31 protein-coding genes and 1 pseudogene are annotated in these 46,341 nt (G+C 38.1%); 18 read left to right on the forward strand and 14 right to left on the reverse strand.

Features of this window, described 5'->3' with window-relative positions:
• Positions 1-274 precede the first annotated feature (274 nt).
• From JMM81_RS19745 to JMM81_RS19760, 4 genes are all read left to right on the forward strand, one after another.
• Entirely contained in the window at positions 275-1,507 is a 1,233-nt protein-coding gene (locus tag JMM81_RS19745; RefSeq protein ID WP_256243257.1) for an ATP-binding protein, read from the forward strand.
• A gap of 659 nt (positions 1,508-2,166) precedes the next feature.
• On the forward strand, positions 2,167-2,397 hold the full coding sequence (locus tag JMM81_RS19750; RefSeq protein WP_256243258.1) for a hypothetical protein: 231 nt from the start codon (positions 2,167-2,169) through the stop codon (positions 2,395-2,397).
• Between the two features lie 117 nt (positions 2,398-2,514).
• Positions 2,515-3,369, forward strand: coding sequence for a PLL family lectin (locus JMM81_RS19755; protein WP_256243259.1), 855 nt, complete (start codon positions 2,515-2,517; stop codon positions 3,367-3,369).
• 352 nt (positions 3,370-3,721) lie between these two features.
• Complete coding sequence (locus JMM81_RS19760; RefSeq protein ID WP_256243260.1) at positions 3,722-5,278, forward strand: sensor domain-containing diguanylate cyclase; 1,557 nt, start codon at positions 3,722-3,724, stop codon at positions 5,276-5,278.
• A 247-nt stretch (positions 5,279-5,525) separates the two neighbouring features.
• Here the strand turns inward: JMM81_RS19760 and JMM81_RS19765 are convergent, their stop codons facing one another.
• From JMM81_RS19765 to JMM81_RS19795, 7 genes are all read right to left on the reverse strand, one after another.
• Complete coding sequence (locus JMM81_RS19765; protein WP_256243261.1) at positions 5,526-5,837, reverse strand: phage holin family protein; 312 nt, start codon at positions 5,835-5,837, stop codon at positions 5,526-5,528.
• A gap of 107 nt (positions 5,838-5,944) precedes the next feature.
• On the reverse strand, positions 5,945-6,670 hold the full coding sequence (locus tag JMM81_RS19770; RefSeq protein ID WP_256243262.1) for an ABC transporter ATP-binding protein: 726 nt from the start codon (positions 6,668-6,670) through the stop codon (positions 5,945-5,947).
• Positions 6,667-7,815, reverse strand: a complete 1,149-nt coding sequence (locus tag JMM81_RS19775; protein WP_256243263.1) for an ABC transporter permease — start codon at positions 7,813-7,815, stop codon at positions 6,667-6,669. The genes JMM81_RS19770 and JMM81_RS19775 overlap by 4 nt, the downstream gene beginning before the upstream one ends.
• 3 nt (positions 7,816-7,818) lie before the next feature.
• On the reverse strand, positions 7,819-9,039 hold the full coding sequence (locus JMM81_RS19780) for an ABC transporter permease (protein WP_256243264.1): 1,221 nt from the start codon (positions 9,037-9,039) through the stop codon (positions 7,819-7,821).
• A 75-nt stretch (positions 9,040-9,114) separates the two neighbouring features.
• Positions 9,115-11,034 (reverse strand): zinc ribbon domain-containing protein, encoded by a 1,920-nt coding sequence (locus JMM81_RS19785; RefSeq protein WP_256243265.1) that lies wholly within the window; start codon positions 11,032-11,034, stop codon positions 9,115-9,117.
• Positions 11,035-11,260: 226 nt separating this feature from the next.
• A complete protein-coding gene (locus JMM81_RS19790; RefSeq protein WP_256243266.1) occupies positions 11,261-12,571 on the reverse strand; it encodes a glycoside hydrolase family 3 protein in 1,311 nt (436 codons plus the stop codon).
• Positions 12,571-14,019 (reverse strand): zinc ribbon domain-containing protein, encoded by a 1,449-nt coding sequence (locus JMM81_RS19795; protein ID WP_256243267.1) that lies wholly within the window; start codon positions 14,017-14,019, stop codon positions 12,571-12,573. The genes JMM81_RS19790 and JMM81_RS19795 overlap by 1 nt, the downstream gene beginning before the upstream one ends.
• 479 nt (positions 14,020-14,498) lie before the next feature.
• Here JMM81_RS19795 and JMM81_RS19800 point away from each other — a divergent pair, with 479 nt between their 5' ends.
• Positions 14,499-15,314: a zinc ribbon domain-containing protein gene (locus tag JMM81_RS19800; protein WP_256243268.1), complete on the forward strand. Its 816-nt coding sequence runs from the start codon at positions 14,499-14,501 to the stop codon at positions 15,312-15,314.
• Between the two features lie 227 nt (positions 15,315-15,541).
• Here the strand turns inward: JMM81_RS19800 and JMM81_RS19805 are convergent, their stop codons facing one another.
• Together JMM81_RS19805 and JMM81_RS19810 are read right to left on the reverse strand one after the other, a co-directional pair.
• On the reverse strand, positions 15,542-15,868 hold the full coding sequence (locus tag JMM81_RS19805) for a TcaA NTF2-like domain-containing protein (RefSeq protein WP_375162423.1): 327 nt from the start codon (positions 15,866-15,868) through the stop codon (positions 15,542-15,544).
• 360 nt (positions 15,869-16,228) lie between these two features.
• A complete protein-coding gene (locus JMM81_RS19810) occupies positions 16,229-17,335 on the reverse strand; it encodes a zinc ribbon domain-containing protein (RefSeq protein WP_256243270.1) in 1,107 nt (368 codons plus the stop codon).
• 490 nt (positions 17,336-17,825) lie between these two features.
• Here JMM81_RS19810 and JMM81_RS19815 point away from each other — a divergent pair, with 490 nt between their 5' ends.
• Positions 17,826-18,239 (forward strand): hypothetical protein, encoded by a 414-nt coding sequence (locus JMM81_RS19815; protein WP_256243271.1) that lies wholly within the window; start codon positions 17,826-17,828, stop codon positions 18,237-18,239.
• Between the two features lie 162 nt (positions 18,240-18,401).
• On the opposite strand, the gene JMM81_RS19820 is transcribed toward JMM81_RS19815, so the two are convergent.
• Complete coding sequence (locus tag JMM81_RS19820) at positions 18,402-20,567, reverse strand: SH3 domain-containing protein (protein ID WP_256243272.1); 2,166 nt, start codon at positions 20,565-20,567, stop codon at positions 18,402-18,404.
• Positions 20,568-20,875: 308 nt separating this feature from the next.
• On the opposite strand from JMM81_RS19820, the gene JMM81_RS19825 reads away from it, so the two are divergent.
• Entirely contained in the window at positions 20,876-22,462 is a 1,587-nt protein-coding gene (locus JMM81_RS19825; RefSeq protein ID WP_256243273.1) for an amidohydrolase, read from the forward strand.
• A gap of 90 nt (positions 22,463-22,552) precedes the next feature.
• Positions 22,553-23,005 carry a YndM family protein gene (locus JMM81_RS19830; protein WP_256243274.1) on the forward strand — a complete coding sequence of 151 codons (453 nt, stop codon included), beginning with the start codon at positions 22,553-22,555 and terminating at the stop codon, positions 23,003-23,005.
• A 115-nt stretch (positions 23,006-23,120) separates the two neighbouring features.
• Here the strand turns inward: JMM81_RS19830 and JMM81_RS19835 are convergent, their stop codons facing one another.
• On the reverse strand, positions 23,121-24,536 hold the full coding sequence (locus JMM81_RS19835; protein WP_256243275.1) for a hypothetical protein: 1,416 nt from the start codon (positions 24,534-24,536) through the stop codon (positions 23,121-23,123).
• 732 nt (positions 24,537-25,268) lie between these two features.
• Between JMM81_RS19835 and JMM81_RS19840 the strand changes: the two genes are divergently transcribed.
• On the forward strand, positions 25,269-26,861 hold the full coding sequence (locus JMM81_RS19840) for an alkaline phosphatase D family protein (RefSeq protein WP_256243276.1): 1,593 nt from the start codon (positions 25,269-25,271) through the stop codon (positions 26,859-26,861).
• A 580-nt stretch (positions 26,862-27,441) separates the two neighbouring features.
• Here JMM81_RS19840 and JMM81_RS19845 read toward each other — a convergent pair.
• The gene (locus JMM81_RS19845) at positions 27,442-28,296 is read right to left on the reverse strand and encodes a glycerophosphodiester phosphodiesterase (RefSeq protein ID WP_375162422.1); all 855 of its coding nucleotides are present in this window, start codon (positions 28,294-28,296) and stop codon (positions 27,442-27,444) included.
• A 427-nt stretch (positions 28,297-28,723) separates the two neighbouring features.
• On the opposite strand from JMM81_RS19845, the gene tnpB reads away from it, so the two are divergent.
• Positions 28,724-29,902, forward strand: a complete 1,179-nt coding sequence (gene tnpB / locus JMM81_RS19850; protein ID WP_256243277.1) for an IS200/IS605 family element RNA-guided endonuclease TnpB — start codon at positions 28,724-28,726, stop codon at positions 29,900-29,902.
• A 351-nt stretch (positions 29,903-30,253) separates the two neighbouring features.
• On the opposite strand, the gene JMM81_RS19855 is transcribed toward tnpB, so the two are convergent.
• The gene (locus JMM81_RS19855) at positions 30,254-33,316 is read right to left on the reverse strand and encodes an efflux RND transporter permease subunit (protein WP_256243278.1); all 3,063 of its coding nucleotides are present in this window, start codon (positions 33,314-33,316) and stop codon (positions 30,254-30,256) included.
• Between the two features lie 3 nt (positions 33,317-33,319).
• Positions 33,320-34,723 (reverse strand): efflux RND transporter periplasmic adaptor subunit, encoded by a 1,404-nt coding sequence (locus JMM81_RS19860; protein ID WP_256243279.1) that lies wholly within the window; start codon positions 34,721-34,723, stop codon positions 33,320-33,322.
• A 384-nt stretch (positions 34,724-35,107) separates the two neighbouring features.
• Here JMM81_RS19860 and JMM81_RS19865 point away from each other — a divergent pair, with 384 nt between their 5' ends.
• The 8 genes and pseudogenes from JMM81_RS19865 to JMM81_RS19905 form a co-directional block, all read left to right on the forward strand.
• The gene (locus JMM81_RS19865; RefSeq protein ID WP_256243280.1) at positions 35,108-36,028 is read left to right on the forward strand and encodes a DMT family transporter; all 921 of its coding nucleotides are present in this window, start codon (positions 35,108-35,110) and stop codon (positions 36,026-36,028) included.
• Positions 36,029-36,570: 542 nt separating this feature from the next.
• Positions 36,571-37,581 carry a TRAP transporter substrate-binding protein gene (locus tag JMM81_RS19870; protein ID WP_256243281.1) on the forward strand — a complete coding sequence of 337 codons (1,011 nt, stop codon included), beginning with the start codon at positions 36,571-36,573 and terminating at the stop codon, positions 37,579-37,581.
• 214 nt (positions 37,582-37,795) lie between these two features.
• On the forward strand, positions 37,796-38,584 hold the full coding sequence (locus JMM81_RS19875) for an SDR family NAD(P)-dependent oxidoreductase (RefSeq protein WP_256243282.1): 789 nt from the start codon (positions 37,796-37,798) through the stop codon (positions 38,582-38,584).
• 30 nt (positions 38,585-38,614) lie between these two features.
• The gene (locus JMM81_RS19880; protein ID WP_256243283.1) at positions 38,615-39,112 is read left to right on the forward strand and encodes a TRAP transporter small permease; all 498 of its coding nucleotides are present in this window, start codon (positions 38,615-38,617) and stop codon (positions 39,110-39,112) included.
• Positions 39,109-40,392 carry a TRAP transporter large permease gene (locus JMM81_RS19885; RefSeq protein ID WP_256243284.1) on the forward strand — a complete coding sequence of 428 codons (1,284 nt, stop codon included), beginning with the start codon at positions 39,109-39,111 and terminating at the stop codon, positions 40,390-40,392. The genes JMM81_RS19880 and JMM81_RS19885 overlap by 4 nt, the downstream gene beginning before the upstream one ends.
• Positions 40,393-40,594: 202 nt before the next feature.
• Positions 40,595-40,858 (forward strand): hypothetical protein, encoded by a 264-nt coding sequence (locus JMM81_RS19890; RefSeq protein WP_256243285.1) that lies wholly within the window; start codon positions 40,595-40,597, stop codon positions 40,856-40,858.
• 1,196 nt (positions 40,859-42,054) lie between these two features.
• Positions 42,055-44,799 carry a hybrid sensor histidine kinase/response regulator gene (locus tag JMM81_RS19895; RefSeq protein ID WP_256243286.1) on the forward strand — a complete coding sequence of 915 codons (2,745 nt, stop codon included), beginning with the start codon at positions 42,055-42,057 and terminating at the stop codon, positions 44,797-44,799.
• An 89-nt stretch (positions 44,800-44,888) separates the two neighbouring features.
• A pseudogene (locus JMM81_RS19905) lies at positions 44,889-46,341 on the forward strand (response regulator); the annotation flags it as partial.

Below are 46,341 nucleotides of genomic sequence, written 5' to 3' on the forward strand. Positions count from 1 at the left end.
GGAATCTCAAAAATAGTATTAATATTGTAAACGTATGCAATTCAATGCACTCTATTCAAGTGTTCATTTTTTCAGTAAATATTTAGTTTACCATATATTAATTATTTAATAAGTAACAAATATCATAATTATAGGTGTACTGAACAAAATTTTTTTCAAATATCTGGATGGTGCTTGGCACCCATATCATGGTACTATATTGAATAGAAAAGTTTAGAAAACTCACTTTTCCAAATATCTGGATGGTGCCTGGCACTCGAAAGGAAGTTCAGTCTTGATTGAAACTTTATTATTAAATTTCCTGATTTTACTTATTCCTGTTTTAACATTTCTTATCTTTTTTGAAAATAAATTAAATTATGTTAACAAACCTATACTAGCCATCCTTACCGCTATTTCAATGGTTCTATGTATAACGTTCCCTATTTATTTGGAAAGTGGCTTTATTTTTGATTTACGCTATATTCCTTTTGTCATCGCTGCCCTTTTTGGTGGATACAAATACGCTTTTCCACTTTATATCGTTCTCAATGTATACCGGTTCATCATTGGAGTTGAAGGTGTTATTCAATCATTTTTGTTTTCAAGCTTTATTTTTGCACTCGTACCATTGTATAGCAAAAAATTCATCCAGTTAGACTCTCGATATAGAATTTCTTTCGCCGCATTCGTCTCTTTTTTTACTATGGCTGTTTACCTTTTTACTTTAGGTTTTCAAACACCATTAAATCAGAATTTCTGGACCTTATCATTCTATGCTTTAACGACACATCTAGTCATGACGGCGATCCTTATGTTTTTAATTGAACAAATTATTGCGAATAGAAAAGCTCGTGAAACCCTTTTGCAATCAGATCGATTACAACTAGTCAGTGAATTATCGGCCAGTGTCGCTCATGAAATAAGAAACCCACTTACTGCCACGAACGGTTTTTTACAGTTGTTAAGTCAGTCAGAATCGATACCGATGAAAGAAAAAAACTATATCAAGTTTTCATTACAAGAATTAAATCGAGCTGAGCAAATTGTAAGTGATTTTCTTGCTTTCTCCAAGCCACAATCTGAAAACATGATAAATTCAGACCTGAAAGAAGAAACAGAGTATGCCAGAAACGTTCTATTACCTTATGCACATATGCACCATGTCGATATACAGCTTACCTTCCATAATTCACTACATACAAACTATGATAAGAATCAAATTCAACAGTGTTTAATCAATTTATATAAAAATGGTATTGAGGCAATGAAAGAAGATGGCGGTATTCTTTATATTGATGTTTCCGAATATAAACATAACATCATGATTCAAATTAAAGACACAGGAATTGGAATGACAAAAGAAGAAGTTTCACGTCTGGGTAAGCCTTACTATTCCACAAAAGAATATGGGACAGGCCTTGGCATGCTCATGGTGTATAGTGCCATCCATAAAGTTAGAGGACAGATTAGAGTAGAAAGTGAAAAAGAAAAAGGCAGCACGTTTACGATAACCATTCCGGTATAAATCTGTTATCTATGTATTGTCTGCCCTATTATAGACATCATCACCCTAGATTATTTTGATATAGCTAGGGTTTTATTCTTTTTAAGCGATATAACTTCCTTTACAGATCTTCTGAATGAGAAAGCCTATGCAGGTCGCAGACTGTCTTTAGACATGGGATGATAGTAAGGTCAGATGCGATGTATAGATAAATACCGAAAGTATGTTCTGTACATCGCATCTGAAGTGGTAAAATAGGCTTATAGACAAAAACCAAGTCTATAAAACATTTTTGTTCTTTGATCATTAGATATTGTATAAGGTTCGATAGCCTCATTCAGGCTATTGGTAAAACAATAGGTGTCGTTATGCGAAAGACGATAAAATACTTATACTAATTCGGTCGAAGGACTGAACGTTTTCGCTGGCGGGCAGCCAGTTTGAGCTTGATGGGGATACAGGAAGTATCGTATCCATCCTTCTTTTCTCAAAGGAGAAAGGCGGCCCAAGAAAACCACACAACCACAATTCGTCTAATCGATTCGTAACAGCTTTGGGGTAAGAATCCCACTGCTTTAGCTGTGTGGAGTGTCAAGATTCCTGAAACTCATTCAATAACAGGGATTCACCGTACGCCAGTTGTTGCATATGCTGATTTATAATATAGAGGAGGTTTATATATGTATCCTAGACACCCTTATCAAACACCATCATTTATCCCGGTGAATGATTATGTTCAGCCTACTATGTTTCGTCAACAGCTGAGTGTACAAGACATGATGCAGTTACTTCGTTCACAGCACAATAACTTATATACTCAAATGGAGCAAGCTGGAATGAGCCGAAATATGATTGATTACATCTTTTCACTTGCCGTGGGCTTTACCCTCAACCAAGCAAATACTAACTAAACAGCCAGTCAAATATACACTAGATTTCAACGCCAATTCCCATGGCTCACGATTATTTTCAGACGATTTAATATTTCACAAAACGTTGCAAACCGAATTTTGACAAGAGTGATTCAATTGACATTAAACGCTATTGGAAATGGTGGAAATCAACCGAGCGATGCTTGGACAGATTGGGAGAACTTAGGCGGTACCTTAACCTCTGCTCCCGCAGTCTCTTCTTGGCAACCGAATCGGCTTGATGTTTTTGTTCGAGGAACCGATAATAGCCTCTATCATAAATATTGGAACGGGCGGCAATGGATTGATTGGGAAAGCCTTGGTGGCACGTTAACTTCTGCCCCAGCGGCTGTTTCTTGGGGACCCAACCGGATCGATGTTTTTGTTCGAGGGACCGATAATAGTCTTTATCATAAATATTGGAATGGCAGTCAGTGGATTGATTGGGAGAACCTTGGTGGCACGTTGTCTTCCGCTCCTGCAGTTGCTTCTTGGCAGCCGAATCGGCTTGATGTTTTTGTTCGGGGAACCGATAATAGCCTCTATCATAAATATTGGAATGGCAGCCAATGGATCGATTGGGAGAACCTTGGTGGCACGTTGACTTCTGCTCCTGCAGCTGTTTCTTGGGGACCCAACCGGATCGATGTTTTTGCTAGAGGGCGAAATGAGGATTTAATTCACAAGTGGTGGGATGGATCCAATTGGAGTAATTGGGAAAGCCTTGGAGGAACCCTCACATCAGAACCTGCCGTTGCGTCTAGACGTCCAAACCGCCTGGAGGTATTTGCAAGAGGATCTAATCGAAACCTATATCTCATAACTTGGAATGGCTCACGTTGGTCGAATTGGCAAAACCTTGGTGGTACTCTAACTTCTGCACCAGCTGCCGTTTCTTGGGGACCGAATCGTACCGATGTATTCGCAAGAGGACAAAATCAGAATCTCATCCATTCCTATCGTGGGCAATGATTACTCCACAAATTTGAAGTACCCTTTCTAACACATAGCTAAAAGTTTGATCCTACTATGAAATAAACATCCAATCATTTGGAATGGAGTATCGATTAATCAGCTGGATGCTTAGAGATTTACCTTATGTTCATTAGCACACTAAAAGAGAGCCAATCATGATCTTTCAATGAATGACTCTCTTTTTGTCTAACAGTATAAAACGATAGAATTTATCCATTTATCTGGATGGTTCCTGGCACCTAAATATATATAGGCATATATTACTATCATCTATTTAATCTTTATGGTAAAATTATACTATAAGAGGTGATTTATTGTTTCTGCCGTAAAGAGGGGGTGAATGATATATATGTCTATTAAAAAGGGAATAAAACTTAAGTTTGCAATCAGTTTATTGGTAGCGTTTACAGTTTGTAGCACGACCACTATTAATTGGTATTTATCTGTTCAGGCGCTTAAAAATACCTTAACTGAAAATTATCTAGAAAATAACTATCAATACGCAAAAAAAATCACCTTAAATACGAATGAATTACTTCACAATATGCAACAACAACTCGGTACGTTAGCCAACATACTAGGCCATCAAGCATTCAATCAATCTGATTTAGATGATTGGAGAGCTGCCAACAGTGGTTATTTAAATTCATTATTTACAACAGATGCAAACGGTGTCGTTCAATTAATGAGTCCTCAAGCGGTGCCAAATAATAAGAATAGCGTTCAGCCTGGAACTCAAATTAAGTCAGATTTGATGACGCAAGCTTTAAAAAATAAGAAACCCTTTATTTCTGACCCTTATTTAGCACAAACAGGGAACTTAATGATTCTCATCTCCTTTCCTATTTTTGATGAGACTGGAAATTATAAAGGTGTTGTCGATGGCACGATCTATCTAGACAGCGATAGTTCGCTCAAAAGGGTCCTTAATCACCATGAATTTTTAGATGAATCATCCGTTTTTGTTGTTGATCGATCAGGTCAAATTATTTATCATCCAGATTCAGATCGAATCAATGAATCTATAGCCGATCACCCTCTTGTACAAAACGTGATTCAAGGAAATAGCGGATCAGCCCAAATCATTAACAGCAGGGGGACCGAATATTTTTCTGGATATGCCTATGTGGAGCAAACAGGTTGGGGCATTATTACCCAAACACCTACTTCTGTAATAGAAGAGCCCCTTCACAACCTAACAAAAAAGGTCATTATTCAGCCCCTTCCACTACTATTATTAATCTTGTTACTTGCTTGGCTATTTACAAATCACCTCTCTAAACCTCTTAGTAAGTTAGCCAGATTTTCAGAAGAAGCGATTCAATCCAATAAAGTCACTCATTCGATTCATCATTTAGAAATAAAGTCACCTATTTATGAAGTACGTCAACTGTACAAACATATTCAAAAACATTTTCAATTATTAAATACCCAAATACAACAAGACGGTCTTACAGGGTTAGCGAATCGAAGATCCTTTGATTTACAAATAAAAGAATGGATTGAGCAGAAAACACCATTTTCATTAATTATGATTGATATCGATAACTTTAAGAACTTCAATGATGTATATGGCCATTTAGTTGGAGATGATGTGTTAAGATTTCTTGCTTCAATTATGCATAACGTGTCTCGCGAAGATGACTTATGTTATCGTTATGGCGGAGAGGAATTCGTGATCCTATTGAAAGATAAGGATGTGGAGGACGCCTTTGCATTAGCAGAACGCCTGCGCTCAACACTAGCTCAGACACCAAGTCCTGCAGGTCAACCGATCACTATTTCCTTAGGCGTTTCTTCTTATCAAGAGAAGGATCAGCTCCCAGAAGACGTCATAAAAAGAGCCGATTCTGCCCTCTATCAATCAAAGCGTGAAGGAAAAAACAGAACAACGATAAGACATTAGGTGCCTGGCACCTTCCTCTCGAAATAGTAGTAGGGGTTATTCGCGTTGGGACATGCCCTGGAAGAAGCGAGTATAGCCGAGGAACACGATTCCTCAAAAGAATAAATAGTTATTATCTATTTAATAGCAGCGGGGCTGTTCCATAAGGTGTCTAACACCTTATGGAACAGCCCCGCTTTAATTTATCATGCTTTTATTATTCTATAAACCTACATATATCTCAGGGTGATAAGGAGAAAACCTAAACTTAGTCTTTCTCCTTATCGCCCTTCTCCTTATCATCCTTCGACTGGGTTCCTTTTTCTGGGTTAAATCTGTTCATCGTACTCACGATTAAATCCCTCGACATCACTGCTGCACCAGTAACAAGTATGCCTTGGACAACCGACTGTATTTCAAATCCATAATACAGCAGACAAGAAATGACCGCAAAAAGCAACTTTATCCATGCATGACACCAGAGAGGAATACATGGCGTTTGTCTCAAAAAAACCCCGATAATATACAAAACAGGAATCAAAATAAACGCATCCGGTCTAATATAATCGTTAATATTCATTCGATTGATCACCTATATCTCATTGTAAATTAGGGCACGAACTCTTAAATTAACTTATTCAACCGTCACATATTTGTTCATTCTATTTCCGATTATCTGGAGGGTGCCTAGCACCTCAATAGGTGGCATACTACGTCTTCTATAGAGGCTTCTTGGTTTGCTGCCATGTCTAGACTTTCACGCGCTTCCTCTAACGTGCCAACAAACCGGATCCCCCCTTTACTTAGTACACCAACCCGATCGCACAGATGGATCATTTCATGGATATCATGGGTAATATACACAATCGTTTTTCCTTGTTGTGCCATCTTCTTCATATATTGATTAATCTCTAGCTTCGACTGAAGATCAATTCCAACCGTTGGCTCGTCCATCAATAAAATTGCCGGATCATGAATGAGCGCAACCGCAATATTCAACTTGCGTTTCATGCCACCTGATAAATTGGATACTTTCTCATTCCACTTATCTCGTAAGGAAACAGCCTCACATAACTCTAATAACTTCTCTTCAGATGGCTTAACACTCACAAACCTACTCCAAAAATGAAAGTTTTCCTTTACCGTAAACTCTTCCCATAAAGCAATTTCTTGTGGAACAAAACCAATCATTTGACGAATTTGCTTCTTATGCTTGCTTAAGTCCAACCCCTTCATCACAACACTACCTGCAGATGGCTTTAACACAGTGGCGAGGATCGAAACCAAGGTTGATTTCCCTGCCCCATTCTCTCCCAATAAGCCAAATATTTCGCCTTCATGGATATCCAACGAAACACCCTTTAGCAGCTGATATTTTCCATACTTTTTATCAATATTTTTCATGTGAATCATCGTAAACGTAGCCTCCAAACCGTCCATTTCCAGAAAAGGAAAGAGCCCCCCATCATCGTTAAACCTATTCTCCACATTTCACTCATATTCATTACCCGTAACAGTTGCTGTGGCAACCACTCTGACAAAGTTGCTAATGCTGGTGAAAGTTCAGTAATCGGGAAAAAGCTTCCTCCCGAAATGGCAAGAATAAACGCAACCAGTATGCTTGCCACATAATAGCTTCCAAGATGACGAATAAAACTAGCCAACCAAACACTAAGCGAAATGGAAAAAACAAGAAATAAAATCATCCCTACAAAAAGAGACAGTTCTCTCTCCATCCACCCAAAATGAGATAATATCCAAAAACTAAGCAAAGCCTGACCACTATGAACAAGCAAAAAAGCACAGGCTGTTTGAAATAAATAGGAAGACAACCCTTTGTACGTTGTCATAATACGTGAAAACACAACCGAACGTTCTTTCACGACCCAATCAGACATCATAAAACAAGAGATCATCGTAAAAAAGCTCCAAATTCCTAAATAAGGAACAAATAAAGCACCTTTTTCTGTTTCCATATCATTTCCCACTTCTTGTGATCCATTCTCTTGTACATAATGAATCGTCATAAGCGGTTCTGGTTCCCATTGACCGAGAGTATAATCGTAAGCCTCTTGCCAAATGAGGTGCCCATCCATTTGCTTTCGTTCATATAATTGCATCACTCGATTGGACGCTTTAATCGCGCTTGTCATTTTTGTGACCTCACTTGCCACTACTTCCTGAACAATTCCAGATGCAACCGATGTAGGAGATGTCCATAGCTCAACCATTGCCTCTCTCTCTTCCTTCAACAAATGCTCCTGAAACCGAGGTTTAATAACAAAAACACTATCCACCTCATTACGCTCTAGGAGAGTACTTGCATCTTCAGAAGAAACTTCATTTATCACCAGCATTTCTTGCTTTTTCATTTGCTCGATCACTTTTTTCGAAAAAACACTTTGATCTTCATCCACAAACCCGATTGGAATAACCCATTCTGTTTGCTGCTTTTCCAAAAAAGACCCCAGCAATATAGAAGCTGCAAGCGGGATCATGAATAAAAGAAAGAACCCAGGCGCTATCATTCGTTTCAGCTTTCCAATCATGATTCTCATTTCTTAAACCCTCTCCTTTCGTCGCTGTAAACTCCAACCTGCAACAAATAAACAGCCGAATGAAAAGAGAAGAAGAAAGAGTCCTAACCTACCAGAAGCATAAACGGTCCATTCCTGATGGAGTGAAAACATCCATTTTAGAATCCATCCATTAAGCGAAAAAGCATTAAGCTCCTTGAGCCACTCAGGAAAATAAACAGAAGGAATAAAATGCTCTCCGATCGTAGCACCTAGCACCATCACAAGAAGACTGACAATAAGAACTACTTTTTCATTGTCAATCAAGGCTTCCAGCATGACAAACAAACTCAGGAAAACAAGTATAATAAGCATCGTCGCTCCAATAAGGACGGCTACTTGAGAACCAGACGTCCACCCTTGCCAAATCGAAAACGGAATAGACACCAGAAGAGAACTACCAAGAACAAACAAATAAGCAGCCAGCATCCGAGCAAATACCGATTGAATCTTTAAAAATCCCATTCCAGCTAGTCTAAGATCGATCGATCGATTCATATTTGCCTTTAAAAGAAAAAGACCCATATAACTCCAAACCATCATGAGAAGAACATAAAACGAAATCGCATAATAGTGTAGAATGCTTTGTTGAAAAAGATTAGGCTGCTCTACTCTTTCAAATAATTCTCCTCTCCCTAAAACATGTAATGAAAAAGAAAGAACAGCTCTTTTAAATTGATCTTTTTGTTCGCTCTTAGAAAAACCAGCTTCCTCCATAAAATGATCAATCGTATTGATGCCACTTTGAGCAGCAGATGTAAAATCAGCAGCACTTTCCATCACATAACGAATAAGCTGTGATTGCAGGGGGCGCTGCTTATTACCAATCACTGTCACAGGCGTGTTCTTCCCTCTCGCCACATCTCGGCTAAAGCCCTTTGGAATATGGATAATTGCCGCAATTTCATTAGCATGAAGATAGGCCTCTGCTGTCTGCTTATCTACCTTCACTGTTTTCATCAGTTGATTTAAATGAGGACTTTCAGTCAGTTGGCGGATAACAAGTTCTGTTTCTACTGTCACATCTTCGTTTACGATCGCCACTTTAAACTGTTGAACACGAGCTTCTTCCTTTAATAGTTGACTACCCATAAGAGCAGCCCCTAACAAAAAGAAAATAGGTGTCAGCCACAAGATGATGGCTGACCTCCTATTTTTCAACAGAGTTTTTATATAAATAGACGTAAAGATTAGTGTATTTTTCATATGAAACACCTATTATGAATAAATAGTATTCTCTTATTTAAACTCAGCATCGTCTGTTCTGAAAAAATGATTCTATTAATAGCCGTCGAAATAGTAATCTTCCCCATAATCATAATAAGAATCCTCATAATAATAATCGTCATAACCATAGTCATAGTAAGAATCCTCATACCTGTAATAAGAATCCTCTGGGATTAGTCCATACTTTTCTCCAAGTTCATAAATGTTTGTACCTACTTTTTCACTAATAGCAAACATTTCATCTTCAGAAATTTTGACTACATTGAGTCCGTCGTCAGAATTCGTATCCAAAGTTGGCAATTGTACTTTATCCTTAAGAGTTGTTTTTGTATCAAGATTTAGGGTAATGGATCCAGAATCATAATCATCTTCCATCTCTAATTCAATCGTAAACTTTTCATCACTATATTCTTTCTTTAGGTTCACATCACTTACTTGCTTAATCTCACCTTTAATTTCATTCGGAGCATCATAGAAGCTACGTCCATTAAACCCTAGTTCAAACTCACGATTAATCGTTTGCTTGCTTCCGTCTGCCCCTTTAAAGTGGCTCGCCATCGTGAACGTGACATCTTCCTTGTTACCATATTCTTCAACAGAAAAAGTAGCTTTCAAGTCTTCCGTGCGCGTTTCTTTCTTCGTCTGAATATGATTCGTGAATTGGAAGATAGCATTGAAATCTTCATCCTCTTCAGGAGATAATTCGACCTTCCATTCATTCAACTTCTGGTTATCTCCATAAGGAACATTTTTACTTGTTACGACCGTATTTATTTGTTCACCATCGACACTTAAAGCTAATGTCATATGACGGTCAATAATTTGTTCATTTTTATCGATCAATAGAGTGGAAGTGAAACCATTAGGATAATCAATCGCTTGCATTTCATTTTTCATTTCTTTAAGTCCATCTACCATTTCCTCTTTCAATTCACTTGCATCTGATAATTCTGCAGCCAGCTCACCTTCCAAAGCAGCAGCTTCAGCTAGTTTCTCTACTCGGTTAACAATCATATTATGAAGCTCTTGATCTTGGATAATATGATCCATAAATCGATTAACCAATTCTTTCGTTTCTATCGCTGAGAGGGTAAGCCTTACTGCCCTTAATTTCATTTGCTCCCCTTCATGCTCATATTTAACACCTTTCTGAACTTGGAAGCTTTCATCCTTTAGTTCAGTGAGTAAAAATTCGGAGTACTGTTCTTGTAAGTATTCCTTCTCTTTGTCTGTTACTATAAAATTCTTAAGTTCAAGATCTGATAACTCCAATGTTTCTGGTCCTACATAATACGGATCAATCATTCGCATAAACTCTCCGTATTCATTAAAGTTCAAATAAAAGAATTTTTCATAGAGCAAAGGAACCTTTATCCCCATTTGATCCTTCGACTGAAACAATTCAACATCGATTGCTTTCTTATTCTCTACATTTAAAGCAAGTGAATAATGACCTTGCTTATTAACAGGATCTTGTACGGTTTTAGCTGAAATCGAAGCGGCACTTAATAACTCACGCATCATTTCAAATTCTGGATCACCTGCAGCCGAATCCAACTCTAAATCACCACTTAATACCACTTCTGATTGGGATGGCTGTTCTAGCGCTTTTTCTTGAAATTCAATGGTGTCGCCATATTTTGTTTCCAACTCGGTCACGCTTTGCTGAAATGTTTTATATTCGGACAGTAAATACAGCTCTTTCGGACTTAGTTTTAATAAAAACGCTGCTGTAGCAGACCCTCCTACGATTAAAAGAATAAGTACGATAAAAATAGGTTTTTTCCAAAAAGGAAATTTTCCAGGTGTCCTTATTTCAGGTTGTTTTGGGCGTATTTCTGCCTCTGCTCCTGCACTAATTTGTTGTTCCCCTATTGGTTCTTCTCGATTGACTGGAGCACCACAAGATGTACAGAATCTAGCATCCTGACTTAATGCTGCACCACATGATTGACAATTTTTCACTTTTCTCATTCTCTCCCCTTTAAATTAACTAATTCCTTTAAAGATGGAACCTTTTTCATCATATATAAATCTCTATATTAATTCTATAACTTTGACATTTTTAGACATTTTAAGACGCAACTTTTTGCCCTTGTAGGTAAATGAAGAAAGACTAATGATACAACTTGCATCATCAATCTTTCTTTATTTATTAAATCTAAGGGCCTATTCTGCTAACTCACATACAATCTCATCATCATTGACCAACAACCTGTTCAGCATGGTTTGGGTCAACATAAGTAGATTGAATGGATATTAATTTATATCGTAAAATTCTTTCAACCGCTTCATCAATTCTAGTTTCTGCTAATTTTCCTGCTTGGACGGCGTTTAAAACCCCTTTGTATACTTGATCTTGATTTTGGAACGTGTGACAGACTAATAAGACGTCAGCACCTGCTTGGACGGCCTCAAAGCCCAAATCTTGGTAAGTAAAGTACTTGCTGACCGCTCCCATTTCAAGATCGTCTGTTACGACAAGACCTGTGTAACCGAGTTGTTCTCTTAATAAATCTTGAATGATCACCGGTGAAATACTTGCTGGTTTTTCTTGATCGTAAGCCGGATATTTAATATGTGTAACCATTACAAAAAATTGATTATGATCCACATTTTCGATCATTTTCTTAAATGGATAAATATCATTGTTCTCTAAATCCCATTTATTCGCTTCTACTGATGATGTCTCTATATGTGGATCAATAGTGCTTCGACCATTACCAGGAAAATGCTTTAAGGTAGCCGCAATACCTGAATCAGCTAATCCATTCACCACCTGCTTACCGAACTGATAGGCATGATCTGGATCACTACCAAAAGAACGCGTATCTATGGAGGATAAATCCACATCTGGTGCATAGTTGACATTAATCCCCATCGCCGCTAATTCTCGTCCTGTACGCTTAGCCGTCGTATAAATTTCTTGCTCATCCCCTCTTTTTCCAAGTTCTTGCTGAGAAGGGATTGGAGAAACTCTATCTCTCATCCGAACGATAGATCCGCCCTCTTGATCAATACTAATCGTGAGAGGAATCTGGTCATTAGACGCATTTTGGGCCAAGCCTTGCAGATCATTCGTTAACTGTGCAACTTGCTTTGGTGTTTCCATGTTACGGTCATACAAAATAACTCCACCAACGTGATAGTCTTCAATCATCTTTTTGATATGCTCATCAACTTGATGACTCTGGAACCCTACTACCATTAATTGACCAATCTTTTCCTCCAGAGTCATACTGTCCATAATCGATGTCACTTTTTCATCTAACGACATTTCTTCCTGCTGTTCTTCTGCATCAGTAGTTGTCTCTTCTTCTACTTGTTTTTCCTCTGTTTTGGATTCATCTGAGTTAGATTCCTCACGATCCTGTTGAGAAATTGTGTTTTCTTCTTGACCTTTTGGAGAATCAAAGGCTCCAATTGGACCAACGAGCCAAATGGTAAGAAGAAAGGCTAAAATGGCCAATAAAAAAAATCTTATTCGATATGTTTTTTTCGTTCGCCTCATTATTCTACTCTAGAATCTAACTTTTTCAATTCAGGGTCATCTAAAGTCCACTGACCATTTTCCTTCACTAGATTCCAGTATCCACCCCATTCCTGTACTAAAATGGTGCCATCTTCTTGATTATCGTAAGAAGTCATTTCGATATAGGCTTTTGCTGAATTGCCATCCACACTCTCTACTTCAAGCGTTGTAACATCGTCCCTTATATTTGCTTCCAATCCTTCTCTCCATCCATCTAATGTATTTTTCTTTTTCATGGATGACGAAAAAAGATCGTGGGCAGATGAAAAGTCATCAGCTGAAATATTGCTATAATGGGAAATAATGGAATTCTCAATCGCCTGTTTCTCAGTTTCTCCCTCAGAAGCTACTTCTTCCTCTTCTTCAGCCGCTAACTCTTCACTTTCATTATACTTGATGTCTAATTGCAGATTATACATGCCTTTCTTAATTGTAACCTCTTGACTCTTTTTTACCCCTGACGGAAACTCTTTTTCTGCATATACTTTTATTGATCCATCGATCGGAATAGGCCCAAGGGAACCAATATCGTAAATGGTTTCTTCCGTACTTTTTCCGTTTACATATAGAATGGCATCATCATAGCTATAGAGATCAACATAATAATCTGACCATCTAAATTTTAGAGGCGATTTAGACAGGTCTATTTCTGACGTATCGATTTCATCCTCTTGTTCTACTTCTCCATACTCACCATTTACAATGGCTTTTACATCATAAACACCTGGTAAAAAAGGACCGAATGTTTTTTCTTTTCCACTTTTAAGGGTACCCTCTTTTTTATCATTGAAATAAATATCTGTCTTATCTTCACTTGATGAAACTTTAGCGTAAATAGGTTTGATTTGAACAACATAGTAATCAAATATCAACCATTTTTTCCCGTTATCCTTTAACTGAGCGATCGAAGAGTCCTCTTTATTAAAGCTAACTGCTGGGATTGAATCAGTAGACTCATATAATGCAAGATTCTGATTAAAGCTCTCTGACATAGCTGTAATCATCCGTGGATCTTCATGTAAATAAGTTATAAATGCCTTTGTTTGCTCATCATCTACTGAAAGTTCTAACTGACCTTCGTTAATGAACTGTTTTACCTTTTGCGTATCTTTTGATTCAATTGCTTCCATAAACTGATTGGCAGTAGCTTCCGGCCCAAACATATTACTAATGACATAGTAACTACCTACTAGCAGAATAGCGAACGTCACAGCAATAGTCGTAAGAACTTTCGCCTTTTTACTAAGTGGTTTTCTTGGTGGAGGAGGCGTCATTTGCTGATTTTCCATTGAAGGAGTTCCATTCGTTGATTGTGTGGAAGCAGTTGGCTTCGAGACAGGATTTGGACTTTTCACAGGTTGTCCGCATTCTTTACAAAAAACAGCCCCTTCCTTTAGTTGATTTCCACAGTGTTTACAATACTCCACTAAAAATTCACTCCTATTTTCAAAAGTATTCTTTATCATAAAATTCTATGAATATCGTACCATCACAATGATATTCCGAAAAGTCTTTTTAACTATTTGTGTGTTTAATTCTAGAGATAATTTATGCGATTAAATATTTTTACAATAATATCCAATAATATAGATACATAGATAAGTATTTGATATTATTATAAACTAAATTAGGTAATTTATCCAAGATAGACTTCCATCAATAGGGGTCTTATCGCCTGTTAAAATGGGGTAAAATTCATATATATTCAAATAAAAGTTTCAAATAACATCAGGAGGTTATCCATGAAAAAAAGCATTGTTGGACTACTCTTTAGTGCAATCATTATTCTAGGAGTCTGTTTTAATTATAGATATAAAGGGTTAACAAGGTTACTAATTGTGGTGTATACTCATTTAGTAATCATAAAAATATGATAATAGTACTAATTTAGAAAGGAAGGATATTGATGATTTGTCCTAATTGTTCACATCAAAATGAAGGAGGGAAATTTTGCGAAAAGTGCGGAACTCCATTAACTGTAGAAGTTAATAGGGAAGCTGCCGTTACTTTTGAAGCAACAAATACCTCACAGCCTCAACAACCACAACAACCTGTCCAGCCAAATAGATACATAGAATCAACAAAAAGAGTTTCAAAAATGTATTTTGGTTATTTTATGCAAGTATTGAAGCAACCATATGCTAGTTCACAAAATGTTGGAACGGAACATTTTATTAATGGTATTATTACCATGGTACTATATGCCTTCTTCATTCCATTAACCCTATATTTCGGATTAAAAGGGGCTCTAAGTAGTGTTAATTCTTTTAGTGCAGATCTATTTGGAAGCTCCACTTCTATGGAAGTTCCTTTTACAGATGTTGTATTAAAACCAACATTCACATTCATTATCTTTATCTTTTTAATCGTTCTTTTTACATTCGTGTCAATTAAGTTGGGGCGTGTTAATGTCTCATTAAAAGAAGTCATTGCTCGTTTCGGATCCTTTTTAATTCCAATTGTAGCTATTTTAATCATTGGCGTCATTATGTCTATTCTTGAAATCAAGTTATTTGCAGCTGTTTTAGCATTAGGAATTGTTGGGTCTATTTTCTTAGTTCCACCACTTGTCATTGCTTCTTATAAAAAGGAAACAAGTGATGGGGTTGATGTCATTTATGGATCTTTTATCACTTATTTGTTAACGGTTATCGCTATTTCTATTATGGGAGACATGTTACTTGAAGCATTTCAATCTAGCTTTTTTGACTTCTTTTTTTAAAAGAATTTAAAGTAACAACACCCTAAGGGTTTCATATTGAACGCATTCCTAAATACAAAAAGCCACACAAACGTTATAACGTTTGTGTGGCTTTTCTATATGATTAACAGTATGGCAGGTGCCTAAACAAATTCTACTCAGGTCCAACAAGCCCATCATTTAACATCGGACTCCATTTATATTGGACAACGATTAAAAATTCCTACTTCATAAAGAAGACTTCCATATTATATTTCACTAGTACTCTCAAGTGCCCAGACTTGGTATTCTTCTTCACTTGAACTGCTTATTCTATAAGTAGATTCGAACTTCTTCCTACTCGTTGTACCATTAGAATAATGAATATCATATTCTTCTATTGTATGAACTAAATAGCCTTCATCCATTTCCTCGTAATCAACGACTTCTACGGAAAGAATGTCTTCTTTAATCCCCTTCGATACAATATAATCAATATAATCTTTCGATTCCTGATAAGACTTTCCATCTGGATCATGGAAGGATTCGACTATTGAGAAATCACCTTCATTCATGGCTGTCACACTTGTTTCAATGTATTGCTTCTTGAACTACTCACCACTTAATTTCTAACGAAATTTGAAGTGGGAGATTCCTGCGAACACCAGTGTATCCACCAGTTTTTTAGCAGGCTAACCCCGTCGTCCCGACGGTTCGTGCTTAATATCTTGTACGTTGGACTCGCCACACGCCCTACTTTAGCCAAGCATGAGCAACTTCGGTACGTGTGGAGGCGATTAGAACGTTGAAGATTTTACCTAGCAGACGTTATTCCTGCTAGAACCTCATATCTTCAGTTTTCAAAGAACAACTTACAGGAATATTATACCATGCAAACAAGTGTTTGTATACACAAAAAGGCGATTCATCTCCCACTTATTTTTGGGCTTCACCCTTCACAAAATTGAAGTGGGCGTCTTCTCACCTAAAATGATAAATTGTTCGAGTGAAGCCTTTCCAACTGTTGAATCCTCTTCTGGAGAAACTAATTCCTCTTCCTTAAATTCTAAATACACATCATCTGTATTCATTACTTTGACTTCATTGGTCTTAATCACGCCATTTTCCGCTTGATATTCGGCATGTAACACAATAGAGCCATCCATTGGTAATGGACCCAATTCAATAAAGTCCCCCACCTTCATTCCAGTACTTTCTCCATTTACAAACAGAGTACTATTTTCTTCATTTGAATAAATATCTACATACTGACCTTCAAATTCAAGAAAAACATCTAGTGTATTTCCATCAGCGTTAAGAAAATCCAATTCTGTAGTTTCCGTTAACTTCGCATACTCTCCATTAAAGCTTCCCTTTAACTCATATGTTCCTGGTAGAACAGGTGTAAGAGTGAGACGATCTTTAAGTTTTTCTTTTTTACCCATGAAGTCGATTTCTACTCGCTCTAAATTAGAATCTACTTTTACTTCAAAAGGTACTGCTTCTATTTTATATTCTTGATAAAGTCCTAACTTTTTATCAGCCTGTACTAGTTTAACCATTTCATTATCGTTACGATCCACAACTAAACTAACTGAGAGTGTATCCTTTTCATAAGCACTAGCAGAATCCTTTAACCCTGCTACAACTTCAGCTTGATTTCCTTTTAAAAAGGCTAAATAATTTTTTATTTCTTTATCTTCGACTTCTTCTGGGAAATCTGAAAAAGCAATAACCTCTTTCGCTTTTTCAACATCCTGTTCCTCAACTACTGCTTCAAATTTCTCTACAGTCTTTTGAGGAGAGTACATACTTTCAAGAAACTTATGACCTCCAAATCCTAAGGCAGCTACTATTGCAATAGATATCAGGATCACTTGGTTCTTTTTAGACATAGGCTTTCTTGGTTCTTGATATCTCTGCTCAGTATTTGGCTGAACGGAAGACCTATGGTGAACACTAGCTGTCTCTTGAAACATAGACTCGTCGAATTTATTCCCACAAGAGTTACAAAAGATTTGACCTTCTCTCCGCTCTACACCACAATTTTTACAAAACTTCATCAATCTTATCCCCTTTTTCACATAGATACATAAAAGATCTGTTAAAAGTCCAGACCTCTGACCTGCATGGATGTCTGCTTTACTCTGCAAAGAAAAAAGTAAACATTATTATTCTATCCTTCTATAGAAAGATAGGATAATTATAACAAAAACATAGGGATTTATACATAAATAATGATTATTATGCTTAAATACATCTCACTTTCCTTAGGGGATTCAAATGTGAATCACGATATTTCCATTCTAAGCACGGAGACTTTCCTCACCCTCCAACCGAGGTATATCTATAACCTAGACTCCATTAAATACCATAAAATGTAAAAAATATTGTTATTTTTAACAGAAAACCTATACAAATTACTCTAATTACCGTTATAATGATAAATATTTTAACCTATAGTTCTATTAACCTATTGGTTTTATAGGTATTATAGGTTTAGTTGTCACACTCGGATTCGGTCTCTTTTCTTATTTGAAGGGAAAGAGACAAGTGAAACAACCAGCTCTGACCGCTATGAGTCTTTCACAACAACTAACCAAGGGGCAAGAAACGAAAACCTTTGCTCCAAGTGAAGGCGAACAAAGTAGCGAAAAAACTAGCTTTTATGAGGATCGTGATCCTGAAAGGCCTGAACCAAAGATGGATGACCTTTCCCTGCAGCCCTTGCCTTCATTTGATTTTTCGGATATACCTGTTAGGAACCACCAAAACGTTAGTGAGACAGAAGTACTTTCAGAAGATCATGATGTTACAAAGACACTCGTTCTAGGAAAAAAGAGTGTTCATGTCCATCATGTCCAGGTTCCTGAAGAAGACAGGATTGCAGAAACGACTGTAATCGGCGAAGAAGAAGTTGAAGTGACAAAGGTGCTAAGTCAGGAATCCGTGGGAATGAAAAAGTAAGACGGATAAGATCCTGATTACACTCAGTAAAATCGCCTTATTTTTATTCGTTGTCTAGAAGATGAAAAAGAAGATCCTCTTGATCGGGATCTTCTTTTTTGGGTGGTACCAGTAGCATGCTCCAAGATCAATTTCTAATTATCTGGATGGTCCCTGGCACCTTTATTCTTTATAGAAAGGTATTTGTAACTTAATTTTATAGGAGTCTAGTAAACTATATAAATTGTATACTTGTTTTACTTGCTTTGTTGCCCATCCAATATCTGTCGCATATTGATGGGTGGCCACTCCATTAGCTACACTATCTTGCGGATTCCATCTCATCTTATATAAGGTGTCTTGTCCGGAATTGATATAACCTTGTGAAATAAATTTTGCTCCCCCTACGATGGCATCTACAGGAGAAAACCATCCCGCATCATAAGCAAATTTAGCCCCACTGGTTACGGCGGATCCGTCATAGGCTCCGATCCCAAACATATTGTAAACGGTTTTGCCATATATCTCTACACCTTTAGCTAGCTGCGAGGTACCATTTCCTGTTTCTAATAAGGCATGGGAAATAAGATATATATCGTTTACTCCATGCTTCTCACCGGCCGCAATGAAGGTAGCCGCATGTCCTGCTAGCACTCCTTTTCCGGCTAGAATTCTTTCGTTTACCTCAAATTGATCTAAATTAGTCGCCTCAGATAGCTTTAAGAATTGTAAGGATGTTACAGAATCATCGATAAAATTGTTCGGATCGAGATGGTATGCAACATCGTCTGGGCTGGCATTCACCCATGCCTTGTTGTAGTCGATTTCATACCAATCGTATCCATCTGTTCCTTTAGTCGTTGATTTAATTTGAACCTTTTCACCACTGTTTACTTTTCCGACAACCCAATAATCCGTTCCTGCGCCACCTCTTATATTCCAAGTAGATCCTTGCACGATTCCGCTTGTAGGATTGGTTTTGTCATTGATGAGTAGAGCGTCTTCACGTATGTAGGTTGTATATTTAGTATCTGTTTGCGGATTTGCTTTCATTTGAATGTTTGTTAGATCCGCTAAAGATATGTCATATTCCTCATATTGAATATTGATTTTCTGGTTAGGTGAACTTGGTTTATCCTCTATTTTATCTATTAAATATTGCGTGCTAACATAACCGGTTTGTCCGTTGGCAGTGACTCTCGCCCAGCCATTTTCTTCAGAATATATTGTAACAACCGTACCTGGCGCGAGCTTCGTTATAATAGTCGCTTTTGTCGATGGTTCAGACCGCATATTAAGATTTGATCCTAGATTTATATCTACATATTTTGAAAGGGTTTCTGTTTCAGGTGTCTTATCTGTTTCCTGCTCATTACTTGATTGATCGTTCTCAAAGTCATCTCCTGCATCTGTTTCTGGTATAACGGGTTCCAGTTTTGCAGGTTCTGGTGTTGCAGGTTCTGGTGTTGCAGGTTCTGGTATTGTAGGATTGGGAACAACTGGATTACTCTCTGAAGTAGAATCTGAATCCTGGTTTGCTCCCGGTTTTACAGTTGACAGATATTCAGAGCTAACGTATCCTTCTTTCCCATAAGCTTTTATTTGTGACCATCCATTTTCTTCGGAAATGACTGTTACTTCATGACCTCTGGCTAACTTGATGATGATGGACGCATTTGTAGATGGTTTGTTGCGCATATTTAAGTTAGATCCCTTGTCTACATCTACATATTGAATGGTTGGTGCTGGCGCTGTAGGTGCTGGTGTACTCGGAGTACTTGGCTTTGTTTTTGACAGATAGGCTGTACTTACATAGCCTTCTTTTCCGGCTGCTTTCACTTTTGCCCAGCCATCTTTCTCAGAATAGATCGTGACTTTAGTGCCATCCTTTAGTTTCGCTAAAACAGTGGATTTCGTTGTGGCGCTTGTTCTTAGATTTAAATAAGTACTTGAGCCGACTTTCACGTATTCCGTTGTTATAGTTGGTGCTGGTGTTAGCTTTGGTGCCGGTGTTGCTGTTGTACTTGCGGTACTTGGCTTTGTTTTTGACAGATAACCCGTACTTACATAGCCTTCTTTTCCGGCTGCTTTCACTTTTGCCCAGCCATCTTTCTCAGAATAGATCGTGACTTCAGTACCATCCTTTAATTTCGCTAAAACAGTGGACTTTGTTGTGGCACTTGTTCTCAGATTCAAATGAGATCCTGAGCCTACTTTCACGTATTGTGTTGTTGTAATCTCATTGATTTCAGCAACTGGTGTATCGTTTTCTGCAGCATGAATCACTTTTGCAAAAGCCGGGGTAGATAATACAGCAAAACAGATACTAGGCAAAATTATCTTTTTCATTCTTACCTCCTATAATATGTGTTAGGAAAATTATACTAATAAAGAGTATTTTAGATAAATTCTATCATATTTTTTTATTTTAGTAGATTACAATACGGTAAAATAGATCGAAATTTGTAAGATATTTCTTTTAATCGCTGTTTAATAGTCACAATTTCCTTTTATTCCACATAATTCTTAGGACATCACAGTGGACAGCTATCCTATCTTGTTACATTTGGTCAAATATTCAGCAAGTGCTATAATTTTAAAAAAACTTAAGCGTTATCGAGGATTGCTCTCTACCTTTTTAAATGGAGGAATTAGTCATGAAAAAAATCTATATAAATGGAGAAATTTATACATTTGACCCATTACAACCTTATGTCACTGCAGTTGTTGTGGATCATGGCCGCTTTATTGATATGGGAACAACAGAGGAAATGTTGTTGCAATGGGGACGAGCCGACAGTGAAAAAATTGATTTAGAGGGAAGAGCAGTTACACCTGGACTTACCGATAGCCATCTACATCTGTCGGGTGTAGCCTTCAATTTCCTAGATTTAAACTTAACAGGGGTAACATCGAAACAAGAGATGTTAGAAAAAATCCGGGCAAAAGCGAGTACACTCCAACCAGGAGAATGGTTAATTGGAAGCGGCTGGGATGAAAATCTTTTTACAGAGGGGTCCATCCCTACCATTGAAGAATTAGATCATATCGCTCCCCATTGCCCAGTATTCCTATCAAGAATTTGTTGGCATGCTTTCCTTGTGAATACGAAGGCATTGGACGTTTGTCACTATCATCCATCAATGACCGTTCCTGAAGGAGGAACCGTTGTCCTTGATGAACGGACGAAAAAACCGACAGGACGACTACTTGAATCGGCGGCAAACTTCATTAAAGAACAGATACCAGAAAAATCATATGATCAGTTGAAAAAGGCTGTTCGAAAAGCGATCTGTTATGCCATGGAAAAAGGGTTAACAAGTGTACATACAAATGATCCACTCTATTTAGGTGGTTTTCAGCAAACGTATCAACTATATGATGAGTTATTAAATCAGGAACAGCTTGGTCTCCGGTGTAATCTATTAATCGACCACCCCTTTATGAATGACTTAAAGGAAGCTGGGATGTATGCTGGCTATGGAAATGAAACATTGCAAATTGGGGCTGTTAAAATCTTTGCAGATGGTGCTTTGGGAAGCAGAACTGCTCTTTTGTCTGAAGCGTACAGCGATGTGGTTGGACATTTCGGAGAAGCTATCCATACTCAAGAGGTTCTTTACGATATTGTTCGAGAGGCCCGTTCTCTTTCTATGCCGATTGCTGTTCATACCATTGGGGATCAGGCGTTAGAAAATGTATTGGATGTGTTGGATCAGTTTCCGACTGTTTCCTATCGAGATAGACTGATTCATGTGCAAATTTTACGGCAAGAATTAATGAAACGTCTTGCACATCCAAGTCGTGTTGCTGATATTCAGCCAAGATTTATCGCCAGTGATTTTCCATGGGTGCAGGAACGACTTGGAATGGAACGGATTCAACTGTCGTATGCTTGGAAAAGTTTACTGTCTTCAGGTGTTCTTTGTGCAGGTGGTTCAGATGCTCCTGTCGAACCGCTCGATCCATTACTCGGTATCCATGCCGCTGTTACCCGAAAGGCACCAGGCCAAAACCATATTGGCTGGAACGAAAATGAAAAGTTGACTATGACTGAGGCATTCAAATTGTTTACTGTCATGGGGGCATATCCTACGAATGAAGAAAATAGAAAAGGCACGATTACAAGAGGAAAACTTGCCGATATGACCGTGTATTCATCTAACCCATTTAGAATGAGGGATGCCGATGAATTATTACATACGGATATCGATATGACGATTATTGGTGGAAATAGAATGTAGGTGCCAGGCACTATTCAAAAAAAGGATGTATGTTTTGATGGTAATTTGCACAAATTACTTGTAAGTTTTCACTTTATGGGAGGAAATAGAATGAAACACGTATGGGCCTTATCGATAAAGTTTGCTGCTATAGGAACTGTATTGTTTTCTATATTCGGCATATTCAATATTGCACTACCTACTCTCGTTATTATGTCTGTGGTCACCACAGTGATTGCTTACTTTGTCGGCGACTTAGTCATCCTTCCCAAACTAGGAAACCTCGTTGCGATCCTTGGAGATCTAATTCTTACCTTTGGGTTACTGTTAATGATGAGCTATCTATTTATTGATACTACCTTAAATAGGGTATCTGCTTCCTCATTTTCTGCTCTTTCTATTACAGCGATCGAAGTCCTTTTTCACCTTTATGTGAAAAAACATATCTTTACAAATTCAGATGAAAGCTATATCCCTACAGTGACCAAAAGTGATCAGTTTGCAACAGAGTTCTCCAAAGAACTAAAAGATACGAATACAAGTCCTAAAACAGATGATGAATGATCCCCCACTTCAAATTTTCTAACGAGAATTTGAAGTGAGGCTTTCTAATATGCCCTTGTTTTTCCATGGATACAATACATATAGGGAGATCTTGTAGCGTCCCTATGATTGCTTTTTATTTTAAAAAGCTCATAAAGTTAGAGAATGAAGTTACTAAGTCTTGATAGTATCCAATCAATTTATCCTTTAAAGGGTTTTGGTTGGATTGATCACTTTCTACTTCTTCTTTTTGGTCACTTTCTTGTTCATTTTGACTTACTTCTACCGTTTCAACATTTGAAACTTCTTCTTCAGCTACTGCTTGAACTGGTTCTACAAGATCTGTTTCAGCATTTTCTGCTGTTTCTTGTTCACCTGGTGCTTCATCATTCTCTACATTCACTTGGCTTTCTACATTAACCTCGGAGGTATTCGTTACATCTAAACTTGATTCATCCACAGTCGTTTCTAATGCTGAATCTGTATCTACAGTTGTTGCTTCTACTGCTTCACTATCAACTGATACTGCTGATAAATCATCTGCAACGATTTCTGATTCGTCACCTGTTAATTCTGTATTTGTTTGACTAAAGTACTGATCAATGAGAGATTGATAGTTTTCAATGAGACTTTGATAATTACCACCGATTAATTGATAGGTTTCATTTACCCATTGATCAAGAGAGTCATCATCTTGATTTTGTTCTTCTGTTCCAGAGTTGATATTTCCTGCTTCATCGAAACTTTCTTCAGTCGCTTCATCAACTAGAGCAGATTCATCTTCGATTACTTCTTCCGTTTCTGTTTCTGAATCAACTGGAGTTTCTCCTTCTTCCTCTGTTCCTTCTTCAGCTACTACTTCTCCATCAGCTTCTGCTTCATCTTCGATTACTTCTTCTGTTTCTGTTTCTGAATCAACTGGAGTTTCTCCTTCTTCCTCTGTTCCTTCTTCTACTTCTACTGCTTCATCAGACTCTGCCTCTTCTTCGGCTACTTCTTCCGCTTCTGTTTCTGAATCAACCGGAGTTTCTCCTTCTTCCTCTGTTCCTTCTTCTACTTCTGCTTCTTCATCAGACTCTGCTCCATCTTCGGCTACTTCTTCCGCTTCTATTTCTGAATCAACCGGAGTTTCTCCTTCTTCCTCTGTTCCTTCTTCAGCTTCTGCTTCATCATCAACTTCTGCTGGAACTTCAGTTTCTTCTCCCTCTTGTAACTCCTCATCACTAGTTTCATCTAGATTATCTTCCGGATCATCATTAGTTGTGTCGAGTTCATCTGTTTTGAACGAATTATTTTTAGCTAATTCGCTAACTAGTTTTCCTTTTTCAGGAGATCCTGGCAGGCTGTTTGCTAGTGTAGATACTTCCTGACCATGATTCTTTACTTGTTCAATAATTTCTGGATTAACTCCCTTTTCATCAAGCTCCGCTGCAGAAATGGGTGCACCGGCAACTAAAAAGGTTGCGGCCATCATAGATGTCGACATCACTAATGGAGCTATTTTCTTCGATAATGTTTTGTTCTTCTTGGAATCCATTTGTTTTTTATTCATTTTCTTCATCTCCTAATTCGTATTTGTCGTTTTGCTGGCAGGATGAATTTTCTCCTGAAGTCCATTTTTGTACGTAGAAAACTCTCGCTAGCACCCTGAGAAAGAATGAAAGATCTCAAGCCTTCTAACTAGTAACTCTATCAACTGCCTATCTCTAACTATAGGAAAGTGATATTACTATTCCATGTTACTAGGGTTAAAAAAAATAACAGTTTTCTTACGTATTTGTAGAATTTTGCAACAAAGGAAACTTTTCAGAACGGTAAATGACCCTTATTTTATACATAATGATTACGCCTTCATTATTGCTTCAATGCTATTTCCATTGTTTTCCCCATACGGTAAAATATTCATACACATGTATTATTTTCCTTTACAAAAAACATCAGTAAATGACATTCACTTTTCTTTTATTAAGGGAATATAATAATTCACTTAACGGAAAAGGAATATTTTACTACTCAATCATTTCTAAAAAAGACTGTATGTAATAGCTTTATCGTTGAAATCACGATCACTCCTTCCTTACATCATCGATCAAACTAAATGTTACAAATCGACATCACGAATCATTCCTTTTTCCTGCAGACAGTGGCGAAATTCCCTATTTTCCTATTTTGAAAGACATGACTAAATGACCGCTTTTATCCATTTACTAATACTTTACGATGAATTCAAATTTTCTAAATATTCATTATCTAAACTTTAGTAGACGACAAGGAGGGCTAAAATATGAAAGAAGTTGACAAGAATCGCAGAAATTTTTTAAAAAACACAGGAAAAGGAGTCGGTGTTGCACTAGGTGTTACGATTGCTAATTCATTGCCAGTGAACTTTGCATCTGCTGCCGAATCTAACAAGCTACAATATCCTTTTACATTAGGGATTGCTTCAGGCGACCCACTACCAGATGGGGTTGTTTTATGGACTAGACTTGCTCCAGACCCATTAAATGGAGGTGGCATGGACCATCATCCATTCCCTGTCCAATGGGAAGTTTCTCTTGATTCTAAATTTCAAAATGTTGTAAAGAGAGGAACAGAACTTTCAAAACCTCAACTAGGGCATTCTGTCCATGTAGAAGTTGAGGGCTTGAATCCTTCCACATGGTATTACTACCGATTTAAGGCCGGTTCTGAAATGAGTCCAACAGGCAAAACGAAGACAGCTCCTGCCTATAATAGTCAGGTTGACCATCTAAAATTTGCATTTGCTTCCTGCCAAAACTGGTCAGCCGGCTTTTACACAGCCTATCAACATATGGCCAAAGATGACCTGGATTTAGTGGTTCATTTAGGAGACTATATTTATGAAGGGAAACACGATTCAACGATTCGACCAATGAATCAAGTTTATCCTGAAATCTATACCATTGATGACTATCGCAACCGTTACGCCTTATATAAATTAGACAGCGATTTACAGGCTGCCCATGCAAATTTTCCTTGGATCGTTACATTTGATGACCATGAGGTAGATAACAACTGGGCAGGTGAGATTCCACAAGATCCTAAAAAACAATCTAAAAAAGATTTCTTAGCACGGAGATCTATCGCTTTTCAAGCCTATTATGAACATATGCCACTTCGACGTACCTCCTTGCCAAATGGTGGCAGCATACAATTATTCCGTCGTCTATCTTTTGGTAATTTAGTAGATTTTAATGTATTGGACACTCGTCAGTTCAGAGATGATCAAGCAAATGGAGATGGCTGGAAGGTTCCAACTCCTGAGTCTGAGGATCCAACCCGTACCATGCTCGGGGAACAACAAGAGCATTGGTTATTAGATGGGCTGGATACGTCACAAGCTAAATGGAAAGTACTTGCCCAGCAAGTCTTTTTCGCTCGTCGTGATTATGATTTTGACCCTGAGGAAGAATATGTAAGTATGGATGCTTGGGATGGATACCCTGGGTCACGCCAACGTATACTCGACCATTTAGCAGAGAAAAATATTATGAATACCGTTGTCCTCACTGGGGATGTTCATACAAACTGGGCAAATGAAGTGAAAGCAAATTTTGATGATGAAAACTCAGAAAATGTAGCGGTGGAGTTCGTTGGGACATCTATTTCTTCCAATGGAGACGGATCTGATGTCAATAACAATACGGCCCAAATCCTACAAGAAAATCCACATATTAAATTTTTTAATAACCATCGTGGCTATGTGCGTTGCAAGCTGACTCAACAAACGTGGCAAACGGATTATATGGTCATTCCATATGTATCAAGACCAGGTGCACCAATCAGTACACGCGCTTCTTTCGTTGTGGAAAATGGAAAATCAAGTTTAAAGCAATTAACAGCAAAACCTTTATAATGATAGAAAGTTAGCTAATAACAAAATACTCACCGAGTAAAATAAAATGAAGAAAAAAGAAGATGAATACCTACTAACGTAGTGTTCATCTTCTTTTAATCAAACGTTTGAATCAAATTCGCCCCGCCGAATTTGCGCCCGGATTTTTATCACGCTTCAGAAAGCCACATCCTGTGGCTTTCGCCTGACTAGGACGTCCTGTCCGTCGTCGAGCTCACTCGATCAATTACCTTTAAAAAATCGAAAGGCTCGCCGGAGGCTTAACTTCATTCAGTCGGGGTTTGAACCCCCCACTGAATCAGAGAGCTTTTTGCATTCATCCCCCACTTACAGAAGTGGAGGACTTCTGTACCTGTCGCAAGCTTTCGGTACAAAAAGCATTTGCTGAATGAAGTTAAATCTATATCTTCCACTTCTTGATTCTTTTTTCCAAGTTTGAATAGCCCGTTCTGTTACACATTGAGTTAACGTTTTTATCTGGATCGTACGCTTAGCACCCTAGCTTCTACCTTATCCGAAAATAAAAACAAAAAAGACGAAAAGCCTAAATGGCACGTCGTCTTTTATTCATGCACTTTGATTATTTCCCTTTCTTCACTTCATGTAGAAGATCTGGAAAGTTGGTAAACATCCCGGTTACACCCCAGTCAATTAGCTGTTCCATTCTTTCTTTGTCATTGACCGTATATGGATGGATCTCAAGCCCGTTATTAACAACCTTTTGTACATATTCTTCGTTTAAATAGGTATGGTTAGGTCCAACTGCCATAGCATATTCTTTAATCTCAGCGATTTCAGCATCCGTAATCGCAGCATACGATCTATAAGAAGTTAATTGAACAAGCTGAACAGACGGATCGAGTTCATTCATGATTTTCAAACTTTCAGGACTAAATGATTGAACAAGGAGTGTCTTTTTATTGATATCATACTCGTTTACGAGACGTAAAAGTTCTTCTTCCATCCCTGGATAAATGTCAGGAGACTTTGTTTCGATATAATATTTCGCATTCTTACCAAACTTTTGGAAGACTTCTTCAAGTGTTGGTACTGTTAATCCTTCATAATCCGGATTCGCATATTGCGGGTATGTTTCGTTAAACCAACTTCCTGCATCAAGCTGTTTGATTTGATCGAGCGTGTAATCTCTAACAAGGCCTGTCCCGTTTGTCGTGCGATCCACTTTCTCATCGTGCATGGCAATTAGCTGACCGTCTTTTGTCATTTGCAAATCTACTTCAATATAATCGCCATGCATTTTTTCCCCCATGTCATAGGATACAAGTGTGTGTTCTGGGGCATAACCAGAAGCACCACGGTGTGAAACATTGACGATATCTTTGTGTTTTTCCTTAGCCATAGCAGCACCTCCACCTGTCGTAACCCCAACGACCATAACAATAGTACTTAGTGCTGTTAACCACTTCCCTCTCATTTGTACATCTCCCATCACTCTATTAATAGACTGCTCTTCAAAAATATCAATAGATTATTAATTCCCTTCTACTAGGAAGGTGAAAATTAGTTAAGAAATGATTTCAAATGTAAAAAAAGGTTATTTTACACCTAGTCTCTCCGAAATATGGGGTTTTATCTAAAATAGGCGAGAATACCCCTTCCTCAAGGAATGTGAAGGGAGTTAGTCCAATGAGTAGGGAAGGGATGAATCGCCTTCGGACAAGGGATGGCTTTCTTGCCATCTCGATTGTCCGACTGTTCGAGAGCCTATCTATTACTTAACATAAAAAACATCATACGAGTTCCAAATCGCCCTTTTTTTAATTCATTTTAAAGAGAACAAATGTTTGTATTTTGTTCATAAAAATGGTAAAATGGAAGAAGGAAAAGGGAGGTGTCAACGTATGTTGGTGAACAAATCCTATAAGTTTCGTATCTACCCTAACCAAAAACAAGCAGGGCTCATGAATAAGACCATTGGTTGTTCTCGTTTTGTATTTAACTTCTTTCTTGGCAAACAAAAGGAAAAAGACGCTTATTGGTCGATCGTAGAAGAAATGAAACAGAATGGTCAGCTTCCCATGAATCATTGGAAAGGCAAAGGCTTAAATAAATATGAAACCGTTAAATCACTTCCTGAACTGAAGCAGCATTATCCCTTTTTAAAAGAAGTAGATAGTATTGCTCTGCAAAAGTCTGTTGAAAATCTAAGTGACGCCTATGAGCGATATGACAAAAAGCAAAACAAACAGCCCCGTTTTAAGTCTAAAAAGAATCAGGTTCAATCTTACACAACCAAGCATACGAATGGAAATATTGCGGTAGTCGATCATTATATAAAACTACCAAAATTAGGACTTGTTCGTTTTGCCAAAAGTCGTGAAGTGGAAGGACGAATTTTGAGTGCTACCATCAGACGTAATCCTTCTGGAAAATATTTTGTTTCTTTAGGAACGGAGACAGAAGTCGCAGAATTACCTAAAACCAATTCAGCTGTCGGCATTGATGTAGGTGTCAAAGACTTTGCGATTCTTTCAGATGGAACATCCCCTTATAAAAACCCAAAATTTTTCCGCACCTTAGAAGAAAAGTTAGCCAAAGCCGGGCGAATCATGAATAGACGAACCGTAGGCGGTGCGAACTGGTATAAAGCCAAACGTAAAGTGGCCCGTATTCATGAAAAGATTGCTAATACACGTAAAGATTACTTAGACAACATCTCCAGCGAAATTGTCAAAAACCACGACATCATCGGAATGGAAGATTTGTCGGTATCGAATATGCTTAAAAGTCACCATCTTGCTAAAGCCATTAGTGAAGTATCATGGTCACAATTCAAAACCATGATTGAATACAAGGCAAAATGGTATGGAAAACAAGTCGTTACAGTAGCGAAAAACTTTCCTTCCAGTCAGCTTTGTTCTTTATGTGGTTACAAAAATAAGGCCGTTAAAGATCTTGGATTACGTGAGTGGGATTGCCCAGAATGTCATACCCATCATGACCGAGATATTAACGCAAGTTTAAATCTTAAAAATGAAGCCTTAAGACTTCTAACCGTTGGAATGACGGGGATCGCCTAATCAATAACTGATCGATAGATCGGTGTTCTTAGGAATCCCCCACTTCAAATTTTCATTAGAAAATTAAGTGGTGGGTAGTTCAAACCTAGTATCTCCGAATTATGGAGTTTTATTTTATAGGGGATTTTTTACAAGGAAGCATATCCCATTTGTTCTCTTTCAATTTCATCGCGATACGATAGTAAAACACGCAGAAACCTTGGCACAAAATGAAGGAATGAATCTCACTACGATTAATTACCACTTTTTGGATGGTACCTGACACTTTTATTTTTGCAAAAAAGAGCCTCCACACCTAGACGTGGAGGCTCTTTTCAGATTTATGGAACTATCTGGATGGTGCCTGGCACCTTATCGTGCAAACCAACTTTTCACTTTGTTGGTCAACCCGTCGAAATAGGTATAGATAACTGGCACAAATAGTAGGGTTAAGAACATCGAGAAGGTTAAACCAAAGATGATGACGATCGCCATCGGTTGCTGGGCCTCTGCTCCTTCTCCGAGCGCTAACCCTAAAGGAATCATCCCGAGTGTCGTTGTCATCGTTGTCATCAAAATAGGCTGCAAACGCGATGGCCCTGCTTGTAAGATCGCTTCATTACGATCCATCCCCTGGCCTCGTAAAATATTAATATAGTCAACCAACACAATCGCATTATTAACAACAATCCCCGCTAGCATAATAACCCCAATAAAAGCTGGAACACTAAACGGAAGTCCTGTCACAAATAATCCGACTATCACCCCAATAATCGCAGTTGGCATCGAAAACATAATAACAAACGGATACAAGAACGATTCAAACTGAATCGCCATCACCGTATAAACTAAGAAAATTGAGAAAATCAAAGCCATTCCTAAATCCATAAACGACTCCATCATATCCTCTGATTGTCCACCCATTGAATACGAGTATCCTTCCGGAAAATTCATCTTAGCTAAGCTTGCTTCTATTGCTTGACTGACCGATAGAATATCGGCACCCTCCACATCACTTGTTACATTCATTTGACGCTGCTGATTCTCACGACTAATCACAGATGGTCCCTGTACTTGGACCAAATCCGCTACAGCTGATAACGGAATCGATGTACCTGTTGGTGTCGAAAGTAGCATCGTTTCTAAATCACTGATCGTCGAGCGCTGATCCTCTGGGAAGGTCACTTTAATATCAACTTCAGCCCCACCTTCCTGGTAACGAGTCGCAATTTGACCATTAAACCCCAGCTGAACTTCCGACATAATCTGTTGGTAGGTTAAGCCATATTGTGAAGCCATTTCTCGGTCTACAATAACTTGAATCTCTGGACGAGTTTCCGTCGCAGAGGTAGCCGGATTTTGCACCCCATCTACTTCTGAAATAAGCCACACCACTTGCTGGGACAGTTCTTCTAACACTTCCTGGTCTTCTCCATTAATCTGGATTTGAATTGGTGAGCCCGTCCCTAAGTCCATCGACTGTTCAGACACCACAATTTCAGCTCCAGCAATATCTACGACCGACTCACTGATTTCTTTGGCCAGTTCAGAAGTTGCTTGATTACGATCAGCTGCTGGAATAAGCTGAATCGTAAAACTCGCCGTATTCCCTCCAGCACTCGGGTCAAAACCACCGCTACCTACAGAAACATAGTTCGTTGCCATTCTATCTTTATAGGGTTCTAACCTTTCTTCAATCTCCATAACAACACGTTCCGTCTCCTGTAAAGAAGACCCACTCGGCGTTTCCACCGATATCGAAAGCTGACCTTGATCGGAAGAAGGAATGAAAGTAGCTCCAATTTGAGTCGCTAGCCCAAGACTCACCAACAACGTCACAAACACAACTCCTACCGTTGTCTTACGATGTCCGAGACAATAGCGTAGCAATTTTTTATAAAGAGATTCAAAAGCCGCTAAAAAGCGATCAAAAAAGGATGGCTTTTTCTCTTGAAAGTCCTTTTCTTTCGTTAACAACTTCGATGTTAACATTGGTACTAAGGTCATCGACACAACCAATGACGCAATTAAGGAAAAAGAAACCGATAAAGCGAGCGGTGTAAATAAATCAGATGCCAGTCCTTCTACAAACACAATCGGTAGAAAAACAACAAGCGTTGTTGCTGTAGAGGCAATAACCGCACCGGACAATTCTTTTGTTCCTTGAATCGATGCCTCTTTAATCGAGTAGCCACGTTTCCGATACTTCACGATGTTTTCTAAGATGATAATCGAGGTATCCACCATCATCCCGACTCCAAGAGCCAGTCCACCTAAGGAAAGGATGTTCAACGTTTCTCCTGAAAAGTACATCATCGTATAAGTAGAAATAAGCGATATTGGAATGGATAAACCAATAACAATCGAAGATCGTGTACTTCTTAAAAATAAAAAGATGACAAAAATCGAAAGCACAGCTGCTAAAATCATATTATTCGTAACAGAGCTAATCGAGCTTTTGATAAACGTAGAAGTATCAATAACAGTTGTAAGCTCCACTCCTTCTGGCAGCTTTTCCTGTAATTCTACCATTGCTTCTTGAACTCCTTCTGCCACTTCCACCGTATTTCCGTCGGATTGCTTCATCACAGACATCACAAGGGCAGGTTGATTATTCACAATGGATAAGGAACCGACTTCTTTGAAGGTATCCTTCACTTTAGCGATATCCTTTATTCGAACTTCTGCACCTGTTTGCAGTTTAATGGACATATTTTTAATATCTTCAACAGATTCAAAGTCTCCATTAATCCGAACTTGAAGCTCTTTCGACCCTTTTGTAATCGTACCGGCCGAACCGGAATTGTTTTCGGCATTTAAGGATTGAATGACTTGCGTTGTGGTTAACCCATATTGGGTTAGAAGCGCCTGATTGAGCTCCACTTGAATTTCACGTGTTTTCCCACCATCAATTGATATGGATGCCACACCTTTTGTTCTTTCTAAATAAGGAGCAACGGTATCTTCTGCTAATTTCTGAAGAAGCACTGGATCCTTATCCCCGGCTAAGCTGATCCACATAACAGGTGTTTGCTGTGGGTCAAAACGAAGGACAGATGGATCATTAGCTCCTTCTGGTAAAAACCCTTTGATTTGATCGACCCGTTCCCGCACTTCGATTAAGGCGTTATCCAAGTCAGTCCCTGTTTGAAACATGAGGACTACCAAGGATGCATTTGCCATCGACTGAGATTGAATCGAATCAATTCCTTGTATCGAGGAAAGGGACCCTTCTAACGGCTCACTGACGAGTTTTTCTACTTCCTGTGGAGCGGCACCATCATAGGAGGTAGACACGACCGCAATCGGTAGGTCTATTTTTGGAAAAAGATCAATCGCTAAGTTAGAGAGAGACACAAAGCCTAGAGCTAAGATTCCAAGGAAGAGCATGATCACTCCAACAGGACGTTTGACGGCTGTTTCAATGATTTTCACGTTCTATTCCTCCCCGATGATCCGAACTTGGTTGCCATCACTTAGTGTCGTTTGACCTTTTATCACGATCATCGAGTTTTCCTGAAGTCCCTCACCCTCGATTGCGGTGAACTCCGTTTGAGCTTGAATAATCGTAACAGGTATCTTCACTGCCTTATTCTCTTCCACCCTATAAAGGAAGGTTTCATCACCTTGCTCGATCACCGCATCCGTTGGAACCAGCAAGGATTCTCCGACAACTTCTGATTCATGCTGCACTTTTGCAATCATACCCGGTTTGATGGTGCCACCCTCGTTTTCAACCGATGCTTCGAGTAAATAGAAGCCTGCCTGATCGGCAACGTTGGAAATATATTGAATTTTAGCGTTGTATGTTTGACTCAAAGATGGGATTTCCACTTTGACTTCTTCGTCTTTTTTAAATAAGGCTAATTGATCTGCACTTAGTAGCGCTTCTGCTTTGATATTTTGGACATCGACAATTTGTGTAAAAGGAGTGCTTGTATTCACGAATTGCCCGACCTTTGCATGGACTGCTGTTACTTCACCAGATGTTGTTGCTACAATGTTAAAATGATCGAGCTGATTTTGAGCTTGTTGGATGCGCAGGTCATTGGAATCAACGCCTACTTGCGCTTGTTTGATTCCGACATTGGAAAGTTCTAATTGCTGATCAGCATTTAATAATCCCACTTTCGCTTGTTCTAAAGCCTGCTCCATCAGTTGGATTTCTGTTTGTTTCGCAACAGCATCATTTTGCAGTTGTGCTTGTTCGAGCGCTATTTTTGCCTGTTCTAAGACACTTTGCACTTGTTCAAATGCTTGCTCGGAAACCTCACCGTTTTCATATAACTCTTCCATTCTATCAAAATTGATTTGCGCATCTTCCAAATTTATTTCGGGTTGCTGTAGACTTAATCCTGAATTATCAGGCCCTTTCGTCTGACCGTCTTTTACTTTTTGTAGATTGGCTTCTGCTTGCTTCACACCGTCTTTGGCATTTTGAACGGCTGCTTCTGCTTGTTTCTTAGAGAGTATTGCTTGTTCATATTGATTTTGTGCGTTTTCCGCAGTCGTTTCTTCCATTTGTATGGCTAACATTTGATCTGAATTATTGAGTACAGCTAGAATGTCACCTTTCTGAACTAGATCACCTTTCTGGATATTGACTTTTATAATTTCCCCTACTGTTTTCGGGTATATATCAACCGTTGAATCTGTAACGACTTTAGCAATAACTTCATTTGTAATGGTAAGGTTCCCGTTTGTGATTGCCCCTACTTGAATCGGTGTTTCTTTCACCACTTGCGTTTCTTCGCTTGAAGCATTTTTAGTTGAGCATGCGCCAAGAATGAGGGAAACGGATAGGCCGCCTGCCAAGAATACGTTGCGATAGTGCTTTTTCATGTATATGATTTCCTCCTTGATTTCTCGTAGCCTTGCAATATCTTTATTCTATTTAAGATGTCCTGTTGGTTATTATTCATCGGTCTAGCTCGTTTAACTCTATCGAATGACTAGTCAGTCAACATTAGTAGATCATACTATTCTTCAGGATATTTGACAACAATATTCAGGATGTAACCTAATATTGTCAGAAAAGAAATGGTTCCATAGAAAGATGTCAGATTTTATCATGATCTGGGTTTAGATATAGAAGGTTCAGTGAGGTTGTTTCACTGAATCTTCTGTTTCGCATTCCCATTTACTGGATAGTTCCTGGCACGTGTCAAATTTACAGAAAAGTGATAAAGTATTGATAAATAAATCTGAAAGGTCGTCTTGCCTATTATGCGTTCGATGAAAATTTATATCATTCTTCTTGGATTGATGGTCATTTGGGGATTCAACATCTCCATCCTTAAACTTGTTGTTGAAAATATAGCACCGATCACCGTTACGGCGTTTAGGATTTTCATTGCTGCAGTAACCGTTTTTCTCATTCTTGGATTTACGAGTCATGTTCGGTTCCCCCGTAAAAAAGAATGGGGATACATACTAGCAGGGTCTTGTTTGAGTGTGGTCTTTCATCATTATCTTTTAGCAGAGGGTTTAACGAAAACATCTGCTACAAATGCTGGTTTAATTTTAGGAATGGGGCCTCTATTAACGGTTCTTTTATCGATGTTATTTTTCAAAAAAAGACCAACGATCATTGCTTTATTAGGATTTATTCTTGGGGGAACAGGTGTCAGTGTGATCGTTTTGTTTGGCAGTGGGCAACTACAATCCGTTAATCTAGGCGATTTGGAAATTTTCATTGCCATTCTATCTCAAGCAGGCAGTTTTATTTTAATTAATAAAGCGGCAAAAACGATGGATTCGATGCTTTTAACCTCTTATATGTTGCTGATTGGTTCATTTGTTCTTTTTGCCATCAGCTTATGGGTGGAACCAAATGGCATGGCAACTCTTGTAGCGGCAAAACCTTCATTATGGGTGGCTTTCATTCTATCAGGGATACTGGCAACCGGGGTCGGGCAAGCCGTCTATAATCGCACCATTGGTCAGGTCGGAGCTGCGGAATCATCTATCTTTCTCAACTTAAGTACCTTCTTCTCTGTTGTCGGAGCCGCGGTACTTCTTAATGAAACGATTATAATGGCTCATTTCATCGGATTATTACTGATCGTTTCAGGAGTACTTCTTGGTTCAGGAGCATTAGAATCATTGGTTCTGCAACGACGAATGAAAAGAAAAAGATTCATTTAACCAAAACGTCCTAATGTAATGGCTTTATTCTTGTAGTACTCGTGTGAAATGGATTAACATTTCTACTAGAACCATTAAAAAAGGAGAGCTATCGTGCTCTCCTTTTCTTGTAGTATATAATTCTTCGGATACTTAACTTCGCTTAAACAAACGTTTGATTAAACTCCATCATGATCAGGAGATTTCCAATTATCTGGATGGTGCCTGGCACCTTAAATTGTTATATTTAAAATAGTTGGAAAATTTTGTTGATTTAGACTTTTATTTTAACAAATTATAGGATAATATAATAATTATCAATAGACGTAGCATACTCGATTAGTCAAAACTAACAAAATGAAAACGTGTTCTCCTATCGTTAGTAACTAAATGATATTTTTCATCCCTTGAAAAATTTTCATAATATTTTAATAATTACTATACTAAGCTATTCGCTATAGTAGGATGTGAGGTGACAAAAATATTGTAAGAAAGTACCATTAATCGAAAATACTATTATATTTCATGGATTTAATGAACAAAAAATATAAGGGGGCTTTAACATGAAAAAGACAAAAAAAATGTTTAGTTTAGCGATTGCAATGATTCTATTAATCTTAGCAGGCTGTGGTGGCGGAAGTTCAACTTCAAACGCTGATGAAAGTGGCGAAAAAACATATAATTTTAAAATGACCCATGTTACACAACAAAGTCATGCTTGGCATCTATTCGCTGAAAAATTTGGAGAAGAATTGAACACACGCTCGGATGGTCGAATGAATTTGGAAATCTATCCTGCAGCACAACTTGGACCTGAAAAAGACATGGTTCAACAACTTGAAACAGGATCTTTAGAGTTTGCTATTTTAACAGGTCCCTATTTAGCTACGCGGGTCCCTGCTTTCGATGCATGGAACATGCCGTTTTTATTCCCAACACTTGAAGACGCATTAAACGCTACAGATACAGAACCAGCTCAAAAAATGTTAGAGCAATTAAGCGATCAAGGACTTACAGGCTTAGGCTACATGCTTTCAGGAAACCACCATCTATTATTAAAAGGTGACCCAATCAAGTCTGCTTCCGACTTAAAAGGTAAGAATATTCGCATAACTGGCGGTCCAGCTGTTATCGACTTTTGGAAAAGCACGGGTGCAAGTCCGGTTGCAATGGGCTTAAATGAAGTATATTCAGCATTACAAACGGGTGTTGTTGATGGGGTATCTGTTGATCCAAGTGGACTAGCTACTGAAAAATTCCAAGAAGTATCTGATTCTTATGTTTTAACAAATCAAATGGCATTTGGTGGTGTAATTGTTGCGAGCTCAGCCGTATATGACAAATTGTCAGCTGAAGATCAAAAAATCGTTGATGAGGCAGTAAAAGCAGCAGAAGCCTGGGGGAAAGAAGAATTACTTCGACAAGATAAAGCAAATCTTGAATTACTAAGAAAAGAGTTAAATGTTGTAGAACTAGAAGATACTACTAGCTTTGATGAATTAAAACAAGACATCTATGACGAATTTTCTGGAGACCCGTTAATTAAAGAATTCATTGAATTGAACTCAAAGTAACACGCATAATACCTTACCTTAAATGATTGTGATTGGGCTGTCCCAAAAGCAAAGGTCAAAATCACATCTAGCATTCTAGCTAAATATAATTTTGTGGCTATCCGACATCTGATAGGACAGCCCCCTCATAATCGTTTTGATTGATTCTAGCAAAGAATACACAAACTAAAAAATAGACTTTCAGTATTTTAGTAATCGTAATGGAGGATTATATATGGCAGAGAGAATGAGAGAAAAAGTTGCCCTGATTACAGGTGCTGCAGGTGGTCTCGGGTTAACATCTGCCATTCTTTTTTCAAAAGAAGAAGCTACAACGATTATCATGACTGATGTAAACGAAGATCATATGAAACAAGCTGCCAGAGAAGTAGAGAAAATGGGGAAATCTCAAGTATTAACTTATAAACTAGATGTCTCCAATGAACAAGATTGGAAAACTATCATAAATGACCTTGAAAATAAAGTTGGAAAAATAGATGTCCTCGTCAACAACGCTGGTATTAATAAGCGTGACACGTATCAGAATTGTTCATTAGAGGATTGGAATCATATCATATCAGTCAATCAAACGGGTGTTTTTCTAGGAATGAAACATTGTTTAGAGTTGTTAAAAAAATCCGGAAATGCCTCCATTATTAACCTTTCATCCATAACAGGCATGACAGGATATTTTGCCGTCGCTTATACAGCCAGTAAATGGGCCGTACGCGGAATGACAAAGTCAGCAGCAATGGAATTTGGTGAATTTGGTATAAGAGTGAACTCGATTCATCCTGGTTTTATTTGGACACCTTTCAACGAATCCATAAACGATATTATTTTAGCCTCAAACGAAATGAATGCATTAGGGAGAGGCGGAGAGCCAATGGAAGTAGCGAATGCCATCCTTTTTTTAGCATCAGATGAATCCTCTTTTATGACAGGATCTGAAGTCGTTGTGGATGGAGGCTTAACTTCTGGTGGACAATTTAAGTCAATTGCTAAAAGATTTGATATTTACTAGAAGGATTTAGCGATAAAGGGGGGTGTGGGTATGAAAGCCATTCGTATCTTAAGTGATACAGTCTATAAGGTCGAAAAAGTCCTGGCCAATATTATATTAACGATTATGTTAGTTTCCTTGTTCGTAGGAGTTGTTTCACGTTATGTCTTTAATGCACCCATCGTATGGACAGGAGAAGTTACCCTATTTACTCTCGCATGGATCACCTTTATCGGTGGGAGTATGAGTATTAAAATGAAACAAGCTGTCGCAGTTACCCTTTTGACAGATTATTTAAGAGGATACTTCAAAAAGAGAGTCATTACGGTCGGGCTTTTCGCTTGTGTGATATTCACTGTGGCCTTATCTTATTTTTCTATTCAATGGATCATGAATCCAATGATCTTAATGCAAAAATCCGATGCTCTACAATTACCAATGATTTATCCCTATTTAAGTGTTCCTGTTGGAATATTGTTCATGACGGTCCACACGATTCATATTTTTATCGAATCTCTACAAGCTCCGATTGAGGAGGCGACTAAATGACAATCGTATTAGTCCTTTTTATCCTATTATTATTGCTCAGGGTCCCGATTTCATTAGTATTAGGAATGATTAGTTTCCTATTCTTATTTGTGAGTAACAATGAAGGAATGTTAGTCAATGCTCCTCAGCGTTTATATTCATCATTAGAAAACTACGGATTAGTAGCGATCCCTTTATTTATGCTAGCAGGAGAGTTAATGAATTCAGGCGGGATCACGATTCGCTTAATCAAATTTGCACAAAGTTTTGTGGGGCATTTTCGCGGTGGTCTTGCTTATGTAAATATTCTTGCGAATACATTTCTCGCAGCCATCATTGGTTCTGCTTCAGCTCAAATCGCGATGATGAGTAAGATCATGGTTCCAGCAATGGAAAAAGAAGGCTACAAAAGGGAATTTGGTGCAGCCACAACAGCTGCTGCTGGGATGCTTGGTCCCATTATTCCTCCTAGTATGTTGTTTATCATCTATGGGGTAAGTTCTGGAACGTCCATTGGAGAACTATTTATGGCGGGAATTATTCCAGGTATTATCATCGCAATCTCTTTTATCTCATTAATTGCTTATATTGGCTATAAAGAACAATGGCAGCCCTCTCCTAAAGTTCCATGGAAAAAAAGAGGAATTTCTTTCATTCAAGTGCTACCGGCACTTTTAGTACCCGCTATCTTAATTTGGGGGATTGTCACAGGGGCCTTTACGCCAACAGAATCAGCCGGAATCGCGTGTGTGATTGCCTTGGTTATTGGATTCTTTTTCTATAAAGAACTTAAGTGGAAAAACCTACCTAGTATCATGGTTAATACAGCGATTTCAACTGCAATTGTTACGTTATTAATATCGATGGCGAATTTGTTCGGAATGGTCTTAACGTTTGAACGTATTCCACAACTGATTGCTGAATGGATGACATCTGTAACAAGTAGTGCGATTGTGTTCCTTTTAATTGTTAATATCTTTTTCTTAGCGCTCGGTATGTTAATTGAAGGGATTGCGATCCTTATTATTTTAACACCTATTTTCGCACCTTTACTGCCACAATTTGGTATTGATCCAGTCCATTTTGGTGTAATCGTTTGTTTGAATATCACAATTGGAATTTTGACTCCACCTGTTGGATCTGGTTTGTTCTTAGCGTCATCGCTAGGAAAGGTTAGACTTGAGTCGTTAGTAAAAGCGATTTGGCCATTTGTTATTGTTTCGATTACGGTATTGCTCTTAGTCACATATATACCAGATCTAGTCCTTTGGATTCCTTCTCTATTTGAGGCAGGATCATAAGATCGAACAACATATTTTGTTTTTAATTTAGCTGCACCCCAAGTAAATAGGTAATCAAAAATAATCTCTATCTTTTAGATAGGGGTTATTTTTCGTTTAGTGCAGTCCTTTACTTCCAATTATTTGGATGGTGCCTGGCACCTTTGAGCATAATAATGATTGGAAATAACAGTTCCAAATAATGATTGTGGAGGCTTTTTCTATGAACCAACAAAATCAACAACAACAACAAGATCAACAACAGCAACAATTACAACAGGCACAACAAGAAGTCAAAAAAGCACATCAACAACTGCAGGTAGAGGATCAACAATTATTAGATGCTCAGCAACAGGAACAAATAGAAATTCAACAATTACATCAAGCACAGCAAAAAGTTCAACAAGAACAACAAGACGTCCAAAATGCGCAAGAAAAACTTCAACAAGCACAAGCTGCTGCCATGAGTCTCCAAGACAATCAGTGAAATGTTACGCTGCATGAAGGGTTACTACGAAGGGGCCGAAAAACAGTTTGTCTAAATGTATTTAAATCTATTCATAATTATTTAAAATACCTACTCAATCTGTTCTATTACGAACAGATTGAGTAGGTATTTTTTGTAGTATTTACAAGGTATCGAAATGAGTAGAGATCACTATTTTTACAAGAAGATAGGCCGGAGACAATCCTTTTCGCACTTGAAACGGGTTATTCCTGCCAACAAGACCGTCACACTGATTCATGGTCTTGATTGGGGAAAAGATAAAAACTCAGGTGTGGCAATTTTAAGAGAATCTACTTATTTAGATAGGTTTAATTAGAATTGATGAGTAAAATCAAAGCGGTTTGTCCGATGAACCAACCCCCTCCTTCTTCATGAACTTTAAAGCTCTTCTTCCAATTAATTGAATGATGCCTAGCACCTATAAAATCCCTATTACATCATGTATAATATAAAAATAATAAAAAATAATCGAGGGCTACCAATACTCGACTAGAGCAACTACATCCGGCATGAAGATCGGCTGACCGATTCATTATAGAAGAAGGTTGTCTAAAATTGGTAAATCCCCTACATTCTTTGGTCGAGAGCGGAAGGAAGTTACTTCTTTTTCTGTTGATGACGAGTGCGATGATTAGCAGGATCTTTGTTAACGTCGAAGCAAGAAAAATGCCAAATGGACAGAACCTATTCATTGTTTCTTATGTCACCATGTCACCCCCCTTCCTTACAAGGAGTGCCTACCTTTCATCCGCTTTACGTAGTTGCTAGTATTGATTGTAACCATTTTACTAGAAAAAATATTGATTGAAATGATAAACAGGAGAGCTAATCACAATCAAATTCGCCCCTCCGAATTTGCGCCCGGATTTTTATCGAGCTCTATAAATGACCTTTAAAAAATCCGAGGCATCCGCCGGAGGCTTAACTTCATTCAGCTGGGGTTTGAACCCCCACTGAATCAGAGAGCTTTTTGCATTCATCCCCCACTTACAGAAGTGGAGGACTTCTGTACCTGTCGCAAGCTTTCGGTACAAAAAGCATTTGCTGAATGAAGTTAAACAAGATTTATAGGATGGTCACAAATCGCAATGCACAGTGACACAGACTATTTTGGAATTATTTAATAGGACGAGGAACCTGTCCCCATGTCCTGCTAGAAATGGAGAAACTCATCAATGGAGAAAAAAACAAGTTCCATTAGGGGAATTATTAGCATTTCTTTTATCGTCCTAATGGTAAGTACGCTCATTACAATCGGCTATATCATCTTTTCTAATTGGCACACATCTTCAGAGAGTATTATATTAAAAATGGAGAATGCCTCAAATAAAGATATACTCAAAGAAATTGAGAACTTTATTCACGTTCCATACAATATGAGTCAAATCAATCATACTATCATCGCGAATGGGATTGTCGATCTTAATAACAAAAATGAACGAGATGCTTTCTTTGCAAGCACCATCAAGTCAAGCAATGAGAATATCTATAGCTTTAGTTATGGCTTAGAAAATGGCGATTTTTACGGAGCTCGTAGAAATAGCAACAATGACATCGAACTCTATCGAAGTAATGCTGAAACAAATGGACACTCTTTTTATTACTCGATAACAGAGGATATGACAGAAGGAAGGTTTGTGGAGGATTTTGGCAAGTTTGATCCCCGGACAAGACCATGGTATAGCTTAACAAAAGAGGCCGGTAAACCAACTTTTGCTCCTCTATACAAGCATTTTATAAAGGATGACTTAGTCCTTAATTCTGCCTATCCGATTTATAATAAAGAAGGGAATCTTCAAGGTGTATTAGGTACACGTATCACTCTTTCAAGTCTAAACGAATATTTGAAGGAGGTCGTAACAGATCGGATGGCAACGGCTTATGTTGTGGAAAGAAACTCGGGTGAATTGGTGGCAAACTCACTTGATAGCCCATCCTTTCAATCCCTTTCCAATGGCACCTATAAAAGAATTTCAATCGATACCATTGAAAACAAAGCCATCCTAGAAGCCTATGAAAATTATAAAAAAACAGCAGAAAATAAAGTAATTAAAAAAACAGAAAATGGTAACCTTCATATCAAACTAACGGAGTATAAACAAGACGGAATAGATTGGTTAATCATTACCGCGATTCCCGATGGTCAGTTTACAGCTAAAATCAATAAAAACATTCAAACGGCTATTGTATTATCGATTATGGCCCTGCTTCTATCGATGATCATCTATAAAAAAATGACAGATGTGATTTTAAGACCGATTCATAATTTAATACAAGTAGCAGAAAAGTTTTCAAAAGGAGAACTGCTGCAGAGGGCCAAAATCTATAAGAATGATGAAATTGGGAAGCTATCCCATGTTTTTAATATTATGGCAGAACAATTATATAAACATATTAATCATCTAGAAGAAAAAGTCAAAGAGAGAACGACTGAAATCGAAAAAGCCAATATGGAGTTGAAATATGCCAAAATAGAAGCAGACAAAGCCAATGAAGCCAAAAGTGAATTTCTAGCGAATATGAGTCATGAAATTCGCACACCGTTAAATGCGGTCATTGGTTTTAGTGAACTTCTCTCAAATACAATTAAAGACGAGAAACAGCAAAACTATATTAAAACCATTAATATTGCTGGAAATAGTTTGCTCCTTATTATCAACGATATTCTCGACCTTTCCAAAGTTGAAGCAGGAAAAATGGATCTATATTATAAACCGATAAACATGAATGCTATTTTCAAAGAAGTTGAAACGATTTTCATGCAAAAAGTTCATAGTAAAGAGATTGAGTTTTTAGTAGATATTCAGGACGACCTTCCTGAACTCATCCTATTTGACGAAGTAAGAATTCGGCAGATCTTATTGAATTTAGTTGGGAATGCTGTTAAGTTTACTGAAAAAGGATATGTAAAGCTATCCATAAAAGCGCTGCCTTCGAAGATGAACGACATGAGCAGTGTCGATCTTCACCTTTCTGTTGAAGATACAGGCATTGGAATTCCTGAAACGGAAACAGAAAAAATATTTGAAGCTTTTACCCAGATATCAGGACAAAGTATCAAAAAATATGGCGGCACAGGTCTTGGACTTTCTATTACCCAAAAGTTAGTAGAAATGATGAACGGAAAAATCTCTATTGAAAGTGAAGTCGGCAAAGGAAGTATTTTTCATATTGAGTTTGCCAATGTCCAAATTGCTACCACTGAATCGCTACCCGAAGAGATGGACAGCTCTTACTTTTGGAAATACAAGTTTGCAAATGAAACCATACTTATCGTAGATGATATCGAGACGAACCGCTTTTTATTAAAAGAATTGCTTTCAAAAGCTGGCATTCGTGTTATTCTAGCTGAAAATGGAGATGAAGCTCTTAAAGCTTGCGAGTTGGAAAAACCAGGTTTGATCATAACTGACTTGGTAATGCCAGTCATGGATGGGTTTGAATTCTCTACTAAACTGAAAGAAAACCTTGAAACAAGAGAGATTCCCATCATCGCTTTAAGTGCATCTACTTTACAGGACTTGCCTGAAGGTAGTGAGTTTGATGAGTACTTAATGAAACCTGTGAATACAGCACAGTTGCTACGGAAAATATCACAATTCATTCATAAGGAAACGTGTGAAGATCCTGACATGCCCTCCAAAAACGAGGGTGTACACATGAACGGAAATACCGTTGACCCTGAAGTACTGGCTGATATAAGGGATCAATTGGATCCTTTATTAAAGAAATTAGAAACCTCTATCATCATTGGCAGTGTGAAAAACTTAGCCCAACGGTTAATCTCATTAGGGCAACAACACCAATCGGAGTTTATTACAGCCGAAGGGAAAGAACTAATGAGCTATGCAGAATGCTATGATATTGTTAACATCAAATTAAAATTAAGACAAATTGAAAAAATACTATCTAGAGGATAATCGAGATGAAAAACAGAAGCAATGATCTAGTATTAATAGTTGATGACAATCCCAATAATATTCAGGTGTTGGCTACCATTATGGCGGAGTGCGGTTATGAGCTCGGTATTGCACAGAATGCACATGAGGTTTATCAATTCCTTAAAGAAAACACGCCAGAGCTTATTTTATTAGACGTTGAGATGCCTGATATCGACGGGTATGAAGTATGTTGTACGATTAAAGCGGACCCAAAATATAAAGAGATCCCAATCATCTTTCTAACGGTTAAAAGTGAGATGGAGGACATTGTGAAAGGATTTGATTTAGGGGCCGTTGATTATATGACCAAACCTTTTAATAGAAAAGAACTGATTTCTAGAGTACGAACCCATATTTCTCTCAAACGGTCTAGGGATGAACTCGCCAAGAAGAATCAGGAATTGGAGAATGTTTTACAGGCTAGAAAAAAACTTGAGGAAGAAAAAGACCTGTTAACTGCGGAGTTACTACAGCACCGTAATTTACTTGAAAAAAAGGTCGAAGAGCGAACAAAGGAACTGGCAAACGCCAATGAGAGAACTCTCAAAATCATTGATAGTATTACAGATGGTTTTGCCGCATTTGACAAAGAATGGAGATATATTTACGCAAATGATCATCAATTTTTTCCTGATCATCTAACCGCAAAAGATGTATTAGGCACAAATCTATGGGATGTTTTTCCGAAAATGGTTGATACGGTCTGGTATAAAGAATTTCATCGAGCGATGACAGAAAGGATTCCTGTCCAGTTCGAAACGCCGTCAGCTTATCATGATACATGGTATGAAGTAACGGTTTACCCATTTGATAATGGAATTTGTAGTTTTTTTAAGGATATAACGGAAAAGAAGAAATATGAGAAAGAAATGAAACGTCTATCGGGGCTAGACTTAATTGGGCAAATGGCGGCAGGGATCAGTCATGAGCTTCGAAATCCGATGACGACGGTTCGCGGGTTTTTACAGTTTTTGAGCACAAATGATGATTGTATAAAGTATAATGAGTACTTTACCTTAATGATTGATGAGCTTGACCGGGCGAATTCAATCATTACCGAATTCCTCTCAATGGGTAATACAAGGTCAACCGATTTGCAGGAGTTAGATTTAAATGTAATCATACATGATATAGTTCCCTTACTTCATGCGGATGCATTTAACCAAAGTAAACAGATACAGTTAGAAATCAATGAGATTCCTATTTTACGATTAAACCGGAATGAGATCCGTCAATTAATCCTGAACCTATACCGTAATGGCTTAGAAGCCATGGACCAAGGGAAGGTTCTAACGATCAGAACGTACAAGGAAAAGGACCATGTTGTACTTGCAGTGGAGGATCAAGGAGAAGGAATTAAACCTGAAGTATTAGAAAGATTGGGTACTCCATTCTTCTCAACGAAGGATAATGGGACTGGCTTGGGATTAGGTGTATGTTATGCGATTGCTGCCCGTCATCATGCAAAAATTGAGATTCAAACAGGACCAGAAGGCACGACCTTTTTTGTGAAATTTGAAT

The organism is Bacillus sp. V3B (assembly GCF_024494465.1).
In the GTDB taxonomy this organism is placed as follows: domain Bacteria; phylum Bacillota; class Bacilli; order Bacillales; family Cytobacillaceae; genus Bacillus_BD.

What these genes read in the sequence shown, in the direction of transcription:
- JMM81_RS19750 (WP_256243258.1), top strand. Translation starts at nt 2,167, where the DNA reads ATGTATCCTAGACACCCTTATCAAACACCATCATTTATCCCGGTGAAT.
- JMM81_RS19760 (WP_256243260.1), top strand. Translation starts at nt 3,722, where the DNA reads ATGTCTATTAAAAAGGGAATAAAACTTAAGTTTGCAATCAGTTTATTG.
- JMM81_RS19765 (WP_256243261.1), bottom strand. Translation starts at nt 5,837, where the DNA reads ATGAATATTAACGATTATATTAGACCGGATGCGTTTATTTTGATTCCT.
- JMM81_RS19770 (WP_256243262.1), bottom strand. Translation starts at nt 6,670, where the DNA reads ATGATTCACATGAAAAATATTGATAAAAAGTATGGAAAATATCAGCTG.
- JMM81_RS19775 (WP_256243263.1), bottom strand. Translation starts at nt 7,815, where the DNA reads ATGAGAATCATGATTGGAAAGCTGAAACGAATGATAGCGCCTGGGTTC.
- JMM81_RS19780 (WP_256243264.1), bottom strand. Translation starts at nt 9,039, where the DNA reads ATGAAAAATACACTAATCTTTACGTCTATTTATATAAAAACTCTGTTG.
- JMM81_RS19785 (WP_256243265.1), bottom strand. Translation starts at nt 11,034, where the DNA reads ATGAGAAAAGTGAAAAATTGTCAATCATGTGGTGCAGCATTAAGTCAG.
- JMM81_RS19790 (WP_256243266.1), bottom strand. Translation starts at nt 12,571, where the DNA reads ATGAGGCGAACGAAAAAAACATATCGAATAAGATTTTTTTTATTGGCC.
- JMM81_RS19800 (WP_256243268.1), top strand. Translation starts at nt 14,499, where the DNA reads ATGATTTGTCCTAATTGTTCACATCAAAATGAAGGAGGGAAATTTTGC.
- JMM81_RS19810 (WP_256243270.1), bottom strand. Translation starts at nt 17,335, where the DNA reads ATGAAGTTTTGTAAAAATTGTGGTGTAGAGCGGAGAGAAGGTCAAATC.
- JMM81_RS19820 (WP_256243272.1), bottom strand. Translation starts at nt 20,567, where the DNA reads ATGAAAAAGATAATTTTGCCTAGTATCTGTTTTGCTGTATTATCTACC.
- JMM81_RS19825 (WP_256243273.1), top strand. Translation starts at nt 20,876, where the DNA reads ATGAAAAAAATCTATATAAATGGAGAAATTTATACATTTGACCCATTA.
- JMM81_RS19830 (WP_256243274.1), top strand. Translation starts at nt 22,553, where the DNA reads ATGAAACACGTATGGGCCTTATCGATAAAGTTTGCTGCTATAGGAACT.
- JMM81_RS19835 (WP_256243275.1), bottom strand. Translation starts at nt 24,536, where the DNA reads ATGAATAAAAAACAAATGGATTCCAAGAAGAACAAAACATTATCGAAG.
- JMM81_RS19840 (WP_256243276.1), top strand. Translation starts at nt 25,269, where the DNA reads ATGAAAGAAGTTGACAAGAATCGCAGAAATTTTTTAAAAAACACAGGA.
- JMM81_RS19845 (WP_375162422.1), bottom strand. Translation starts at nt 28,296, where the DNA reads ATGAGAGGGAAGTGGTTAACAGCACTAAGTACTATTGTTATGGTCGTT.
- tnpB (WP_256243277.1), top strand. Translation starts at nt 28,724, where the DNA reads ATGTTGGTGAACAAATCCTATAAGTTTCGTATCTACCCTAACCAAAAA.
- JMM81_RS19860 (WP_256243279.1), bottom strand. Translation starts at nt 34,723, where the DNA reads ATGAAAAAGCACTATCGCAACGTATTCTTGGCAGGCGGCCTATCCGTT.
- JMM81_RS19865 (WP_256243280.1), top strand. Translation starts at nt 35,108, where the DNA reads ATGCGTTCGATGAAAATTTATATCATTCTTCTTGGATTGATGGTCATT.
- JMM81_RS19870 (WP_256243281.1), top strand. Translation starts at nt 36,571, where the DNA reads ATGAAAAAGACAAAAAAAATGTTTAGTTTAGCGATTGCAATGATTCTA.
- JMM81_RS19875 (WP_256243282.1), top strand. Translation starts at nt 37,796, where the DNA reads ATGGCAGAGAGAATGAGAGAAAAAGTTGCCCTGATTACAGGTGCTGCA.
- JMM81_RS19880 (WP_256243283.1), top strand. Translation starts at nt 38,615, where the DNA reads ATGAAAGCCATTCGTATCTTAAGTGATACAGTCTATAAGGTCGAAAAA.
- JMM81_RS19885 (WP_256243284.1), top strand. Translation starts at nt 39,109, where the DNA reads ATGACAATCGTATTAGTCCTTTTTATCCTATTATTATTGCTCAGGGTC.
- JMM81_RS19890 (WP_256243285.1), top strand. Translation starts at nt 40,595, where the DNA reads ATGAACCAACAAAATCAACAACAACAACAAGATCAACAACAGCAACAA.
- JMM81_RS19895 (WP_256243286.1), top strand. Translation starts at nt 42,055, where the DNA reads ATGGAGAAAAAAACAAGTTCCATTAGGGGAATTATTAGCATTTCTTTT.